At 52.4% G+C, this 57,671-nt stretch carries 50 protein-coding genes and 1 pseudogene (1 of these 51 running past the window's edge); 20 read left to right on the forward strand and 31 right to left on the reverse strand.

Annotated elements, in window-relative coordinates; all coding sequences use genetic code 11:
* Positions 1-552: 552 nt before the first annotated feature.
* Positions 553-1,086 (reverse strand): YwhD family protein, encoded by a 534-nt coding sequence (locus tag HCN83_RS11590; protein WP_168007473.1) that lies wholly within the window; start codon positions 1,084-1,086, stop codon positions 553-555.
* 145 nt (positions 1,087-1,231) lie between these two features.
* Between HCN83_RS11590 and HCN83_RS11595 the strand changes: the two genes are divergently transcribed.
* Complete coding sequence (locus HCN83_RS11595; RefSeq protein ID WP_168007475.1) at positions 1,232-1,420, forward strand: 2-hydroxymuconate tautomerase; 189 nt, start codon at positions 1,232-1,234, stop codon at positions 1,418-1,420.
* 605 nt (positions 1,421-2,025) lie between these two features.
* Here HCN83_RS11595 and HCN83_RS11600 read toward each other — a convergent pair.
* Positions 2,026-2,532, reverse strand: coding sequence for a YwgA family protein (locus tag HCN83_RS11600; RefSeq protein WP_168007477.1), 507 nt, complete (start codon positions 2,530-2,532; stop codon positions 2,026-2,028).
* 2 nt (positions 2,533-2,534) lie between these two features.
* Positions 2,535-3,839 carry an HD domain-containing protein gene (locus HCN83_RS11605; RefSeq protein ID WP_168007478.1) on the reverse strand — a complete coding sequence of 435 codons (1,305 nt, stop codon included), beginning with the start codon at positions 3,837-3,839 and terminating at the stop codon, positions 2,535-2,537.
* 165 nt (positions 3,840-4,004) lie between these two features.
* On the opposite strand from HCN83_RS11605, the gene HCN83_RS11610 reads away from it, so the two are divergent.
* Positions 4,005-4,829, forward strand: a complete 825-nt coding sequence (locus HCN83_RS11610) for a lipoate--protein ligase family protein (RefSeq protein WP_246238210.1) — start codon at positions 4,005-4,007, stop codon at positions 4,827-4,829.
* 23 nt (positions 4,830-4,852) lie between these two features.
* On the opposite strand, the gene HCN83_RS11615 is transcribed toward HCN83_RS11610, so the two are convergent.
* The 6 genes from HCN83_RS11615 to pta all read right to left on the reverse strand — a co-directional run bounded on the left by HCN83_RS11615 (position 4,853) and on the right by pta (position 12,409).
* Complete coding sequence (locus tag HCN83_RS11615) at positions 4,853-6,169, reverse strand: short-chain fatty acid transporter (RefSeq protein ID WP_168007480.1); 1,317 nt, start codon at positions 6,167-6,169, stop codon at positions 4,853-4,855.
* A 293-nt stretch (positions 6,170-6,462) separates the two neighbouring features.
* Positions 6,463-7,725 (reverse strand): isocitrate lyase, encoded by a 1,263-nt coding sequence (aceA, locus tag HCN83_RS11620; protein ID WP_168007561.1) that lies wholly within the window; start codon positions 7,723-7,725, stop codon positions 6,463-6,465.
* A gap of 77 nt (positions 7,726-7,802) precedes the next feature.
* Positions 7,803-8,096: a hypothetical protein gene (locus HCN83_RS11625; RefSeq protein WP_168007482.1), complete on the reverse strand. Its 294-nt coding sequence runs from the start codon at positions 8,094-8,096 to the stop codon at positions 7,803-7,805.
* 70 nt (positions 8,097-8,166) lie between these two features.
* On the reverse strand, positions 8,167-10,329 hold the full coding sequence (locus tag HCN83_RS11630) for a malate synthase G (RefSeq protein ID WP_168007562.1): 2,163 nt from the start codon (positions 10,327-10,329) through the stop codon (positions 8,167-8,169).
* 586 nt (positions 10,330-10,915) lie between these two features.
* A complete protein-coding gene (locus HCN83_RS11635) occupies positions 10,916-11,053 on the reverse strand; it encodes a hypothetical protein (protein ID WP_168007484.1) in 138 nt (45 codons plus the stop codon).
* 381 nt (positions 11,054-11,434) lie between these two features.
* A complete protein-coding gene (pta, locus tag HCN83_RS11640) occupies positions 11,435-12,409 on the reverse strand; it encodes a phosphate acetyltransferase (protein WP_168007486.1) in 975 nt (324 codons plus the stop codon).
* A gap of 189 nt (positions 12,410-12,598) precedes the next feature.
* Here pta and HCN83_RS11645 point away from each other — a divergent pair, with 189 nt between their 5' ends.
* The 3 genes from HCN83_RS11645 (at position 12,599) to hemQ (ending at position 16,103) form a co-directional block, all read left to right on the forward strand.
* Complete coding sequence (locus HCN83_RS11645) at positions 12,599-14,512, forward strand: FAD-dependent oxidoreductase (protein WP_168007488.1); 1,914 nt, start codon at positions 12,599-12,601, stop codon at positions 14,510-14,512.
* A gap of 16 nt (positions 14,513-14,528) precedes the next feature.
* The gene (locus HCN83_RS11650; RefSeq protein ID WP_168007490.1) at positions 14,529-15,269 is read left to right on the forward strand and encodes an enoyl-CoA hydratase/isomerase family protein; all 741 of its coding nucleotides are present in this window, start codon (positions 14,529-14,531) and stop codon (positions 15,267-15,269) included.
* An 84-nt stretch (positions 15,270-15,353) separates the two neighbouring features.
* Entirely contained in the window at positions 15,354-16,103 is a 750-nt protein-coding gene (gene hemQ / locus HCN83_RS11655) for a hydrogen peroxide-dependent heme synthase (RefSeq protein WP_168007492.1), read from the forward strand.
* 1,059 nt (positions 16,104-17,162) lie between these two features.
* Here the strand turns inward: hemQ and HCN83_RS11660 are convergent.
* Positions 17,163-17,534, reverse strand: coding sequence for a DUF423 domain-containing protein (locus HCN83_RS11660; RefSeq protein ID WP_168007494.1), 372 nt, complete (start codon positions 17,532-17,534; stop codon positions 17,163-17,165).
* A gap of 100 nt (positions 17,535-17,634) precedes the next feature.
* On the opposite strand from HCN83_RS11660, the gene HCN83_RS11665 reads away from it, so the two are divergent.
* On the forward strand, positions 17,635-18,261 hold the full coding sequence (locus tag HCN83_RS11665) for a GNAT family N-acetyltransferase (RefSeq protein ID WP_168007496.1): 627 nt from the start codon (positions 17,635-17,637) through the stop codon (positions 18,259-18,261).
* Here HCN83_RS11665 and HCN83_RS11670 read toward each other — a convergent pair.
* From HCN83_RS11670 to HCN83_RS11695, 7 genes and pseudogenes are all read right to left on the reverse strand, one after another.
* The gene (locus tag HCN83_RS11670; RefSeq protein ID WP_168007498.1) at positions 18,258-18,566 is read right to left on the reverse strand and encodes a YwdI family protein; all 309 of its coding nucleotides are present in this window, start codon (positions 18,564-18,566) and stop codon (positions 18,258-18,260) included. The genes HCN83_RS11665 and HCN83_RS11670 overlap by 4 nt on opposite strands.
* 111 nt (positions 18,567-18,677) lie before the next feature.
* Positions 18,678-20,519, reverse strand: a complete 1,842-nt coding sequence (locus HCN83_RS11675) for a M3 family oligoendopeptidase (RefSeq protein ID WP_425483617.1) — start codon at positions 20,517-20,519, stop codon at positions 18,678-18,680.
* 243 nt (positions 20,520-20,762) lie between these two features.
* A pseudogene (locus HCN83_RS18865) lies at positions 20,763-21,194 on the reverse strand (NAD(P)H-binding protein); the annotation flags it as partial.
* Positions 21,195-21,228: 34 nt separating this feature from the next.
* Positions 21,229-23,325 carry a PAS domain-containing sensor histidine kinase gene (locus HCN83_RS11680; protein ID WP_168007500.1) on the reverse strand — a complete coding sequence of 699 codons (2,097 nt, stop codon included), beginning with the start codon at positions 23,323-23,325 and terminating at the stop codon, positions 21,229-21,231.
* An 8-nt stretch (positions 23,326-23,333) separates the two neighbouring features.
* Positions 23,334-24,200: an NAD(P)-dependent oxidoreductase gene (locus tag HCN83_RS11685; protein WP_168007502.1), complete on the reverse strand. Its 867-nt coding sequence runs from the start codon at positions 24,198-24,200 to the stop codon at positions 23,334-23,336.
* A gap of 17 nt (positions 24,201-24,217) precedes the next feature.
* The gene (locus HCN83_RS11690; RefSeq protein WP_343033722.1) at positions 24,218-25,036 is read right to left on the reverse strand and encodes an aldo/keto reductase; all 819 of its coding nucleotides are present in this window, start codon (positions 25,034-25,036) and stop codon (positions 24,218-24,220) included.
* Positions 25,033-25,728 carry a uracil-DNA glycosylase gene (locus HCN83_RS11695; protein WP_168007504.1) on the reverse strand — a complete coding sequence of 232 codons (696 nt, stop codon included), beginning with the start codon at positions 25,726-25,728 and terminating at the stop codon, positions 25,033-25,035. Before HCN83_RS11695 ends, HCN83_RS11690 begins: the two co-directional genes overlap by 4 nt.
* A 282-nt stretch (positions 25,729-26,010) precedes the next feature.
* On the opposite strand from HCN83_RS11695, the gene HCN83_RS11700 reads away from it, so the two are divergent.
* The gene (locus HCN83_RS11700) at positions 26,011-26,370 is read left to right on the forward strand and encodes a response regulator (RefSeq protein WP_168007506.1); all 360 of its coding nucleotides are present in this window, start codon (positions 26,011-26,013) and stop codon (positions 26,368-26,370) included.
* 415 nt (positions 26,371-26,785) lie between these two features.
* On the opposite strand, the gene HCN83_RS11705 is transcribed toward HCN83_RS11700, so the two are convergent.
* From HCN83_RS11705 to HCN83_RS11715, 3 genes are all read right to left on the reverse strand, one after another.
* Positions 26,786-28,207 carry a sucrose-6-phosphate hydrolase gene (locus HCN83_RS11705; RefSeq protein WP_168007508.1) on the reverse strand — a complete coding sequence of 474 codons (1,422 nt, stop codon included), beginning with the start codon at positions 28,205-28,207 and terminating at the stop codon, positions 26,786-26,788.
* Positions 28,204-29,160 (reverse strand): aminoimidazole riboside kinase, encoded by a 957-nt coding sequence (locus HCN83_RS11710; protein WP_168007510.1) that lies wholly within the window; start codon positions 29,158-29,160, stop codon positions 28,204-28,206. The genes HCN83_RS11705 and HCN83_RS11710 overlap by 4 nt, the downstream gene beginning before the upstream one ends.
* Positions 29,161-29,285: 125 nt before the next feature.
* Positions 29,286-31,259 carry a methyl-accepting chemotaxis protein gene (locus HCN83_RS11715; protein WP_168007512.1) on the reverse strand — a complete coding sequence of 658 codons (1,974 nt, stop codon included), beginning with the start codon at positions 31,257-31,259 and terminating at the stop codon, positions 29,286-29,288.
* A 253-nt stretch (positions 31,260-31,512) separates the two neighbouring features.
* Here HCN83_RS11715 and HCN83_RS11720 point away from each other — a divergent pair, with 253 nt between their 5' ends.
* The 3 genes from HCN83_RS11720 to bshB2 are packed head-to-tail and all read left to right on the forward strand — an operon-like array spanning position 31,513 to position 33,490.
* Entirely contained in the window at positions 31,513-32,460 is a 948-nt protein-coding gene (locus HCN83_RS11720; protein WP_168007513.1) for an ATP-grasp domain-containing protein, read from the forward strand.
* Positions 32,447-32,797: a YojF family protein gene (locus HCN83_RS11725; RefSeq protein WP_246238211.1), complete on the forward strand. Its 351-nt coding sequence runs from the start codon at positions 32,447-32,449 to the stop codon at positions 32,795-32,797. The genes HCN83_RS11720 and HCN83_RS11725 overlap by 14 nt, the downstream gene beginning before the upstream one ends.
* Before the next feature lie 39 nt (positions 32,798-32,836).
* Positions 32,837-33,490: a bacillithiol biosynthesis deacetylase BshB2 gene (gene bshB2 / locus HCN83_RS11730; protein WP_168007535.1), complete on the forward strand. Its 654-nt coding sequence runs from the start codon at positions 32,837-32,839 to the stop codon at positions 33,488-33,490.
* A gap of 204 nt (positions 33,491-33,694) precedes the next feature.
* Here bshB2 and HCN83_RS11735 read toward each other — a convergent pair whose 3' ends face one another.
* Positions 33,695-34,192, reverse strand: coding sequence for a hypothetical protein (locus tag HCN83_RS11735; RefSeq protein WP_168007536.1), 498 nt, complete (start codon positions 34,190-34,192; stop codon positions 33,695-33,697).
* Positions 34,193-34,263: 71 nt separating this feature from the next.
* On the reverse strand, positions 34,264-36,033 hold the full coding sequence (locus HCN83_RS11740) for an LTA synthase family protein (protein ID WP_246238212.1): 1,770 nt from the start codon (positions 36,031-36,033) through the stop codon (positions 34,264-34,266).
* Positions 36,034-36,427: 394 nt separating this feature from the next.
* Between HCN83_RS11740 and HCN83_RS11745 the strand changes: the two genes are divergently transcribed.
* The 3 genes from HCN83_RS11745 (at position 36,428) to HCN83_RS11755 (ending at position 41,511) form a co-directional block, all read left to right on the forward strand.
* A complete protein-coding gene (locus tag HCN83_RS11745; RefSeq protein WP_168007538.1) occupies positions 36,428-37,657 on the forward strand; it encodes an aminopeptidase in 1,230 nt (409 codons plus the stop codon).
* A gap of 974 nt (positions 37,658-38,631) precedes the next feature.
* Positions 38,632-39,978, forward strand: coding sequence for an alanine/glycine:cation symporter family protein (locus HCN83_RS11750; RefSeq protein ID WP_168007567.1), 1,347 nt, complete (start codon positions 38,632-38,634; stop codon positions 39,976-39,978).
* Between the two features lie 183 nt (positions 39,979-40,161).
* Positions 40,162-41,511, forward strand: coding sequence for a YjiH family protein (locus HCN83_RS11755; protein WP_168007539.1), 1,350 nt, complete (start codon positions 40,162-40,164; stop codon positions 41,509-41,511).
* A 55-nt stretch (positions 41,512-41,566) separates the two neighbouring features.
* On the opposite strand, the gene HCN83_RS11760 is transcribed toward HCN83_RS11755, so the two are convergent.
* From HCN83_RS11760 to HCN83_RS11775, 5 genes are all read right to left on the reverse strand, one after another.
* Positions 41,567-41,947 carry a RidA family protein gene (locus HCN83_RS11760; RefSeq protein WP_168007540.1) on the reverse strand — a complete coding sequence of 127 codons (381 nt, stop codon included), beginning with the start codon at positions 41,945-41,947 and terminating at the stop codon, positions 41,567-41,569.
* Between the two features lie 16 nt (positions 41,948-41,963).
* Positions 41,964-42,908, reverse strand: coding sequence for a type I pantothenate kinase (coaA, locus tag HCN83_RS11765; RefSeq protein WP_168007568.1), 945 nt, complete (start codon positions 42,906-42,908; stop codon positions 41,964-41,966).
* Between the two features lie 151 nt (positions 42,909-43,059).
* On the reverse strand, positions 43,060-43,914 hold the full coding sequence (locus HCN83_RS18435) for a transglutaminase family protein (protein ID WP_343033723.1): 855 nt from the start codon (positions 43,912-43,914) through the stop codon (positions 43,060-43,062).
* 27 nt (positions 43,915-43,941) lie between these two features.
* A complete protein-coding gene (locus HCN83_RS18440; protein ID WP_246238213.1) occupies positions 43,942-44,889 on the reverse strand; it encodes an alpha-E domain-containing protein in 948 nt (315 codons plus the stop codon).
* Positions 44,882-46,342 carry a circularly permuted type 2 ATP-grasp protein gene (locus HCN83_RS11775; RefSeq protein WP_168007541.1) on the reverse strand — a complete coding sequence of 487 codons (1,461 nt, stop codon included), beginning with the start codon at positions 46,340-46,342 and terminating at the stop codon, positions 44,882-44,884. Before HCN83_RS11775 ends, HCN83_RS18440 begins: the two co-directional genes overlap by 8 nt.
* A gap of 149 nt (positions 46,343-46,491) precedes the next feature.
* On the opposite strand from HCN83_RS11775, the gene HCN83_RS11780 reads away from it, so the two are divergent.
* From HCN83_RS11780 to HCN83_RS11795, 4 genes are all read left to right on the forward strand, one after another.
* Entirely contained in the window at positions 46,492-47,670 is a 1,179-nt protein-coding gene (locus HCN83_RS11780) for a M20 family metallopeptidase (protein ID WP_168007542.1), read from the forward strand.
* A gap of 17 nt (positions 47,671-47,687) precedes the next feature.
* A complete protein-coding gene (locus tag HCN83_RS11785; RefSeq protein ID WP_168007543.1) occupies positions 47,688-48,035 on the forward strand; it encodes a PilZ domain-containing protein in 348 nt (115 codons plus the stop codon).
* Positions 48,022-48,720 carry an aspartate/glutamate racemase family protein gene (locus HCN83_RS11790; RefSeq protein ID WP_168007544.1) on the forward strand — a complete coding sequence of 233 codons (699 nt, stop codon included), beginning with the start codon at positions 48,022-48,024 and terminating at the stop codon, positions 48,718-48,720. Before HCN83_RS11785 ends, HCN83_RS11790 begins: the two co-directional genes overlap by 14 nt.
* Before the next feature lie 65 nt (positions 48,721-48,785).
* Positions 48,786-49,451 (forward strand): type 1 glutamine amidotransferase domain-containing protein, encoded by a 666-nt coding sequence (locus tag HCN83_RS11795; protein WP_168007545.1) that lies wholly within the window; start codon positions 48,786-48,788, stop codon positions 49,449-49,451.
* 182 nt (positions 49,452-49,633) lie between these two features.
* Here HCN83_RS11795 and HCN83_RS11800 read toward each other — a convergent pair whose 3' ends face one another.
* The 3 genes from HCN83_RS11800 to fdhD all read right to left on the reverse strand — a co-directional run bounded on the left by HCN83_RS11800 (position 49,634) and on the right by fdhD (position 53,579).
* On the reverse strand, positions 49,634-51,229 hold the full coding sequence (locus HCN83_RS11800) for a glutamine--tRNA ligase/YqeY domain fusion protein (RefSeq protein ID WP_246238216.1): 1,596 nt from the start codon (positions 51,227-51,229) through the stop codon (positions 49,634-49,636).
* Between the two features lie 132 nt (positions 51,230-51,361).
* Positions 51,362-52,546 carry a class I SAM-dependent rRNA methyltransferase gene (locus tag HCN83_RS11805; RefSeq protein WP_168007547.1) on the reverse strand — a complete coding sequence of 395 codons (1,185 nt, stop codon included), beginning with the start codon at positions 52,544-52,546 and terminating at the stop codon, positions 51,362-51,364.
* Positions 52,547-52,778: 232 nt separating this feature from the next.
* A complete protein-coding gene (gene fdhD, locus HCN83_RS11810) occupies positions 52,779-53,579 on the reverse strand; it encodes a formate dehydrogenase accessory sulfurtransferase FdhD (RefSeq protein ID WP_168007548.1) in 801 nt (266 codons plus the stop codon).
* A gap of 127 nt (positions 53,580-53,706) precedes the next feature.
* Here fdhD and queF point away from each other — a divergent pair, with 127 nt between their 5' ends.
* The 3 genes from queF (at position 53,707) to HCN83_RS11825 (ending at position 57,483) form a co-directional block, all read left to right on the forward strand.
* Complete coding sequence (gene queF / locus HCN83_RS11815) at positions 53,707-54,195, forward strand: preQ(1) synthase (protein ID WP_168007549.1); 489 nt, start codon at positions 53,707-53,709, stop codon at positions 54,193-54,195.
* A gap of 1,072 nt (positions 54,196-55,267) precedes the next feature.
* The gene (locus HCN83_RS11820) at positions 55,268-56,788 is read left to right on the forward strand and encodes a cryptochrome/photolyase family protein (RefSeq protein WP_168007550.1); all 1,521 of its coding nucleotides are present in this window, start codon (positions 55,268-55,270) and stop codon (positions 56,786-56,788) included.
* Entirely contained in the window at positions 56,785-57,483 is a 699-nt protein-coding gene (locus tag HCN83_RS11825) for a DUF429 domain-containing protein (RefSeq protein ID WP_168007551.1), read from the forward strand. The genes HCN83_RS11820 and HCN83_RS11825 overlap by 4 nt, the downstream gene beginning before the upstream one ends.
* 94 nt (positions 57,484-57,577) lie before the next feature.
* Here HCN83_RS11825 and HCN83_RS11830 read toward each other — a convergent pair whose 3' ends face one another.
* Positions 57,578-57,671: the final stretch of an SDR family NAD(P)-dependent oxidoreductase gene (locus tag HCN83_RS11830; protein ID WP_168007552.1), read on the reverse strand. 659 nt of this gene lie beyond the right edge of the window; the window shows 94 of its 753 coding nt (coding positions 660-753); the start codon falls outside the window, past its right edge; it ends in the stop codon at positions 57,578-57,580.

Consider the following 57,671-nt stretch of genomic DNA (forward strand, 5'->3'; position numbering starts at 1 on the left):
TTGGCATCCCTATTCAACATCGAAACGTCGCATAGGGAAGGTTCATATGTGTGGAAGCCGATCGTGCATTCATAACCAGGCACTTGAAACGCACTGCCAGCTGCCGACATCGAAGGAACTCGACTCCAGGAGGATCAGAACGTGGCGAAGATCCAGCGCTTCCGACAGCAGGAGGAAGCGGTTAGCTGAGCCCGTTCCCTCCGGAAAGCGAGTGTCCGCAGATACAGGCAGATGCAAGGTTATTTACCTGAAATGACGTTATCAACATTCTGAAAAGCGGATCCCGATGAGACGGGATCCGCTTTTTTCTGTCTGTAAACAGAAAAACAGACGAAAGGGATGTGTGTGGGTCCACCTTCGTCTACTTTCCTGTCTTAGTATGTTGCGTGTGTTCCCTAGTTTACTAGATACTACCGGCATTTCGCAAGCGATTCCGGCACCGTTCACAGTATGTTCACAAACAAATGTTCCACACGATGTCAAAGGCTTGCTTACCCGCGTCGCACATGAAATAGCTGCCCCGGAAATCAATCCCGGAGCAGCCTGACTTCGTTACGTGTGGAGCCCGTCCTTCAGTTCATCAGATGATGCTTCCCAGAAATCCTTGTTGAATTCAATTAGGAAATCACGCAGTACGATCTTGGATGCGTCGTCCATCTGTTCAACGGCGATTTTTCCTTTTAAGGATTTATCCATGTTATTGACGTGCTCGGGCATGCTCTTATAGCCGCGTCGAATGGAGCGGTCCACGATCATTTCACAGGCGCCGACACCCGTATAGGCCGGCTTGCCGTCAAGATGCTCCACCGTCACCCAGACGAGCCAGTACAGCTTGCCGTTTGGCACTTCCGTTTTATCTTTTAAAAACTTAATCCGCTTCTCTACTTCACTGCGAGCGTGCAGCGCTCCCATATCGATAAAGGCTTTTCCTTCTGCAGGATCGATGAAAACCGGCGTCATGTTATTCAGGTTGATCGTTCCAACTCCGTAACCGCCGTGTCCGTCTGTTGAGTCATTCGATAAAATATTAAAGTTGCCGCTCATTTTTTTGATTTTCTCATTTTTCTTACGGTCTGCTTCATTCATGTAAGGCGCCTCCTTTTATTCCACGTGTGTCTCGTTTCAGTTTATCACATCCGGTCGATTTCCTGAAAACTTTGATGATGTGATTTCCTCTGGGCTTTGCCGTATACTTACAGGGGAACGCACATTTATTAAAGGAGGAATTCTGATGCCGATTGTAACCGTACAGCTGCTCGAAGGACGCACAGATGATCAGAAAAAGGCACTCGTTGAAAAGGTGACAGAAGCTGTCACAAGCACGACCCAGGCTCCGCCTGAGCGGGTCACCGTTGTCATTGAAGAGATGAATCCGGCCAACTACGGCCAGGGCGGTCAGCGAGCGAGCGATAACGTGTAACGAACAGGCAAGCAAAGCCGGCCTCGGAGTGAATCCGGGCCGGCTCCAGATTGTTGATAAAGTCATTTTCGGTGAATAACGTTGCATCTGCCTGTATCTGCGGACACTCGCTTTCCGGAGGGAACGGGCTCAGCTAACCGCTTCCTTCTGCTGTCGGAAGCGCTGGATCTTCGCCTCGTTCTGATCCTCCAGGAGTCGAGGTCCTCCGATGTCGGCAGCTGGCAGTGCGTTTCACGTACCTGGTTAGGTCCGCACGATCGGCTTCCATACAGATAGAACCTTCCCGATGAGACGTTTCAATGTTGAATAGAGGGGTCCGTACTTCCTAGAAATCATGATAAACGTAAAAAAGCAGTCGCGTCTGTTGTGACGTTATTCTCCAACAAGGAGAGCCGTTTTCCCGATGTGTCCGGCGGAGACGCCAGTGGAAGCCGCGCAGTCTGAAGATCCTTTCTCAGGGGTCACCCTGAGAAATAGCTGAAGGCCAGCCCACGGCAGGCTCGGTAAGCAGAGGGGAAATACAACCAAACGAATAAACATGTAAGTTGAAAGACTTTTTCAACAGCCTGAAGCCGGCCTCGGAGTGAATCCGGGCCGGCTCTTTTTTAGGTGGAACGCTGCTTCAGTTTCTCAATAAACGTGTACGCTTCCTCAATGTCCGCTGCCTGGTAATTCTGGCGCGCTTTCAGCCGGTGAATCTTCTCCTCCACCTGCTGACGCGGAAGCTCATCGAAATAAAGCACCGTCGAGACGAGTTCAAGAAATTTTGACGAGCAGTCGTTCAGCTCCTGCATCAGCTGCGAATCGATCGGTTCCTCTTCCTCCAGCACGGCCTGCAGAAACGATTCTCCTTTGTCCGACAGGCTGTATCGGTACTGATAGTAGCCGCTGATCTTCTCCCTGACTTCCTCCACGAACGATGCATTGCACATTTCTTCTACCTGCAGCGTGAGCTCCTCGGAATAAGGTCCATACATATGGAACTGGAATTTTTCACGAAACGGCTGCTTCATCCGCTTGGCGATGTACACCATCTTCTGAAGCTTTTTCCTGCCTGCGATGCCGCCTGTGTTTTTCAGCATGGCAAGCAGCTTGGCATGTTCAAGCAGCACAATTATCCCCCCTGTTGATGCAGCAGCTCTAATATCCGCTGCTTCTCTTCTTTGTATTCACGCTGGTCCGCTAATAGATCGTATGGAAAATAAAGCTTATGGTCGGTTCGCTTTTTGCCGGAGATCGCTTCGACGATGTCCGACTCCTGCGACAGCTCCCTTAGAGAGCCGTCCGGCATGAGCAGATTTATCGGCATACGCTCGTCTTTTTCTCCAGGCCGGTAGAAATCATACGGAAGATCCGATGACGAGTCAATCACCAGATAATAGTCCGGGTCGAGTCCGATTTCATTGTAAAGCCGCTTCAGCTCAGGCCAGATTTTCAGCTGCTCGCTCGGGTCGCACTCGACGTATTTAAACAAATGCCGGTCGATAAAGCGACCGCATAAATCGCGTAAAATAGCGTCTTTTTCCTGAATCCATTCCTGAAAATAATACATGATGATTGATTCATCCAAGCGGATATACTCCTCCAGGGTCATTGTCGACTGAAAGAGCGAACGAAAGTGATACGGATCGAGCCGGAAGGCGTATCCATCGGCGAGCAATGCTTTGGCCCGGTTTAAGATTTTGCTTAAAATCACTTCGGCACTCCGCGTGACCGGGTGAAAGTACACTTGCCAGTACATTTGATAGCGGCTTAAAATGTAATCCTCCACCGCGTGCATGCCGCTGTGCTTAAACACCGCCTGGTCTTCTCCCGGACGCATGACGCGCAGCAGCCGCTCCATGTCGAACTGGCCGTAGCTGACGCCCGTATAAAACGCATCCCGAAGCAGGTAGTCCATCCGATCGGCGTCAATCTGACTGGAAATAAGGCTGACAATCAGCTTATTGTCATACGTTTTCGCGATTACGTCCGCCACCTTCTTCGGAAAGGCATCTCCCATCGTGAGGAGCACGCGGTTGATCTCCGTATCACCGAGGATGATTCGCCTCGTCCATTCTTCGTGATCGGTCTCAAACACTTTCTCAAAGGAATGAGAGAAGGGTCCGTGTCCGACATCGTGCAGCAGTGCCGCAGAGAGGCAGACGAGCCGCTCTTCTTCCTCCCACGTCATTTTCTTTTCCAGATTTTCTACCATGCGGCGCATGATCTCATAGACGCCGAGCGAATGGTTGAACCGAGTGTGCTCGGCACCGTGAAACGTGACATAGGTCGTTCCAAGCTGCCGGATCCGCCGCAGCCGCTGAAACTCCCGCGTTCCGATCAGTTTCCAAATCAGTTCGTCACGGACATGTATGTATCGGTGTACCGGATCTTTAAATACTTTTTCTTCTGTCAGCTGACCGTCATCGTACTCCATGCTGTATCCTCCCTGACTCCAATTTCCCCTTGCTGCTTTATTCCCTGGAACCCCTTTTGTTAGACATGTTATATTGTATCGTTCCCCGCCTGTCCCGACAATGAGTTTTTCACACATCCTATGGTATAATGAGCGGCGGAAACTGATGAGAGAGGACGAATCACGTTGACTGATACAGAATCGATTTTAACGAGGTCATGGCAGCTCGTCGACGAATCCGTCACCGGGCTCAAGCTCGATCCGATCCACTCCTTTGCGATGGATGATACGCTTTGCGAAGCGGCTTCAAGCCGCGAAAACAGCGGCTTTGTACGAACATGGGTGCACGACCGCACGATCGTACTCGGCATTCAGGACAGCCGCCTTCCTTCTATTGAAAAGGGAATTGCCCAGCTGATGGACGAAGGCTACCACGTCATCGTCCGAAATTCAGGCGGACTGGCAGTGGTGCTGGACGCTGGCATTTACAATATTTCACTCATCCTTCCCGAAGAGCGCGGACTTACGATCGACCGCGGCTATGAGACGATGGTCGCGCTGACGAGGCGTCTCTTTCCGGAACTCGGGACACGTATTGCCGATGGGGAAATTCCCGCCTCCTACTGCCCGGGCCGGTTTGATCTGAGCGTAGACGGCCGGAAATTCGCGGGAATCTCCCAGCGCCGCATCCGCGGCGGCATCGCGGTGCAAATTTATCTCGCCGTAAGTGGAAGCGGTGCGGAGAGAGCGAGTGTCATCCGCCGCTTTTACGATACCGCTGCCCGTGGCGGCGATGTCCGCTACAGCTATCCGTCAATCCGGCCGCAAGACATGGCATCGCTAGCCGAACTCATGGAGAAACCGCTGACTAATGAGGACGTAACCAGGCGGCTTCACGACACACTCGGACGCGGCCGGCTCCCGGAGTTCGAATGGAGCGAGCATGAAGAAGAGCGCTACCGCTATCACCTGGAGCGGATGAAAAAACGAAACGAAAGGCTGTCCCGCTAACCGGGAACAGCCTTTTGTTATCGTTAGAGAAAAACGAGTCCGAGTCCGATGACGGCACCGCTCAGGAACAGCACCCAGATGCAGAAGCCCATGATATCCCTTGCGCTGAGACCGGCAATGGCGAGCGCCGGGAGAGCCCAGAACGGCTGAATCATATTCGTCCATGCGTCTCCCCAGGCCACAGCCATGGCGGTCCTTGCGGGATCAACGCCGAGCGATTCCCCGGCGGAAAGCATAATCGGTGCCTGTACCGCCCACTGGCCTCCGCCGGACGGCACGAAGAAATTCACGATCCCCGCACTTAAAAAGGCAAACAGCGGATACGTGACCTCTGTCGACAACGATACGAACCATTCAGAAAACTGGACGGCAAGCCCTGACGCAACCATCATCCCCATAATACCTGCGTAAAACGGAAACTGAATGATGATCCCTCCGGCATTCCGCACTGCCTCTGCCACGCTGGCAAGGTAATGGCTCGGCGTTCCGTGAAAAAGAATACCGAGAAACAGAAACATGAAGTTTACGATGTTCAGATTTAAATCAAATCCGGCGGTGAGCAGGTAGTAGCCGATAAACACAAGTCCCATCCCGCCGACGATCAATGAGAGCATTTTGCTGTTTTCAAGCCGCTGCGCCGGCGTCTGTTCCGACGGATCGGGCTTTTCCTCTGCTTCTTTTTCTTCGATCAGCTTCGGATCAACGTACACGGCTTCTTTTTCGTTCATCATAAACCGGTTCAGAATAGGAACCGTAATAAACAATGCGGCTACGATCATCAGGTTAAACGGAGCGAAAATGGTTTCCCCTGTCGGAATGATGCCGACAATATCCTCTGTAAAATGACCCGGCGTGGCTACCGTCAGCGGAATAGACGCGGCAAGTCCTCCGTGCCAGACGATAAAGCCGCTGTACGCACTGGCAATGAGCAGCCGGTAGTCCACCTTCGCAACCCGGCGAGCGAGCGCCTTGGCAAAGAGTGCGCCGATCACGAGCCCGAAGCCCCAGTTAATCCAGCTTGCAAGAAGCGCGACGAGCGTGACGACAATAATTGCCTGCCCCGGTGTATTCGCTGTCCGCGCCAGCTGATCCAGCCCCTTTTTAAACGGACGGCTGCTCGCGAGCACGTAGCCTGTAACGAGTACGAGCACCATCTGCATCGCAAACTCCAGCAGATCCCAGAAGCCCTCACCCCAGTAAACGACCATCTCTACCGGTGTGCTCGGCGTCAGCACGAGCCCCATGCCGAACACGACGAGCGTCAGGACGAGCACAAATAAGTAAGGATCCGGCAAATAGCGCTGCATCAGCCGGGTGGAAAAAGACGTAAGCATGTTCATGGTGTATTCCTCCTATGTATATGATAGCGCTTACAAATAAGCGCAGCGAAAAGACCGCTGAAAAAAGCGGTCCCTGCCTGACATATTCTCGGTCGGGGCAGCGACTCCTCTATTTTCTTTTATCATGCTGAAAAACCCCTCTAGCGGTTAGCTGACTCCGTTCCCTCCGGAAAGCGAGTGTCCGCATATGCAGAAAGTTGCAACGACATTCACCTAAAACCACTTTATCCACTCTCTGAAAAAAGCGGCGCCGGTCGAGCCCGGCGCCGCTTCACGATTCTTTTTTATAACACTTAGAACTGGGAGCTCTCTGTAGACTGGGCCAGGGCCAGCGTGGAAGAGGTTCCGCCGGAAATAACCTGGGACACCTCATCAAAGTAGCCTGTTCCTACTTCGCGCTGGTGGCGGGTTGCCGTGTAGCCGTCTTTCTCAGACGCAAACTCTGCCTGCTGCAGCTTGGAGTATGCTGCCATGCCGCGATCCTTGTAATCAAGTGCAAGCTCAAACATGCTGTGGTTCAGCGCGTGGAAGCCGGCAAGCGTAACGAACTGGAACTTGTAGCCCATCTTGCCGAGCTCACGCTGAAACTTTTCAATCGTCTCATCGTCGAGCTTCTTCTTCCAGTTAAAGGAAGGGGAGCAGTTGTAAGCGAGCTTCTTACCAGGGAATTTCGCATGAATCGCTTCTGCAAACTGTCGGGCTTCATCGAGATCCGGCTCACTTGTCTCGCACCAGATGAGGTCAGCGTAAGGAGCGTAGGCAAGTCCTCGTGCAATTGCCTGGTCAATACCCGGGTTCGTGCGGTAGAAGCCTTCCGGCGTCCGTTCGCCAGTCAGGAATTCATGGTCAGCCGGGTCGATGTCGCTCGTAATCAGGTTCGCTGCATTCGCATCGGTACGGGCAACGATAATCGTCGGAATGTCCATCACGTCAGCTGCAAGTCGTGCAGAGATCAGGTTGCGCACCGCTACCTGTGTCGGCTGAAGCACTTTCCCGCCGAGGTGTCCGCACTTCTTTTCGGAAGAAAGCTGGTCCTCCAGGTGAACGCCGGCTGCGCCGGCTTCGATCATCTGCTTCGCCAGTTCAAATACGTTCAGCGGCCCTCCGAAGCCAGCTTCCATATCCGCCACAATCGGGGCAAACCAGTGCGTGTCGCCTTCCCCTTCAGCCGTCTGGATCTGATCTGCGCGCTGCAGCGTCTGGTTGATTTTTTTGACGACGTTCGGCACGCTGTTAGCCGGGTAAAGACTCTGATCCGGGTACATCTGTCCGGAAAGATTGGCGTCAGCTGCAACCTGCCAGCCGCTCAAATAAATCGCCTGCAGACCAGCTTTCACCTGCTGCATTGCCTGGTTCCCGGTAAGGGCGCCGAGCGCGTTGATGTAGTCTTCTTCATCCATCAGCTTCCACAGTCGTTCCGCTCCCATTCTTGCCAGCGTATGCTCTATTTTTACCGATCCGCGAAGTTTCATGACTTCTTCCGGCGAATACGGACGCTCCACCCCTTCAAATCGCTCTGTGTTCCACTGGTTAAGTAGCTCCTCACGTGTTGTCATATCCATCCACTCTCCTTCTCTGTACTATACAGAATAATTTTATTTATTTTGTTATATAACAACTGATCCATAAAAAATCAGTCGATATACGCGCAGCAGTGCAGGGCATCTTTTTCATGATCATATTCCATTGAGCAGCATCGGCAAATGTGACCCGGCTCCGGCTCCGCTTTGCGGAAGACGACGACTTGATGCGGCGTCCGGTCCGTTATGTGCAATTTGTTATTCTCATCCACTTCCACCTGCATCACATCATCACCGTAGACGAACATCGTCTGATGCAGCTCCCCTGCTGTCCTTCCTTTTTCCTGCTGCTGATCAATCCACTTCGTGACCAATTCCGTTGCTGTCGTACGCTGTTTAGTCAGCATGTTCCTCTACCCCTCTCTGAAATAAGATCCTGCCCGGTCCCCGGGGGAATCTCCCCCCGACCGGCGGCTGTTACTGGTTTACATACATTCTTTCCTTAAATGCACGGCGGCGCCGGTGAAGGATCGGCTCCGTGTATCCGTTCGGCTGACGGCCTCCTTCAAGCACGAGTTCAAGTGCTGCCTGAAATGCATCTGACTTCTCCAGATTATCTGTCATCGCCCGGTACTCCGGATCATCCGCGTTCTGCTCGTCGACGAGGGCTGCCATCTTCGCCATCACCTGGCGGACCTGGTCTTCCGTGCAGATCCCGTGGGCGAGCCAGTTGGCGATGTGCTGGCTGGATATCCGCAGCGTCGCCCGGTCTTCCATCAGGTTCGTGCCGTGAATGTCCGGCACCTTTGAACAGCCGATGCCGTGCTCCACCCAGCGGACGACGTAGCCGAGAATGCCCTGGGCATTATTTTCAAGCTCTCCCTGAATCTCATCATCCGACCAGCTGCGATCCGATGCAACCGGCACTTCCAGCATTCTGGACTGCGGCGGCTCCTGTTCGAGCTTGCTGCGGTGGACGTCCTGCACATCTACCTGATGATAGTGCAAGGCGTGCAGCACGGCGGCCGTCGGCGACGGGACCCAGGCGGTGCTTCCTCCGGCGAGAAGCTGTCCGTCCTTCTGCTCCATCATCAGCTTCATCTCATCCGGCATGGCCCACATGCCTTTCCCGATCTGTCCCCGCTCATGCAGATGCACGCGCAGTCCGGATGACACATTTTGTTCTTCATAGCTTCCGAGCCAGCTGCTCGTTTTCATCTCTGCTTTGCGAATCATCGGCCCGGCACGGAAGGACGTATGAATTTCATCGCCCGTCCGATCCAGAAAACCGGTGTTAATGAAGAAGATGCGGTCTTTTACTTCACGGATACAGGCGCGCAGATTCAGCGACGTGCGGCGCTCCTCGTCCATCACGCCGATTTTGATCGTGTTAGGCGCGAGCCCGTAAAGTTTTTCGATTTCCGTCATTAAATGATTCGTAAATGCCACTTCTCTCGACCCGTGCATCTTCGGCTTCACAATGTAAATTGAGCCTGCGGCCGAATTTCGAAACGGACTGTTTCCTTTCAAGTCGTGCAGCGCTGCGGCTGCCGTCACCAGTCCGTCAACGATGCCTTCCGGCGCCTCGCTGCCATCTTCGAGGGTAATCATGTCCGTCGTCATCAAATGACCGACGTTGCGGACAAGCATCAGGACTCTTCCGGAAAGCGTCACATCTTCACCAGATGGAGATCGATACGTGCGGTCTTCGTTAAGCCTTCTCGTTACCGTCTTTCCACCTTTGTCAAAGGACGTTTCCAGAGTTCCCTTCATCAGTCCGAGCCAGCTTCTGTACACCGCCGTTTTCTCTTCTGTATCAACAGCAGCGACGCTGTCTTCTGCGTCCATGATCGACGTGATGGCCGCCTCGGTTAAAATATCTTTTACACCAGCGGCATCGGTTTTTCCAATCGGATGGTTCCGGTCCATCTGGATTTCCAGGTGGAGCCGGTGGTGCTCCAGCAAAATCGCTTCCGGCTCTTCCTCTTCCCCGCGCCAGCCTTTCAGCTGATCAGCTGCGAGTGTCGCTGCTCCGGTTGTAAGCTCTGCTTCCAGCTTGCCATTGCGAATCCGGTAGCGCTGAACGTCTGCATGGCTTCCCTCTGTTAACGGCACATGCTGGTCAAGCAGCTTCTTTGCGTAGCGGATGACTTCTTCGCCGCGCTTCGGATTGTAGCTGGTCCCGCGCTCCCTGCCGTCATCTTCTGGCAGAATATCGGAGCCGTAAAGGGAGTCATACAGGCTGCCCCATCTCGCGTTCGCTGCGTTCAGCACGTAGCGGGGATTGCTGAGCGGAACGACGAGCTGCGGTCCCGGCTGCTTGTTAATTTCCGGATCGATACCGGTAGTTCCGACAGTGAACGGTTCCGGTTCATCCTCCAAATATCCGATCTCTCTTAAGTACCCTTCCTGATTCTCTGTCGCATCGTGTGTTTCATACCAGCTGTCGAGCTGCTTTTGAAACGAACGCCTTTCAGCAAGGAGCCGCTCGTTTTCCGGCTTCAGGCCGTTGATGAGCCTGCCTGCTCCTTCCCAGAACGTATCCGGACTGATGTCCGTTCCTGGCAGGAGCTCTTCTTCTACAAACGCTTTCAATTTTGGATGTACGCGAAGACTTCCAATTCTGACCGTTTTCATCACAACCTCCTTCAAAAACTGCATCTGTTTTATAACAGTTTGTTTTCATGTGTCTTATTGTATAACAACAGATAAAGATTGCAATACTTTTTTGAATATTTTTTACAGGAAAGCACGAAAACGCTTGGGGCTCTAAGAAAAAAAGTTGATCCGTCTTGTTGTAGTACAGGAGGTGCGTTTACTGGCTGCGAATCCTGTGGCCAAAGCTGTACAACTTGAGGCAATTGCTACTTAACGCCGGCTGAAACGAACTTATCACCGTCAAAAAGCAGCTTTACGAAGGGACAACGTAGCTCCGGCAGCTTAGATCGTTATAACGAATAAAGTAGCACAGCGACGCGCAAACGTAACAGTCTGAACGGTTCTGCCACCAACAAAAAAACGAGCCGGTGATGCCCGGCTCGTCTCAGGCTGTTCACAAATTCAATTTACTTACATGTTTATTCGTTTGGTGATATTTCCCCTCTGCTTACCGAGCCTGCTGTGGGCTTGTCTTCAGCTATTAATCAGGGTGCCCCTGTTTGAATGGAAGAAAGGCACGGCTTCGCGCGAGAAGTCTTCAAGACACAGTCCGGCTTCGCTCGTACGTTCATGCCGTTCGCAGATCTGAACAGCCCGGCATCTTCAGGCTGCTTGTTGCGCCCCCGCCGGAGACGTCGGGGAAATAGATCTGCTTATTGGAGAAGAACGTCACGATAGGCAGACGCGACTGCTTTTTTACTTTCATGGTAAATTCGATGACGTACTGGTATCCCTATTCCACATAGAAACGTCGCGTAAATAAAGGTTCCATCTGCATCTTACAAGCTCGTGCCAATCAGAACCAGGCATTTGAACCGTACTGTCAGCTTCCGACATCGGAGGATCTCGACTCCGAGAGGATCAGAACGAGGCGAAGATCCAGCGCTTCTGACTCAAGGAAGAAGCGATTAGCTGAGGCCGTTCCCTCCAGAAAGCGAGTGTCCGCAGATACAGGCAGATGCAACGTTATTCCCCTAAAAATACTTTATCTACACTCTGAGCGACGCGTAAAAGTAACAGCCTGAACCCAGACTAAAAAAAACGAGCCGGTGATGCCCGGCTCGTCTCTGATGATGCCTTTATTTAATTACTGAAGTCCCTGCATCGCGGTGATGAGGGCCAGCTTGTAGACGTCTTCCTGGTTGCATCCGCGTGAAAGATCGTTTACCGGCTTGTTCAGACCCTGGAGAATCGGTCCGATTGCTTCATAACCGCCCATGCGCTGAGCAATTTTGTAGCCGATGTTGCCGGCTTCCAGGCTTGGGAAAATAAACGTGTTCGCCTGCCCTTTCAGCGGGGAATCCGGTGCCTTCTTCTCGGCTACGCTCGCGACAAACGCTGCGTCAAACTGAAACTCACCGTCAACGGTAACGTCAGGCGCTTTTTCCTGCGCTTTTTTCGTTGCTTCCACGACGCGCTCTGTTTCCTCGCTCTTGGCAGATCCCTTTGTCGAGAAGCTCAGCATCGCTACTTTCGGGTCGATTCCGAATACTTCTGCTGTTTTCGCAGCTTCTACCGCTGTTTCGGCGAGGTCGTCGGCGTCCGGTGCAATATTGATGGCACAGTCACCGAAAATATAGCGCTCGTCGTTTTTCACCATGACGAAAACGCCGGAGGTTTTCTTCACGCCTTCTTTTGTTTTAATGATCTGCAGAGCCGGACGCACCGTATCACCTGTCGAGTGGGCCGCACCGCTCACGAGACCGGTAGCTTCTCCCGTATATACGAGCATCGTGCCAAAATAGTTTGGCTGCTTCAAAATGTCTGCTGCCTGCTCGCGCGTATTCTTTCCTTTGCGTCGCTCTACGAATGCGTCGATCAGTGCATCCATTCCTTCATACGTTTCCGGGTCGAGAATCGTCAGTCCGGACGCATCCACGTCGAGGCTTTTCGCTTTGGCAAGCACGTCTTCCTCACTGCCGATCAGAAGCGGATTCATGACGCCTTCCGCTTTCAGGCGCACCGCTGCTTCGAGAATTCGTTCGTCTGTTCCTTCAGGAAACACGAGCGTCGGATTCGCGCTGCGGACCTGTTCTTTTATATCTGTAAACATGTCGCTCACAGAAATTCCTCCTTTAATTCATCACATTAGTACTAGCATACCCGTTCCCGCAGGAAAAATAAAACGTTGGAAGGGCTTTCGAAGGAAAGTTCTAATTTTCTGAAACAGACTGTTCCTCCTGAAGTAAAATCCTGTATACTGGTAGTATTATGAATGAACATTCAGTCATTTCTTACTAGGAGGTACATTATGCTGTTTGAACCACTGAAATTGAATACGCTTACATTGAGAAGCCGCGTCATGATGGGCTCGATGCACGTTGGATTGGAAGGGCTTGACCGCGGTGAAGAACGTCTGACCGAATTTTACCGGCGCCGGGCCGCAAATGGCACTGGACTGATCGTCACCGGCGGCGCGGCCGTGTCACCGGAAGGAAGCGGCGGTGGACACGATTTTATGACCATTTATAAACCGGAGGATGCAGAGCGGTGGAAGCCGATGACCGACGCTGTTCATGAAGAAGGCGGAGCGATTGCGCTGCAGCTGTTTCACGCCGGCCGTTACGCGTATAAGCAGATGACCGGCCTGGATCCGGTTGCCCCTTCTGCGATCCGCTCGCCGATCAATCCCGATACGCCTAGAGAGTTATCTGCAGAAGAAATCGAGCAGCTGATTGGTGCCTTTGCAGCTGGAGCTGTGCGAGCGAAGGAAGCTGGCTTTGATGCGGTGGAAATTATGGGATCAGAAGGGTATTTAATCAATGAATTCATGTCTCCCGTTACGAATCAGAGAACAGACGAGTGGGGAGGCTCGTTTGAAAAAAGACTGCGTTTGCCGGTAGCCGTGATGGAAGCAGTGCGTTCTGCAGTCGGTGCTGATTATCCTATCGTATACCGCATGTCGGGACTTGATTTAATCGAAGGCAGCACGACAGAGGAGGAAACGCTCCGCTGGGCGCAGGCGCTTGAAAAAGCAGGAGCCGATGCACTGAATATCGGCATCGGCTGGCATGAGTCGCGCGTGCCGACGATTTCGATGAAGGTGCCGCGCATGAAGTTCGTGCCTGTTGCCGAACGTATTTCCGAGTACGTCACGATTCCGGTCATCGCAAGCAACCGCATCAACAATCCTCGCGATGCAGAGGAAGTGCTGAATCGAGGAACGGTACAGCTCGTATCAATGGCTCGTCCATTTTTAGCCGATCCCGCTATTCTGTCGAAGGCACAGGACGGACGCTTTGACGAAATTAATACGTGTATTGCCTGTAATCAAGCGTGTCTCGATCACGTGTTTGAAGGAAAAGCCGCTACCTGCCTCGTGAATCCGGAAGCAGGGCGGGAGCTTGACCTCCCGCTTCATCGTGCCGATGAGCTGAAGCATATCGTCGTTGTCGGCGCAGGGCCCGCGGGTCTGGAAACAGCTCGCGTTGCCGCTGAACGCGGGCACCGGGTCACGATCGTCGACAGCCGCACCGAGCTTGGCGGACAGCTCAACTATTCCAAGCGTATTCCCGGCAAAGAGGAATTTTACGAAACGCTGCGCTATTTCCGCGTCCAGCTCGATAAGCTCGGCGTGGACGTCCAGCTTGGGAAAACGCTGGAACGAACCGATCCGCTGTTTGAAGAAGCTGATGACATCGTGATTGCGACCGGAATTCTTCCGAGACAGCCTGACGTCATCGGGCTGGAGCGGACTGTTTCCTACCGGGATGTTTTCGATGAAAAGGTACAGCCTTCCGGTAAAATCGTCATCATTGGCGGCGGCGGGATTGCCTGTGATCTCGCACTGTTTCTTGCAGACAAAGGCGTGAGCGATTTAACCCTGGTGCAGCGGGGAACGTCATTTGCACGTGGGATCGGAAAAACGACGCGCTGGGCGACGCTCATGGAAATGAAACAGAAAGGCATTCGAATGACAGGCGGCGTGGAAGCGTATGAAGCAGTTGAGAAAGAAGGCATCCGAATTACAATCGAAGGCGAGAGTTCGCTCGTTCCGGCGGACATGGTCATCACCGCGGCCGGTCAGCTGATCAACCATGAACTGGCGGAACAGCTGTCAGAAGACGGACGGCGTGTACACGTGATCGGCGGAGCTAAGGATGCGCTCGGACTGGATGCGAAGAAAGCAATTTACGATGGGGCCGTGACGGCACGGGCACTCTAGAGAGGAGCATTATATGATGAAAACGGTTGACTATAAGGTGCAGGATCAGACGGCGGTCATTTCCATGAACCGGCCCGAGGTAAAAAATGCGATTAACAAAGAGATGCATGAAGATTTGTATCAGGCGTTTACGAAAGCGAACGAAGACAGTGAAGTTCGCGTCATCGTCTTAACCGGCAGCGGGGATTCGTTTTCAAGCGGTGCCGATCTAAAAAGCATTCCGGTGACAGAACTTGCCTCGTTTGACCACGGCAGCTACCTGGAGGAAACGTATAACCGGCTCGTTCTGCTGATGGAACGTATTGAAAAGCCGATTGTCGCCCACATAAACGGCGTGGCCGTCGGAGCGGGGCTGAGCCTTGCGCTTGCGTGTGACTTTCGCTACGCGGAAAAGGACAGCGTGATGGCGCTGAGCTTTTTGAAAATCGGCCTCGCCCCGGATGCAGGCGCATCCTACTTCCTGCCCCGCCTCGTCGGACTCGGTAAAGCGATTGAATTTGGAACGGGTAAAACCATTCCAGTCGAGGAAGCTCTCTCATCAGGACTCCTGAACGGCATCGGCTGGCCTGACTCGCTTATCAAGGCGCTCGCATCTGCTCCGCTGCCGGCTTACGGACTGATGAAGCAAAATATGAAAACGGGTGCTGCCGCTTCGCTTGAGGAGACGCTGCAGGCTGAAGTGCGCGCGCAGCGCACGGCCGGTAAGTCCCGCGCCCATCAGAAGGCACTTGAAGCGTTCATCCAGAAAAGCCGATGACTTCACTCTGTTTGCGAACTCCCCCGCCCCACAGGTATAATAAGCGGTGGACTACTTACAGAAGAAGAAATGGAGTGAAGCAGCATGGCAGAACCGGCAAAAACACTGGACGGGTGGTATTGCTACCACGATTTTCGCACAATCAACTGGGCGGAATGGAAGCAGCTTAGTGAAACAGAGCGCGACAGCATCCTGAATGAGTTCCTGGAGCTCGCAAAACAATGGGATGATACCCAGGCAAAGTTTGAAGGAAGCCACGGGCTTTATTCAATCCTCGGCCAGAAAGCGGATCTGATGATTCTCTGGCTCCGCCCGACGATGGACGAGCTGATTGACTTGGAAAATGAATTCAACAAGACGCGGCTTGCTGCGTTTACGACGCCGACGTATTCGTACGTCTCGGTTGTAGAGCTGAGTAACTACCTTCCGTCGGACAAGGATCCGGAGCAGGACCCTGAAATTCAGGCGCGCCTGAAGCCGATCCTTCCTAAGTGGAAGTACGTGTGCTTCTATCCGATGGACAAGCGTCGCGACGGCGATGATAACTGGTACATGCTGTCGATGGAAGAGCGTTCTTCCATGATGCGCAGCCACGGCATGATCGGCCGCACATACGCAGGCAAAGTACGCCAGATCATCTCCGGCTCTGTCGGATTTGACGACTGGGAGTGGGGCGTCACGCTCTTTGCCCACGACGTGCTTCAGTTTAAGAAGCTCGTATATGAAATGCGCTTCGACGAAGTCAGCGCACGCTACGGCGACTTCGGCACCTTCTATGTCGGTCAGACGATGGACGAAAGCGATATTAAACCATACTTCAGCATAGCGGAGTAAAAAAGAAAGGGGCTCATCCATCGCGGATGAGCCCCTTTTCAGATCGTTGATAAAGTCATTTTCGGTGAATAACGTTGCATCTGCCTGTATCTGCGGACACTCGCTTTCCGGAGGGAACGGGCTCAGCTAATCGCTTCCTCCTGCTGTCGCAAGCGCTGGATCTTCGCCTCGTTCTGATCCTCCCGGAGTCGAGATCCTTCGATTTGGCAGCTGGCAGTGCGTTTCAAGTGCCGGGTTATGTATGCACGATCGGCTTCCATACAGGATAGAAGACATTTCGATGTTGAATAGGGGGTGTCCGTACTTCCTGGAAATCATGATAAACGTAAAAAAGCAGTCGCGTCTGTCGTGACGTTGTTCTCCAACAAGCAGAGCCGTTTTCCCGATGTGTCCGGCGGAGACGCCAGTGGAGCCGCGCAGTCTGAAGATCCTTTCTCAGGGGTCACCCTGAGAAATAGCTGAAGGCCAGCCCACGGCAAGCTTCCGCCGGTAAACAGAGGGGAAATACAACCAAACGAATAAATATGTGAGTTGAAAGACTTTTCAGGATGCTTATAAAATGTTTTTTCTGAATATCTGTACTGTCCACTGCTTCCGCCTTCGACAGGACGCTTTCCGGAGGGAACGGGCTCGGCTAATCGCTTCTTCCTCGCGTCAGAAGCGATGGATCTTCGCCCCGTTCTAATCCTCTCGGAGTCGCCCATCTACAGCTCCAGCACCCGTATAAACGAACATGTGTTTCAAGTAGAAGAAGTTCTGACGCTGTGGTTAGGCAACAGTCTGCCTGTACTAACAAAGCCTGAGAGACAGGCTTTTCACTGGAAATCTCTGTTCGAATAAAGCCTTATGCGGCTAGAAGTAGATCCGTTTCACCAATGTGTCCACGGGGACGCCTGTGGAATCAGCGCAGCCTGAAGATGCCATACTGTCCGGATCCATGAGCGCACGAGCGGAGCCTCACAGCCGTTCAGTGTTGAACTGTGTGAACGTACGAGTGAAGCCCCCTTCTATCGTGCTCTTTCTGCCTACATATGACACCTGATATGTCCGAGGCCTTCTTTATTCGACGATGGCGGCGATAATGATGAGCACCCAGCCGATGAGAAAGGCGAGGCCGCCGATCGGGGTGATGGCGCCAAAGATGCGGATGCCGGTAAGGCTCAGCGTATACAGGCTGCCGGAAAAGATGACGATGCCTGCTGTAAACGCCCACCCTGCCCCGTGCAGCAGACCGTGTGACGATAAATGCTGGGTAAGGACTGCGACGGCGATGATGGCGAGTGCATGAATCATGTGATACTGCACGCCCGTTTCAAACGTGGCGGTATAGCCGGTCTGTTCCAGTCTCCCCGCCAGTGCATGTGCTCCAAAAGCACCGATGGCGACAAATAAAAATGACATGGCCGCTCCGATAATCAAAAATAATTTCATTGCTTCCAAACTTCCTTTCCTGGCTGAGGTTTTCCTTTGCGAAGGTTCCTTCTCCCTACTATAATAGGCACACAGACTGATTATGAAAGGAGGGGACGGTTTGTCCTCTATTGAGATCCGGCCTTATACGATTGATGACTTTGATGATCTGCTCCTGATTCAGCAGGAAGCCTTCCCGCCTCCGTTTCCGGAGGAGCTTTGGTGGTCTCGTGCTCATATTGAAGCACATACCGCCACTTTTCCGGAGGGCGGCATGATCGCTTTTTATAAAGGCGAGCCTGCCGGATCCGCTACGTCGCTCATCACTACGCTGCACGAAGGGTCTCACACGTGGGATGAGGTGGCCGACGATGGTTATATTCGCGCAACGCATGATCCGCACGGTGATACGCTGTACGGCATCGATGTGTGCGTGCGTCCGGACTACCGCGGGCGCGGCGTTGCATCGGCTCTCTATGAAAAGCGCAAGCAACTCGTTCAGAAGCTCGGTCTCGCCCGCTATGCGGCCGGCTGCCGCATTCCCGGCTACCACGAATGGGCAGACCGCCTCCGTCCGGAGCAGTACATGCAGGAGGTAGCTGCCGGACGCATCCATGACCTCGTGCTAAGCTTCATGCTTCGTCAAGGACTGACAGCTGTTCAGCCGCTTGCAGACTACGTCGAAGACGATGAGTCCCGGAACTATGCCGTCCTAGTAGAGTGGCGCAATCCGGATTACAGCAGCTAAAAATCGAACAGGCTGTCGCTTTCCGGTTCGTCGCTTTCATCGTAAATGCTGCTGCGCTTTTCAGGCTGCTGCGGCTTTTGCGCCGGAGCAGCCTGACGCTTAACCTGCTCTGGCGTCGCGTGACGCACCGGCTCTGCTTTGTAGTAAGTCCCGGTGTGCTGGGACTCCAGCAGCAGTTCACAGTATGTTTTTAACGACTGGGCGTGATCGCGGTAGGACGTGCCTGTATCTCCATCCATGCTCTGCTTCAGCTTCGCAAGCTCCGATTCCATCTTTTCAATCACCAGTTTTGCCGGTATATCCATCTTCGTTTCCGCTCCTTTCGTTCCCGGCTCTTATTTTACTCTTTTCCCGCTCAAAACGAAAGACAGAACAGCCGTCCCGGAACGATCCCGGAACGGCTGCTTCATGCTTCGTTATTTTTTGCTGCTGAGCTCTTCTTCGGACAGCTTCATAAATGTGTCGACATCTTCTTTCAGGAAGTCGATCGCCTTCTGCCAGAAGTCCGGCTTCGTGATGTCTTCGCCGAGATGCTTGTCGGCAAGTGTTTCCACGTCCAGCCTGCCGGTATCACGGAGCAGCTCCGTGTACTTCGCTTCAAACGACGAGCCTTCTTCTGCTGCACGCGCATAAATACCCATGCTGAACAGGTAGCCGAAGGTGTACGGGAAGTTGTAAAACGGAACGCCGGTGATATGGAAGTGCAGCTTTGATGCCCAGAACATCGGTGAATACTCGCTCAGCGAATCCTGGTACGCTTCCTTCTGTGCTTCGGTCATCAGCTCGTTGAGACGCTCCTGACTGACGAGTCCGTTTTTGCGCTCTTCATAGAAGCGGGTTTCAAAGAGGAAGCGCGAATGAATGTTCATAAAGAACGCAACGCTCCGATTTAACTTATCATCGAGCAGCTGCAGCTTTTCACGGCGTGAGGACGCCTGCTTCACCGATGCGTCGGCTACAATCATTTCCGCAAACGTGGAAGCTGTTTCTGCCACGTTCATCGCATACCCCTGTGCCATGTACGGCAGGTCGTTCATCACGTGCTGATGATAGGCGTGGCCAAGCTCGTGTGCGAGTGTCGCAACGTTGGAGGCCGAGCCGTCATAGGTCATGAAAATACGGGACTGCTCGCGAATCGGAAAGCTCGTGCAGAACCCGCCCGGGCGTTTGCCGTCGCGGTTCTCCGCTTCGATCCACTCTTCTTTAAACGCCTTTTCAGCGAACGCTGCCATTTCCGGACTGAAGCGGCCAAACTGCTCGATGATCATATCAGCAGCCTCATCGAACGATACTTGCGGCACTTCTTTTGTGAGCGGAGCGCTGACGTCATATATAGCAAGCTTGTCGACGCCGAGCAGCTCTGCTTTGCGATGGAGATACTCTGTGAACAGCGATTTATTATGTTCAATCGTTTCCCACATCGTGTCGAGCGTTTCCTGCTTCATGCGGTTGATCATGAGCGGTTCCTTCAGCACGTTCTCCCAGCCGCGTGCTTCATACGATGCGAGACGGAAGCCGGCCAGGTGATTGAGGGTGCCGGTAAACAGCTCCGCCTCATTTTCCCATGCCTGCTCAAACTGACGGAACACGTGACGTCTGACGGCCCGGTTCTTATCCGATAACTTATTAGCCGCCTGACCGACCGAATAGCTGCGCTTAATGCCTTTCTCGCGGATATCGACCTTCATGCGGCCGACGATCGTGTTATAAAGCTCGCCCCAGGCGTGATAGCCGTCGGTGGAAAGCTTTTGAATCAGCTGCTCCTGCTCGGAAGGCAGCTTTTCTTTCGCAAGGTCGCGGCGCTCCTGCAGGTTGTCAGCGATTTTTTTCATGTTTTCCTGCTCCATGAAGGCGTGCCACTGAGCGTCTGTAAACTGAAGCAGCTGCTCGTCTACGATGGAAAAGAGCTGGCGGTAGAGCGAAGCAAGCTCCTTTGTTTTGCCGCCGAGTCGGCGCGCTTCTTTATCGTGCACATCCTGAGCAGTCAGGCAGCTGACGAAAGCATTCACTTCACGCACCTTCATCCCCACCGTCTGCAGACGTTCAATCGCATAGGCCCACTCTTCCGGATCCGGCGCATCTTTGGCTGCGGCCTTTTCCAGCTTCATCTTCATTGTGGAGAGATCTGTTTCTGTATTCGTTAAAAACTGGGCAAACTGCTTGGATCCGCTGCCGCCTTTGAAAATGGAATCCAGATTCCACGTTTGACGGTAGCGTCCTTCTTTCGACGCCCCGCCTCCGCGGACCGCCGTCCCGATACGATGCAAGTCTTCGTTTTCAAATACGTGCAGACCGCGGCTTTCTGATTGTGCAATCAGCGCCATCGCTTCTGCCACAACGGCTGCTTCGATCGGAGCCAGCTTTTGCAACGGTCCTTTCAACCAGCCTTTTACAGGCTTCGTCAGCACTTCCGCCGACTTCTCCCCAAGTCTGAACTCGTAGCGTTCACCGGTGAGAAGCGAAGGCCGGATGATGTGCAGCGTCGGCAGTTCGAGTGCCATGAGCGCTTCTTCCATGCTTCCTTTCACCTGATTGTAGAAAAAGCGCGATTCACGGTCTGCTCCCATGGCAGATACAGCCAGCAGGCGGCTGCAGTTATGTTTATTGGCAAGCTCCGCTATTCTCAGCGGATATAAGTAGTCAACCTGCATAAAGTTTTCGCGCGATCCGGCCTTTTTAATCGTTGAGCCGAGGGCGATAAAAACATCGTCTACCCCTTCAAACGCCTCTTCGTACTGCTCGAGTGCATCGAAATCGACGACATATTCCGTTACGTTTTCATGATCATGAAACGGCGTACGCCTTCTCGTTAACAGACTTACATTGTCATACGTGTTCTGTTCGAGGAGCTTTTCTGTCAGCTGTCGTCCGACAAGCCCCGTTGCTCCTGCAACTAATGCTTTTTTCATCTCGGTCACCTCAATCGTTGTCATTTTTAAACGCTGTGTTCAATGTACCATGATCCTTCTACTCACTGAAAGCGGCATGCCTTTCTGACACGGCTGCAGGGAGGCGCAGCGTAAATAGCGATCCTTCTCCCGGGCGAGACATAATCGACATATGCCCATTCATTTCTTCGACGTAGCGGAAGCTCATCGTTAGGCCGAGTCCCGTTCCGGTCGCTTTGCGTGTAAAAAACGGCGTTCCGAGCCGGTCGATCACCGGCTGCTCCATGCCGATGCCTGTATCCTCTATCCCGATGACCAGGGCTCCATCCCCCCAGTCCGTCATCGTCCGCAGCTCACCGCCATCCGGCATAGCCTCAACCGCATTTTGCACCAGGTTAACGAGCACCTGCTTCAGCTTGTTCCGGTTCACGCGGGCCTCGGGAAGCTTTGGGTCGAGCATGAGCTGCCAGCTGATGCCTCTTGAACGGAGCTGCGATTCCTGCAATGTGATAACGTCCCGGAGCACCTGATTGACATCGGTAACTTTATGGCCATTATCTGCATCCGGATCAGCTGTGTCGAGCAGCTCATGAATAATCGTGTTCACCCGGTCAATCTCGTCGATGACGAGCTGATAGGAATCGTCGCTCATGAGCGTGCCATTCTGATGATTCAGCTGGATAAACCCGCGAATCGTTGTCAGCGGATTTCGTACTTCATGTGCAAACCCCGCTGCCATCTGGGCAACGACCTTCAGCTTCTCCGAGCGGATCATCTCCTGCTCTGCGGTCTGGCGGTCGGTCACATCGTAGCACATGACGAGCAGCTCTTCCTGCTCCTTTGTCGGCAGCGGCGCCGTCAGCACGCTATGTACCCTTGTTTCCCCTTCTGCCTGCAACGTAACCTGCTGTTCCTTTACACTGTTAAACGATACCTGATCTGTCAGCTGCCGAAATGCGCCTGACTGGATCATCAGATCGTCAATGCTGACAGCTTCTTCTGCCGGAACGCCGAACATGAAGGCGCTCGTCCGGTTCCAGAGTGTAATGCTCCCTGATTTCCGATCGAAAGCGAATACGCCGTTGTCACTCGATTCCAGTGCGAGCGTCGAGCGCCGGTGAAAGGCCTCCCGCTCCTGCAGCTCCTGTGCCATCGCGTCAAACGAATGGTTCAGTTCCATCATTTCGCGGTAGTTTCCGTGAAAGGCTTCCTCTTCCCGCTTTCCGGACGCCAGCGCACGTGATTTGCGAACAAGCTGACGAATCGGATCGGTCAGCCGTCCAGCGAGCCAGTAAACCGAAATGATAAGCAGCCCCAGCACAAAGCCAAACCCGGCTACGTAGCTGATCATCAGATTCATAAGCGGTGTCTGCAGCACTTGTTCATCTGCCGCAACACCGAGATACCAACTCTCCTCAAAACCAGGAAAGTTTCCCATTTCAGCTACAGATACAAGCTCTCCGCTGTCGGTCGTCACGATCGTGCCGGAATCCGCTTCTGCAAGCATCGCTTCGTCCATATATGCTTCTTCCAGAACGAGAGACTCGTCCGGGTGCGACAGAAGCTCCCCTCCGCTGTCCATCAGCATCGCATATCCGGCATCGTTGTTCTGAATAAAGCCGCTGATATCATCCTGAAAATTTTGAATCGTAAAGATCGGCAGCAAAATCCGGATCAGCTCACTGTTTTCATCATATACCGGCGCTGCAAAGGCAAGCACGACCTCATCCAGCAGCGGTGAACGGTAAATCGATGACACCTGCGCACTCCCGGCAAGCACCTGCTGAAACCAGGGCCGGCTGCTAACATCCTGTCCGTAAAGACCGCTTTGCGCGTCGGTCAGCACGATACCACGCGGGTGAATCACAAAGACATCGTCGTAGCGGGTATGAACATCCAGAAACTGATTCAGCTGCTCCCGCATCTCGGTAGCTGTGGAAAAAGGATCGCGCAGCATATCGTTTTCAGCCAGGTAGCGAGTATCTGCCAGCCTGTCTTCTAAGTAGCGTGATGTTTCAGCTGTGATCTGGCTGCTCTGCTGCCGGAGCTCCCGTTCCACCTGACGCGTCAGCTCCTCTTTTTGAGAGGTATAGCCGATGACGGCAATGAGCAGCATCGGCAGCACCGAGACGAGCAGCATAAACAGGAAAAGCTGATGGCTTAGTCTTCTTTTCATTCGTTTGCTCAGCCGCCCTCGTACCAGCGGATCAGCGCCTGCGTACCTTCATCGGCCCGGCCGTCTTCCGCCAGCTGACTGTACAGCTTCCGCGCGAGTGAAAGTCCCGGAAGCTCCAGCTTCATTTCTTCCGCTGCGTCCAGCGCAATCGACATGTCTTTAATAAAGTGCTTAATGTAAAAACCAGGTTCCATATCGTCAGCGATCATCCGCCGGCCGAGTTTCGTCAGCGAAAAGCTTCCTGCAGCTCCCGTTTCGATCGTCTGCAGCACTTGCTCTGTATTAAGTCCCGCCTTTTCAGCAAATGCCAGCGACTCCGCCACTCCTAGCATCGTTCCTGCGACGGCTATCTGATTCGCCATTTTCGTGAACTGACCGGACCCGGCACCTCCAAAGTGCTCAATTTTTTTACCCATGATTCGAAACAGCGCTTCCCCGAGCGTGAATGCCCGCGCACCTCCGCCGCACATAATGGCAAGCTCTGCGTTTCGCGCGCCGATATCTCCTCCTGATACGGGGGCGTCGAGTGCATGCAGGCCGGCAGCATCTGCTTCAGCGGCGATCCGTTCGGCAAGCACCGGACTGGACGTCGTCATATCGATTAACAACGCCCCCTGTTTTGCTTGTCTGATCAGTCCGTCCTCTCCGAAATACAGGGACTCAACGTCTTCCGGATAGCCGACCATCGTAATCACGGCATCTGCGTGCCGAGCAAGATCTGCAGGCGATTCGTGCCAGACGGCTCCGTTTTTCACCAGCGTGTCTGCTTTTGCTTTTGTACGGGTGTAGAGGTGCAGCGTGTACCCGGCCTCCATCAGATGACCGGCCATGCTGGCTCCCATTACCCCCGTTCCAATAAATCCGACATCATTCATGGTCTCTCTCCTCTTAGTTACGCAAATTTTTCCGGACTGGAGCCGAAGCGCATGTCTTCATTCCAGCTAGTGATGAGGTCTACATCTTCTTGTTTCAGCTCAAAGTCGGTAATAGCCGCATTTTCACGAATCCGCTCCGGCGTTACCGATTTCGGCACCGCAGCTACGTGGCGCTGCATGTTCCAGCGGAGAATGATCTGAGCCGGCGTTTTCCCGTACGTTTCCGACATGCGGACCAGAGCCGGATCATCGAGCTTCCTTCCTCGTGTAAGCGGGCTCCACGCCTGCAGCTGTATGTTTTCCTTTTGACAGTAGTTGTACAGCTCCGGCTGGGTGAGCCATGGATGATACTCTACCTGATTAACCAGCGGCTGAATTTCTGCGGTTTCTTTCAGCCGCTCCAGATGCCGGACGAGAAAATTACTAACGCCTGCGGCACGGATCCATCCTTCTCGATACAGTTTTTCCATCGCCCGCCACGTCTCCGGGTAAGGGATATCCGGCCAGTGAATCAAATACATGTCCACGTAATCCACGCCAAGCTTTTTACGGCTGTTTTCGAACGCCTGAAGCGTTTCTTCATAGCCTTGTTCGGTGTTCCAGACCTTCGTCGTCAAAAACAGCGTTTCACGTGAAACACCGACGTCACGTATCGCCTGCCCTGTTTCTGCTTCATTGTCATAATACGACGCTGTGTCAATCAGCCGGTAGCCTGCTTCAATCGCTGTCCGGACGGCCGGTGCCGTTTCCTCCTGCTCTACTTTATAGACGCCAAAGCCGAGACAGGGCATCTCCGTCCCATTGGCGAGCGTCCACGTATCCGCTAATGATTTCACTGTTTTGCCTCCTCCGGGTCAAGCGGCAGACACCAGTCGATCGGCTCGCTTCCCCATTCTGTCAGCTTTTCATTGATCGTTGAAAACGGGCGGCTTCCGAAAAAGCCGCGATTGGCTGAAAACGGACTAGGGTGCGGCGACGTCAGCACCAAGTGCCTCTCCTCATCGACCCGCTCCCGTTTTTCCTGGGCAGGCTTCCCCCACAGCAGAAAAATAAGCGGAGTTTCCCGCTCGTTCAGCCGGTCGATGACTTCGTTAGTGAACGTTTCCCAGCCCTGCCCACGGTGAGACTGCGGCACGCCTGCCCTTACTGTAAGGACAGTGTTCAGCATCAGTACCCCCTGCTCCGCCCATCGTTGCAGGTGACCGTGCTTTGGCGCAGCGCAGCCGATGTCTGCCTCCAGCTCTTTATAAATATTGACGAGAGACGGCGGCACCTTCAGCCCCGGCTTTACTGAAAAGCTCAGCCCGTGCGCCTGTCCCTTCCCGTGATAAGGATCCTGTCCAAGCAGGACGACTTTCGTTTTCTCAAACGACGTCGCATGAAACGCATTCATAATGTCGTTCTTTGGAGGAAAAACGGCACGCTGGCTGTATTCCTCTTTTAAAAAAGCACGCAGGTCGTCAAAGTAGTCCTTTTTCAGTTCATCCCCGATCACCTGCTGCCAATCATTGTGAAACGCATCTGCCATCCTTTACGCTCCTCTCACACCTGTTTACTTCGCCAGGCGAAACATTAATTCCTTCCCTGCTTCATTTTCCCTTGAATGCCTGTATGAAAACAGTTCCTGCCGGACATCGTCTGTCTGCCTCTTTTTTAAAGTTACACAGGTCTTTTTAATCATTACTACTTCCTTACAGCTGCTGAATATGGCATACTGATAGAGACTATCGAATGATAGAAGCAGGACTCACCCAAACCTTTATACCTATATAAAGGGAAATTCTATCTTCATTATACAGGAGGGAACGACATGACTCGATTGTTGATTACAGATGATGCTGCGTTTATGCGCATGACGCTGAAAAAGATGGTGACCGATGCCGGTTACGAAGTCGTTGCTGAAGCGGAAAACGGCCAGGAAGCGGTCGCCTTGTATGAAGAGCATAAACCCGACCTCGTTACGATGGATATTACGATGCCGGAGATGAACGGGATCGAAGCACTGGAAAAAATCAAAGCGTTCGACCCCGATGCCAAGGTGATTATGTGCTCTGCTATGGGCCAACAGAGCATGGTCATCGATGCGATCCAGAAGGGGGCATCCGACTTTATCGTAAAGCCGTTCGATGAGGCCCGCATTAAAGAGTCTTTCGAAAAAGTCATGAGCTGAGGCATTGTCGTTACCAGCCGCTTCTTTTACAGGAGCGGTTTTTTATGTTATTCGCATGGTGAACGGCGCTTTTGGTTATGAAAAACAGCTTTAGTGATCCGCCTTCGTTTTCAGTGGATACCTACTGTTCGTGAAAGCTGCACAAGCGACGGCAATTGGTACTTAAAGGCGGGGAAACGTAACGCAACTTCCTGGAAAAGAAGCATAACAGCAGGAAATTGCAACTCAGACAATTCAACAGACCGTTATAATGAATCAAACGACATAAGCATGAGAAAGCTTTACTTACAGACCTTATAAATGGAACAGTGCTCCAAATTAAATCGGGCAGTAGGTTCTCCTTATACGAACCGGAGATCTTCTGCAGCAGCGCTTACTAAAAAAAGCGCCGGAGCTCCGGCGCTTTTCTGTGTGATCAGGCGAGTTCCCAGGAGCGCCATATAACGCTTCCCTCACCGCTGATGCGGACGATATTGGCTTCCGGCTCCGGGAAAAAGCGGGCCGTCATCACCGTTCTGCCTCCGTCGACAAACACTTCTGCCGACGAACTGTCGAGGAACAGCCTGAGCTCATCGATCGACGCAATGTTCGTGCTGCGTGTTTCGATGCTGCCGTCTTTAAAGGACGGACGGCTCATCGTCAGCAGGCCGTTTTCGTATGTTAACGTCAGGCCGTCGCGAATCGTGATGGAAAATTCGGAGGCGCTATTCGTTTCCAGCACAATCTCAGAAGCGGGTGTCACTGCTGCTTCAGCGCCTTGGGCAAGCTGTACTTTCATTTCAAGCGGCTCACCGGCACGCAGTGCTTCGAGCTCTTCTGCCGGCTCCTGCACGACGGCGCCGTTTTCCACGCGCAGGACGCGCGGGACGGTCATGCAGTGAATCCAGCCGGCTGAAGTCGTCGGCTGATGTTCTTCATCTGAATCCGGAACGCCCATCCAGCCGAAAAGCAGGCGTCGTCCCTTTTCATCCAGCGTTGTCTGAGGGGCGTAGAACTCAAAGCCTTCATCCAGCTCCCGAAATTCCCCGTGAGTGAACGACGGCGCCTCGAGATCTGCTCTGCCTGTAAAGTATCCAGCCTGATAAACGTTTTCAAACCGGTTTCCCTGCTGCTCCAAACCCTGAGGAGAAACGATCAGCACGTCTTCCCCGTCCAGTTTAAACAGATCCGGACACTCCCACATATAGCCGAACGCACCGAGCCCGTTCAGATGTGAGCCTGCAAATGGACCGATATAGTCCCACTCTTGAAAATCCGTTGACCGGTAAAGGAGAACCTGCCCTTCTTCCGATTCCGTCTGGGCCCCAATCACGAAATAATAAGCACCGTTTTCTTCCCACACCTTTGGATCTCGAAAGTGAGCCGTATAGCCCTCTGGCTGGCTGTTAACGAGCGGTCCTTTTTTCTCAAACGTTTTTCCATCTTCGGAAAGAGCAAGGCACTGGTATGCTTCTCGCTGGTTGTTCTCATCCTTCACATTTCCTGTATAAAGAAGCGCGAGTTTTCCGTCCAGCTCCATCGCGCTTCCGGAATAGCAGCCGTTTTTCTCAAACCACTCGCTCGGTGCGAGCGCAATCGGCTCTTCGTTCCAGTTGATCAGATCCTCTGATGTCCAGTGGCCCCAGAATTTATGTGTATGGTCCGGAGCGAACGGATTCCATTGGAAAAAGAGGTGATACGTGCCGTTCCACTGAATCCAGCCGTTTGGATCATTCAGCAGGCCGACCGGCGGCATCCGGTGGTATACCTGCCTGTATGGATCCGCTTCAACGCGGGCTCCTTCTTTCACTACTGCCTGATAGGCTGCGTCATGCAGCTGCTTTTCATTCTCAGTCATGCTTTTTCCTCCCTGTACGTTTTCACCTGCTCCAGCGTCGGCAGCGCCGTCATCGCTCCTTTAGTAGAGGCGGCAAGCGCGCCTGACACTGCTGCAAAGCCTGCCATTTCCGCTGCCTTTTCAGGTGAAAGGCTGCGGATGTCCTGCTTTAGCAGATGAAGCTGATACAGCATGCCGGATACGAACGCATCGCCGGCTCCGGTTGTATCAACAGCATCGACCTTCTGCGCCGGCACGTGTACCGGTGCTTCACCCTGTATAAACACCCAGCTTCCGTCTGCACCGAGTGTCACGAGAATGAGCGGAATATTGTGAGCGTCAAGCCTGCTCACTCCGGCTTCGATGTCCGTTTCACCCGTCAGAAATTCAAGCTCCTCTTCGGAAAGCTTCAGCACATCCGCTTCGCCGAGCAGCGTGCGGATTCCTTCTTTGGCATCGGCTTCGGAGCCCCAAAGTCCGAGGCGCAGGTTCGGATCGTAGGAAATCAGCATTCCGTTCGCTTTTGCTTCCTGAACAGCGTGAAGCGTTGCCGACCGGGACGGCTCACTAATCATGCTGATGGACCCGACGTGCAGCACGTTGTTTTCGTCGAACAGCTGCTGCGGAATATCTTCCGGCTCTAAAAAGCGGTCCGCACTCGGATCAATGTAAAATTCGAAGCTCCGCTCGCCACCGTCTCCAAGCGTCACAAACACGACGCCTGTACGTACGTCGCGGGTAAACGTCATCGCAGACGTATCCACGCCATAGTTATCGAGCGTTTCTTTCAGAAAGCGGCCGAGTACATCATCGCCCACCTTCCCCAAAAAAACAGCCTTGGCGCCGAGTCTCGCAAGTCCGACAGCCACATTGGCAGGAGCCCCTCCCGGACTTTTCTGGAACGTTTCATTATTGTCATCAAGCGGGATGAAATCGATCAACGCTTCACCCAGGCAAATTACACCGTTTTTCATTGCTGTTCCCCTCTTTCCGTTCGAACTGTTATAGAGTAAAAAAGGTTACCGCTGCGCAGAAAACCTGCCGGGTAACCTTCTGTTATGGTCTATATTATACGGCCCGACCGGCACAGGAACAAGTATCAGAAGCGAAAACGATCTGTCTTTTCCTGGAGGTCGATGCTTAAATCGCTCAGCTGCTCTGATGTGCTGCCGACTGAAGCCACAGCTGAAGACTGCTCCTGGGCAGAGGCGGATACTTCCTCTGATGTCGCGGCGGCGTCTTCTGCAACCGCAGCCACGCTCGCTACGGCATCCGCGATACTGCTTCTGTAACTGCTTACCTCTTTTAAATCAGCATCCAGTTCTTCAAGCGTCGCGGTCAATGTTTCTACTGAAGCAATAATCGACTCAACTGATTCACCCGTCTCAGTTACTGCACCGCGCTGCTCCTTCTGCATCTCATTCACAGAGCTCATCGTACCGGCAACGCGCTTTGTCTCGCTTTCGACTTCTGAAATCGTATCGTTTATTTTTGTTGTCGCAGCCAGCGACTGTTCGGCAAGCCGGCGCACTTCTTCGGCCACGACAGCAAAGCCCCGTCCGTGCTCCCCTGCCCGGGCTGCTTCAATGCTCGCATTGAGCGCCAGCAGGTTCGTCTGATCGGCGAATTCTGATATCGTTCGGACGACGGTGCCGATTTCCGCCACTTTTCCTGTAAGGGCAGAAACGGCTTCGTCGGCTTTCGCGTAAAGCGACTCAGCTGCTTCAGTGCGGTCCGCAAGCTTCCTCGTACTAAGACTGCCAGCTTCGTTTGCACCGCGAATTTCTTCCGAAAGCTCCGTCATCCGCTTCGTACGTCGTTCCGCCTCTTCCAGTCTGCCTGAAAGCAGCTGCATCTGCTGATTCGTCTGCTCCACATCTTCCGCTTGCCGGGACGCTCCATCGGCTACACCGGTAACAGCTGATGCCATTTCCTCGCTCGCAGCTGCCGTTTCTTCTGCAACAGCGCTAAGCTCCTCTGACATTGCCCGGGACCTGCCGGCAGAGTCCTGAATCGACCCGATCAGCTCCTTCAGGCTCGCTGTCATCACGCTGACAGAGGCGCCAAGCTGACCGATTTCATCTTTCCCGCGAATCGAAACCGATTCCGAAAAATCACCGTCTGCCATGCGCCCGACATGCTCGTTCAGGCGGCGCACCGGCTTAACGAGGCGGGAAGCTGCTGCATATGATGCTGCTACAGCGAGAAGCACAGCTGCAAGCCCGACGACGATAAACGTGTTTCGTGCGGTAGCGAGTTCCTGATAGAGCACTCGGTCTTCGTAACCGGCCATAACCGTCCAGCCGAATCCTTCCACCGGTTCAAAATAAGCTGTCCTGCCGCCTGACGAGCTGGAGCCGCCGCTGTCTGCGCCAACTGCAGCTGCCGCTGGTGCCTCAGCTGCTGATTCGCCGACGAGTGTCTCGTTTGTATGAGCAATATAGGTACCCTCAGCATCCAGCAGCGCAAGCTCTCCCTCGTAGCCAGTGTCAGATGCCTGCAGCACCTGCACCATCCGGTCGAGTGATAAATCGACTGCCTGCACCCCGAGCAGGTTCCCGTTCTGCTCTACCGCTCGCGCAGCTGTAATAATCAGTTCCTCCGTATCCACGTCAATATAAGGATCGGTCCAGATGACGCCTTCCGGATTTTCCACCGCTCCTGTATACCACGGACGTTCACGCGGATCAAAGTCATCCGGCAGATCGATTGCCGGAGTTGAAACCAGTTCCCCGTTCTCTGTTGCCACGTACATGAGCTGCGTTCCTTCTTCTCTGGCCATGAACTGCTCAAAGTAGCTGTTCATCTCCTGCCAGGCATCTTCATTTTCGTCTGCCAAAAAGGAGATAGTCCGCTCATCCTGTGCGAGCATATCGACTGAGAGCGAATATTTATCAAGGTGTTCCTGGATGTACCGCTCCGCGTCCTCCACGGTGGCCGACGCATTTTCCTGCACAGACTGTTCAATTCCTCCGCTCAGCTGGCTGTAAATGACAAACGACGCCGCAAGCATCGTCAGTACAATCAGTCCTGCTGAGAATAAAACCATCTTGCCTTTTAATGAATGCAACATGCTGATTCCCCCTGTCCCGTCTTTGTTATAGGTCCCTGTTCTTAAATCGGATCATTCACCATTCTCTTATGTAATGCTTTATACTTAAATAAACATCTTTAATTAAGCACTTATAACTATGAATATTGTCTTATATTTCTGATAGTTTGGCAAGGGCTATTTTCAGTTCACGTGTACGAGGGGCCTGCAGAATTGAAAATGCCCTTGTTCCTGATACAATGAAGAAAGATGACGCTGGAAAGGATGAGACCGATTGGCTGATATTTATATACTTCATGAAAATGATGAATGGACCGCACCGCTTCTGAAGGAACTTGATGAGCTTGGGGCTGACTATGAAGCCTGGCACATGCACGAAGGACATGTTCCGCTGCACGAAGAGCCGCCGCACGGTATTTTTTATAACCGGATGAGCGCCTCCTCCCATACCCGCGGTAATCGCTACTCACCGGAACTGACCGCCGCCGTCCTTAACTGGCTGGAACAGCATGGACGGACGGTGATGAACGGCAGCCGGGCGCTTTATCTCGAAGTAAGCAAAGCTGCTCAATATGCTTCTCTTGAAACTTACGGGATCCGTGTTCCGAAGACGACAGCAGCTGTTGGCGATGATGCTCTTTTAAAGGCTGCGGCCTCGATGCCGGTACCGTTTATCACGAAGCACAACAGGGCCGGAAAAGGGCTTGGCGTCCAGCGGGTTGATTCAACGGATGCGCTGGCTGCAGCGCTGGAAACCGGAACAGTTGATCCATCTGTCGACGGGGTCATGCTCCTGCAGCAGTATATTGACTCTCCCGACAGCAGCATCGTCCGCTGTGAATTTATCAACGGACGCTTCATGTACGCCGTCAAGGTTGATACAGGCGGCAGCTTTGAGCTCTGCCCGGCAGACGCCTGCAGCCTTGAGGAAAGCTACTGTCCGACCGATGCTGCACCTGCTTCCCCGTCGTTTGAGATCGTCGAGAACTTCAACAGTCCGCTCATCCCGAAATACGAAGCGTTTCTGAAAGCGAACGACATCGCTTTCGCGGGCATCGAGCAAATGACTGACCGGGATGGAACGACTTATACGTATGATGTTAATACGAATACTAATTACAACCGCGAGGCGGAAGCCCGCTATGGCACGTCAGGCATGCAGGAAATCGCCAGAACGCTTGTCAGCGCGGCGAAAGGAGCAGCAGGCATTGAAAGCTATTAATCCAGCACACGTGCAGGCCGAACTCGATCAGCTGAGGGGCGAGCCTGTCTACGTCCACCTTGAAACGACGAACGGCGCTTACGCCAGCCACCGCGAAAAAGGCACGCTGTCAGCTGGTGCTTTTATCCGCAACGTTCAGCTGACGTTCGAAATCGGAAAAATTGCAGGAAACGGCCCGTATCGGATCGGTCTCGAAACGGATATCGGCTGGCTCTATGCCGAAGGGCTGACGGACTGGGAGAAAGATGAAGAAAACCGGCTTTTGTTTGCCGGTCATGACCATGAGGGAAGACTGGCCGCAGCGCTTGAATTAAGCCGCAGCCCCTTCCCGAAATAATACTGCCCGGTTCACACGCGGGATGAAGGAGCGCTGATCATGAGCAAGAAGCCACTGCTTGTTATATTTCCACATCCGGACGATGAAGCGTTCGGAGTCGCAGGAACCATTTTAAAGCACATCGAATCAGGCGGATCAGTCACGTACGTCTGCCTTACCCTCGGGGAAATGGGCCGGAACATGGGCCGCCCTGTGATGGCAAACCGGGAGACGCTTCCGGACATCCGCCGCCGCGAGCTTGACCGGGCTGCTGAGCTGCTCGGTATTCAGGATCTTCGCCGATTCGGTATGCGGGATAAAACGATCGAATTCACAGACCTCGATGCGCTCGCCTCCCGATTCGGCGATGTGATTCAGGAGATCGCTCCGGAACGAATTATCACGTTTTATCCCGGTTATGCGGTTCATCCGGATCACGACGCCACCGGTGACGCGGTGATTCGCGCCGTCCGCGCCCTCCCTGAGGAAAAGCGGCCGGACGTTCATACGATTGCATTCGCTGACGGCACAGAAGAGGATCTTGGCGCACCGGACGTACTGACCGACGTGAGCGCCTACCGGGACGCAAAGCTTCAGATCATTGAGGCACATGCCAGTCAGACTGCCGGATTGATCGAAGCTGTCAAAAGCAGACACGATACCGAAATGGAAGAAATGCTTGTAACCGAGCGCTTCTGGCGCTATCCGGTTTAGACCGCACGTTAAACGGAGGCAGGGATCATCAAACGATCCCTGCTCTTACTGTATTGATTGCGTCTTATTCGGCGTACACCTGTAAGGTTCTCCTTCGCCTCTGAACTTGCTACCGGCTTTTTCTCTATGACTACATTCAACCAGAACAAAAAGAAGCAGCCTCCTGTTTGATCGGGAGACTGCTTCTTTACGTAACGTTTATTGTTACTGCACGTCGACTGCGACGCGTTCTTCCTTTGTCCGTCCGGCAAGCTCCTCCCGTACTTTATAGGGAGAAGACACGATGAAGTGAACGACCCGGCGCTGCTTGCTTTTTGTGTAAAGCAGTTCAAGATAGCCGCCTTCCAAATCAAACGCGTATACTTTCTGCCAGCGTCTTGCAAACGTAATTTTATGGAAATACGGAACGAAAACGATATAGTTCTCTGTAAAAATCAGCCTTCCCCTCCAGTCGGAGCGGGTTAAGATCGCCGGTACAGAGGCCTTAATATCCTCTTTCAGCACGGTGTTTGCTTTGTAGCGTACGAATTGATACATCATGACGTCAACTCCAAACGTAAAGAGCAGCGCAATCGTGATGCTTAACACAGCAAACAGTGGATCTGCCGAGAAAAACGTAATGGGAAGAAAGAGTCCAAAAACGAGCAGTAAAACAGCGTAGCGTAAATAACGGCCGATAAACGGATTACCGTGTTGGACCATGCATGTTCACCTCCAGGCAACGCAATAGAATAATTACGTATTCCCTGTTTTATCCATCCTCAAACCTATTGTTATTGTATTTCTTCTGCGTCAAAGAAACGGAGCAGGTCGCCGTAAATGATTTCATCGGAGTAGTGAAGCTCCCGATCTCCGCGCGAGGCTGCGTCCACGCAGTTTTCCGTATCGATCAGTTCCCCGCTGTCTGCATCAAAGCATTGTTCGTTGGAAAATATAACCTCATCCGTTATAACCGTTCCATTTCGCAGTACGGCAAAATCATCGCGTTCTTCAGCCAGCAGATCGGTACCGAACATAACGTGATTATCCTGGGACATGCCAAGCAGATTGAGAACCGTCGGCATCATGTCAATATGCCCTCCCACTGTATTAAACCGCTGCGCCTCCTCTTCCATACCAGGAATATGGATTAGAAACGGAACGCGGTCCAGTCTGACTGCCTCATAGTCATCAATTTCTTTATCAAGTACGGGACCGAGTTCCTCATAGTGGCTTTCTGCAATGCCGTAATGGTCCCCGTACATGACGTACATCGTATTTTCGTGCAGTCCCTCTTCTTCCATGCGGTGCATGAGATAGCGGACTGCTTCATCCGTATAGCGCACCGTCGGATAATACCGGTTCACGATGTCACTGTCAGTGTCGAGCGGGTCGATAAACGTATCTTCCGGGTCCAGCTCATACGGAAAGTGATTTGTAAGCGTCAGAAACGTGGCGTAAAAAGGTTCAGGCTCGTCTTTTAAATAGTTCATCGACTGCTCAAAAAACGGGATATCTTTAAGTCCCCAGCCGACGGAATTATCGTCGGTTACGTCGAAATAATCCAAATGGTAATATTCATCATAGCCAAAATGCGGATACACGACATCCCGGTTATAAAACGTATCGGTATTGGCGTGGAATACCATATTGGTGTATTCCTCTCCTCCAAGCGCACGTGGCAGCGGCGTGCTCTCGATCTCCGGATGCGTATGGAAAACGGCACCTCGCCCGAGAGGATAAAGGGAATTGTTCATCATCCATTCCGCATCAGAGGTTTTGCCTTGCCCTGCCTGATCATAAAAGTTTTCGAAGTAAAAGCTTTCCTCAATCAGTTCATTAAGGAAAGGCGTCACTTCTTCTCCATCCAGTGTCAGCTCCATCGCCTGTGTCTCCACGGATTCCAGCGAAATCACAACGACGTTCATCCCTTCCGCCGCAGCGAAAAATTCTGCACTCGGGTCGGTGTGGTAGCGCTGCAGGTGCTCCTCAATAGCCTCAAAATCGTCTTGCTCTGCCAAATCCGGCTGGGCACCTGTCGTAAAGTGGAGATAAGCGTCATAAAAATAAAAATTATAAATGCCGAGACTTTTAATCAAATTCTGTCTGTCAAACGGATGCGCAGGTGTTTCGGCTTCGGCAAAGTCTACCCGGCCAAGTCCGACGATCAGCACTGCAACGACAGCAATCAGTGCATATTTTGCCTTCTCATGCTTCATCGGAGCCCGTTCCACCGGAATTGGATCCGGTTTTTTTACCATAATCCAGCCGATAAGAATCAGGTCAAGAAAGAAGACGATATCCCACCATTGAATAAGCTCGAACACGCTCGTAGATAAATCGCCCGCATTTCCACTCATTACAAGCATCGGCAGCGTAATCAAATCGGCAAATTCACGATAGTAGACCGTATTGCTGTAGAGCACGACCGTCAGAAGCAGACTGAGCGTAAAAAAGTAGCCACGCTGCCATTTCGGCTTTAACAGCAGGCCGAGACTGAAAACCACGAGCAGAAATGCCAGCGGATTTATGACAAAGATAACCGCTTCCAGCCAGTGCGCCATGACCAGATTAAAGGTCAGAAAGGACACGGCAACGGTTTTTATCCAGAGGATGCCAAGGCACAAAAACATAAAGCGGTGTCGGTTAAAAAAATCGAGCATCCCGTCTCTTCCTTTCTATACAAATCACGAACAGTGCTTCTGCTCTTATTTTACTGAACATGATTCAAACAAGCTAATATACCCGGTCTATTTACACGTTTTTTGACAACGTTGGTACCAGTATATATTTCCCTTTATCGTTTATTCATAATCCTGCCATTTCTGTTCCCGAAGTATTCCGCTTAACCCCGTACAATTTTTCTGCACAGACTGGTATACTTCAGAGGGAGTGTTTTTACATGGCCGGCATCGATTGTGCCGGCAGAAACGAATGAAGAGGGAAGGGTGTACATCTATGACAGCATTTGCACAAAAGCTCGATAAGTACGCAGAACTGGCCGTAAAAGCCGGTGTTAATATTCAACAGGACCAGACGCTGGTCGTCAATGCACCAGTGAGTGCGACTGAATTTGTTCACATGGTTGCCGATAAGGCCTATGAAGCCGGTGCCAGACACGTGCACGTTGAATGGAACGACGATCGTTTAACGCGGCTGAAGTACGACAAGGCTCCGCTTGAAGCCTTTCACGAATTTCCTGCATGGAAGGCGCGCGGCTTTGAAGAGCTCGCAGAAAACGGTGCCGCCTTTATGACCATCAAGTCCACGGATCCTGACTTGCTTCAAGGAGTAGACAGCCGTAAAGTTGCGGCCGCAAACAAGGCGTCCGGACAGGCAATGAATACGTTCCGAACGTATATTCAGTCCGATAAAGTAAGCTGGCTCGTGATTTCCGCACCGTCTCCGGCCTGGGCTGCAAAAGTCTTTCCGGATGCCCCGGCAGAGGAACAGGAAGAAAAGCTGTGGGAAGCGATGTTTGAAGCTGTCCGCATTAACGAAGCTGACCCTGTACAAGCATGGCAGGAACACGACGCCAAGCTGCAGACGAAGGCAAAGGAGCTGACGGCAGAAAACTTTGACCGGCTTCACTACACAGCCCCGGGAACAGACCTTACGATCGAGCTGCCGGACAAGCACGTCTGGATCGGCGGCGGCGGACCGAATAAAGACGGCGTTCATTTCATTGCCAACATGCCGACAGAAGAGGTGTTCACTGCTCCGAAGGCCGATGGCGTCAACGGGACAGTGTGCAATACAAAGCCGCTTAACTACGGCGGAAACATTATTGACGGTTTCTCCCTGACGTTTAAAGACGGGAAAGTTGTTGATTTTTCAGCAGAAGAAGGCGAGGCAACGCTGAAGGATCTGCTTGATACGGATGACGGCGCTGCTCGTCTTGGCGAAGTGGCTCTTGTTCCGCACAGTTCGCCCATCTCTCAAAGCGGCATTCTCTTTTACAACACGCTTTACGATGAGAACGCATCGAACCACATTGCTCTCGGGAGCGCCTACTCGACGTGTGTGGAAGGCGGAGCCGATATGAGCAGCGAAGAGCTGAAGCAGGCCGGCCTGAATACGAGCATCACGCACGTTGATTTCATGATCGGCTCCGGCGACATGAACATCGACGGCATTAAAGCCGACGGCACGGTCAAACCGGTGTTCCGAAACGGCGAATGGGCATAACTAGTGTGAAGAACCGTCCTTAAACAGGGCGGTTCTTTCCGTTTACACGAAAGATTATTTGGTATATACGTTAGTAAGCTCGAGCTTCCAGTAAGTTGTTGGCTTGTCTTTCATGTTCTTCTTTCTAACTAGAGAAGGCTCCGGCTTTTGACGGGTTAACCCTATCGAAAAAACTCCCTGCTTCCTTCGTAAGTCTCTGCCGATCATACGGTGATATTAAAAGCTGCGAAGACCTTTTTTGCGAAAGACTGAAACCATGCAGGCGACGGTTCCTTCTGATTGTTGGATTCCCATTGCGTTAAGTTTCTTTTGCAGAGACTTACGTTGCTTTATTCGTTATAACGACCTGTTGTGTTGTTCGAGTCGCTTTTGACCGCCGTTAAGTCAGTTTCATGGAGCGCTCTGTTACAAATGCCGGGCGTTTGTGCAGCTTTTGCTGCCAGTTAAGTTGCTTTTGTCTCGAAAACTTGCGGCAGACGATCGCCCCGACCGATGTTCGCCGAAAGCATTAGCTGCGATCCGGGCTGCATGCATAGAAAACAGCCTGTTGGAACTTCCAAGCAAAACTAATTCTTAAACAGATAGGCAGAACGATTTTTCCTGAAAAAAGCGATTCCTGTTTTTTCAGAAGCCTCAGATGCGACTTTCCTACTCGCGATTTAGGACGAGCTGAAAATACATGTCTTTCTGCAGGATGTAGCTATTACGTTGATGCAGGAGCCGTTTATTCAGCAGCCATAACTATTCTGTCAGTATAAAGACATTTTCTATTTTTTACCTAATTAGAGGGTGCTCACCCTGCTCAGATTTTACGTACCATGCATGTTTCGTCCTTCCCCTTCTTTAGTCTGCATGAAAAAAGATGTCGGATTTTTTCACATTTTTGAAAATATTGCTTTTTCATTCTAAGTTTTCGGAATATAATGAAACTACTTACATATTAAAGGGGGTAGTTTTCATTGCAGGACTGGCTTATGAATGTAATCGGCGCCATCAGTGATGTCGTCTGGGGGATTCCGACGTTGATTCTCATCGTCGGAACAGGGCTCTACTTAACAATACGGCTTGGATTTCTTCAGTTCCGCACGTTGTTTTACGGTCTGAAGCTCGCTTTCAGTCCGAGTAAGCAGGATAAAAAATCAGAAGGGGATATCAGTCACTTCGAAGCACTGACGACTGCCCTGGCAGCGACCATCGGTACCGGTAACATTGCCGGTGTCGCTACAGCGGTCGTGCTCGGGGGACCTGGTGCCGTTTTCTGGATGTGGCTCAGTGCCCTGTTCGGTATGGCTACGAAGTACGCAGAGGCAATTCTCGCCGTCAAGTACCGGGAGAAAAACTCCAAAGGACAGTTTTCCGGCGGACCGATGTACTATATCGAGAAAGGACTCGGTCTGAAATGGCTTGCGGTGTTATTCGCCTTGTTTGGTGCAATTGCAGCGTTCGGTATCGGAAACATGGTGCAATCCAATTCCGTTGCCGGTGCACTGACGGAAACATTTAACGTCAATGCGACTGTGACCGGTCTTGTACTGACGGTGCTCGCCGGCCTTGTTATTCTCGGCGGTATCCGCGCGATCGGACGTGCAACAGCTTTTATCGTTCCGTTTATGGCTCTTTTCTATGTGCTTGCTGGTATTATTATTATGATTTTAAACTGGGAGCTCGTTCCTGGAGCGGTAGCGTACATCTTTACGGATGCCTTCACCGGACAGGCTGTTGCCGGCGGTGCCATTGGTGCTGTTATCCGCTGGGGTGTGGCACGAGGCGTATTCTCAAACGAAGCCGGTCTCGGTTCTGCACCGATCGCCGCAGCTGCTGCGCGGACAGATTATCCTGGACGGCAGGCGCTCGTCTCCATGACGCAGGTGTTTATTGATACGATCGTCGTCTGTTCGATCACCGGTATCGTTATTGTCATGGGTGATATGTACATCGGCGGTCCGGAGGGTGCTGCACTGACCTCTGCATCGTTTGATCTCTTCCTCGGAGGAGCGGGCGGAGTCATCGTTGCCATCGGTATCGTATTCTTCGCTTTCTCTACCATTCTCGGCTGGTCCTACTATGGGGAGAAATGCTTCAGCTACCTGTTCAGCGATAAGGCAGTTCCGTACTACCGAGCGGCCTTTGTAGCGGCCATCTTCGTCGGTGCTGTTGCGGAGCTTGACCTCGTCTGGGGTATTGCAGACGTAATGAACGGTCTGATGGCTATTCCGAACTTGATCGGACTTCTCGGTCTGACCGGCGTAGTCGTAGCCGAAACAAACAAATTCCTGAAAGTTGCCCGCGAAGAAAAAGAACGCGATCTGGCACGCAAATAACGCTCATGACGGCCGTCTCCTTATTTTAACTGGGAGGCGGCTTTTTTCATCCTGTTAGCCTGAAGATAAAAAAACGCAAATTCATTCAATTAAATTGTATATTTATAATTGATTTCCCGGTTTCCATCTATTAAAATAAGTTCTTGTGAATAAAGATGCTAATTGGAAAGGACGGGGTTCATCATGAAAGGTTACTCCCCACTTAAATTTATATTATTTTCTCTGATCGGTGTTTTGTTGTTTATGACGCCGATCCCAACAGACGAAGGCTTTACGATTCCAATCGCAATTTTGTCCTCCGGCCTGCGCGACCTGCTTGGAGAAGTGCTGCCGGTGTTAATCGTTCTCGTCATACTGATCAGCTTTGCCGGCTCGCTTATCATCAAAACCGTCCGACCGCAGTCAATGGATAAACATGCATTTTTGCAGCGGCTGTTTGACGTGTCCTGGTTCTGGTTCACGGTACGCCTGCTCGCTTCCGTCTTTGTGATCATGACGTATTTTCAAATCGGTCCGGAGATGGTGTGGAGTGAGTTTACGGGCGGGCTTCTGTTCGGCGATCTTCTCCCGACGCTGTTTACGATCTTTTTATTTGCGGGCCTGTTTCTGCCGCTGCTGTTGAATTTCGGACTGCTGGAGTTTTTCGGTGGCTTGATGACGAAAATCATGCGCCCGCTGTTTACCCTGCCGGGGCGCTCTTCGATTGACTCGCTGACGTCCTGGCTCGGGGACGGCACCATCGGGGTCATCCTGACTGACAAACAGTATCAGGAAGGCTATTATTCCCAGCGTGAAGCTGCAGTCATCGGCACGACTTTTTCTGTCGTTTCCATTACCTTTGCGCTTGTCGTGATTGAGGAAGTCGGCCTGCAGCATATGTTTTTTGAATTTTACGGAACGGTGATTGCAGCTGGTCTCATCACCGCCCTGATCATGCCGCGTATCCCGCCGCTTTCATGGAAATCGAACAGCTATATCGATGAGAACACGGAAACGCTTGATGAAACCCTGCCTCAGGAGTACCGCGGACAGTCATTCGGACTCGTGCGCTTTGGCTTTGATATGGCTTCTACGCGAGCTGCGAAAAACAGCAGTCCTGCCGCTTTTTTCGCGCAGGGCGGGCGTACTGTTCTCGACATGTGGATCGCGGTCGCGCCAATTATTATGGCGTTCGGCACCATCGCGACGATTCTCGCAGAAAACACGCCGCTGTTCACGTGGCTCGGCGCCCCGTTTGTGCCTCTGCTGCAGCTGATGCAGGTGCCGGAAGCAGCAGAAGCCGGAGCGACGCTCGTCGTCGGCTTTGCCGATATGTTCCTGCCGGCGATCTTTGCATCAGGAATTGAGAGCGAGATGACGCGCTTTATTATCGCCTGCGTGTCCGTTACGCAGCTGATCTTCCTGTCAGAAGTCGGCGGCGTGCTGCTCGGATCCAAAATACCAGTAAGCTTCCGCGATCTCGTCATCATTTTTCTTGAGCGGACGCTGATCTCGCTGCCAGTCGTCGTGCTGATCGCACATCTGATTTTCTGATGACAAGACAAAGAAGCTCCCAGGTTTCAGAGACCTGGGAGCTTCTTTTATTCTACTATTCTTTTTTAGCAACAACTTCCACTTCAACGAGTGCGCCCTTTGGCATTCTGGAAATTTCCACAGCGCTTCGGGCCGGATACGGTTCATGCAGATAAGAGGCATAAATCTCGTTCACGACGGCAAAGTCGTCCATGTTCTGCAGGAAAATCAGTGCTTTTATAATATGGGACGTGTCAGCGCCGGCCGCTTCGAGAACGGCGGAGACGTTTTTCATCACCTGGTTTGCCTGCGCTTCAACGCCTTCCACGAGATCCCCTGTTTCCGGATTCAGGCCGATCTGGCCGGACGTGTAAATAAATCCGTCTATTTCGACCGCCTGTGAATAGGGGCCGATGGCTTCCGGTGCAAGATTCGTGTGAATAATGTTTTTTTGCATGCTTACTGCCTCCCTGCTATATCTTTCTCATTTTGATCTGGTTGACGAGGTGGTGCTCCCCCTTACGTAAAATGAGGTCCGCCCGGTGCCTCGTCGGCTGAATGTTTTCCGTCAGATTGGGATGGTTGATTCTGTCCCAGATGTCCTTAGCAAACGAATATGCTTCCTCGTCATTCAAGTCGGCGTAGCGCCTGAAATAGGAAGCCGGGTTACGGAACGCCGTTTCGCGAAGCTTCTTGAACCGCTCGACGTACCAGCGGAAGATGTCCGATTCATCTGCGTCAACGTAAATAGAAAAGTCGAAGTAGTCAGAGACCGCCACCTCATCCTCCTGACTTACCGGACGCGGCGGCTGCAGCACGTTGATGCCTTCAATAATGACGATATCCGGCTGCTTGACGATCTGCTTTTCATCCTGCTTGACGTCATAGGTGATATGAGAATAAACCGGTGCTTCCACCTGTGACTTCCCGGACTTCAAATCCGATAAAAACGCGAGCAGCTTTTGCACGTCGTAGCTCTCCGGAAAGCCTTTTTTATTCATGATCCCGCGCTTTTCCAGCACATCGTTCGGATACAGAAATCCGTCCGTTGTCACGAGATCAACGCGCGGATGGTCCTCCCATCTGGACAGGAGGGTGTGAAGGACACGGGCAAGCGTACTTTTACCGACGGCGACGCTTCCGGCGATGCCAATAATATACGGCACCTTTTTTTCCTGCTTCTGCAGAAAAACCGACCTGCTGCGGTACAGCTCCTGTGATGCGATGGCGTGCAGGTGCAGCAGCCTCGTCAGCGGCAGGTAAATATCAGCAATTTCGTCCATGTTCAGTACATCGTTGACGCCCTTAAGCTTCTCCAGCTCGTCCGGCGTCACCTCCATCGGATACGATTCCCGCAGTGCCGCCCACTCCCTTCTGGAAAAGGTCGTAAACGGTGTAATATTGTCCTTCACATCCATCATCATGTTCCATCCCTCATTCACAAATGGTGTACGGCATATTTTCTCACATATCCAGCTGGATGACTACCCGATCCGACAGCTGGAACCGCTTTCCTGATTATATCTTTCCAACAGCGGAATATCCAGTACCGTACACCGAAAAGGGACCTTAGTTCTGCTCCAGCAGCTGAACCGACACTTTGACATCAAGTGTATGAGAACCTCCGCGGTACACCCCTTCAACCGGACTCGTGTCGTGGTAGTCGCGTCCGACGCCGACGCGGATGTGCTGTTCAAGCGCCTCCACATTGTTCGTCGGATCGAGACCGATCCAGCCAATCCCCGGCACCATCATCTCTACCCAGGCGTGCGTGGCAGCATCACCGACGAGCGCTGAGCCTTCCCCGACGTAAAGATACCCACTTACATAGCGGGCCGGAATTTTTCGCGACCGGAGAGCACCGAGCATAATATTCGTAAAGTCCTGACACACCCCGCGCTTCAGCTGAAACGCTTCGTGGGCCTTTGTATGCACTTCAGTTGCTTCCGGGTCGTACGTCATCGTTTCATGCAGATACTTCATGACGTCCAGCGCATACTGCACCGGATTTCCGTTGCTTCCGGTCACCTTCCATATTTCCTCCAGCTGCTCATTCGCGACATACGTATAATCCGTTTCAGCCAGATAGGCTAAATAGTGCGTATGAAACAAATTGGAATGATAGATGGCTTTCATTTCATCAGTAAATGGAATCATGCGAATGAACGGACTTTTTTGAATGCTTACATAAGACGTTGTTTTAATGTGCAGCTCATGATGAGGCTCTGCAATAAAAAACGTTTCCACGTTGTTGCCCCATATATCGGTGTGCTCCTTCGTCAGCGACACCGGCGTAATATCCGGAAAGTAGGAAAGCAGCCGCTGACACTCATCGGTGCGCGGCTTCAGCCGGATCCGGTTTAAGCTTTGATCAACGGAAGATTCATAACGGAATTCGTTGCTGTGTTCTATTTTATATTTCACGAGTACCCACCTCTGATGCGGCAGACTTTAGACGAAGTAGTATGTGCTTGAGAAAACAGAGCTGATCCGGTTCAGGTCATTCTGGAAACGGTCCAGGAAGAGTCCTGTCTCTTCCTTCGACAGCTTTTGGAATTTAATTCTCATAAACTCGCTGCTCACGTAATCGAGTGATTTAAACAAGTCTTCGGAGTAATGAGAGACCTGGCCGTTTTCCAGCTTCATCACCGTTTCACGCACGTGCTCCATACAATATTCAATCGAGCGCGGAAACTGCTCATAGGAAATGAGAAACGGGATCACATGAGATGGATCCATCGTCGGCGGAAACCGTTTCAGATACGCGCTGTAGCCGTTTAGAAACTGCAGGGCGCTCAGCCAGTAATAGTAGTTGGCGTTTGCTTCCTGCTCCGCTTCTTTCGTTTTCTCGCACATGACGTTCAGCACGCGTGCTGTTTTTTCACCACGTTCGAGCCATTTGCCAATTTTGATAAACTGGTAGGCTTCCTCACGCAGCATGGAGGATTCGATGATCCCCTGCAGCGTGTAAGACAGCCGCTGTGTATCCTGCAGAAACGTCTGAATCCGTCTCGTGTTCCAGTCTGTAAACGGTTCACTCCGAAAGGACAGGTAATGTTCGTTCAGCACGTACCAGAAGTCCTCCGGTATGTGATCCCGGACGGCTCTCGCATTGAAACGGGCGTTCTCCAGGCAGTTACGGATGGAGTTGAGGTTTTCCGGATCCAGCGCAATATAGGACGCAGCAGCTTCTGCTGTAAAGGAGCCGCCCTTCTCTTCATAGTCCAGCTTGGATGCGCAAATTTCGACAACCGCCTCCCAGTCGCTCAGCGCTACTTTACCATATTCCTGCGTTTCCAGTGCATTAATCAGCCTCGCTTCCAGCACGCGGGCATTGCTCTCGGCACGTTCTACGTTTCGAGCCATCCAGAACAGACTTGATGCTACTCTGCTAAGCATGGACATCCTCCCCCTTCTTCAGCACCCACGTATCTTTGCCTCCTCCTCCCTGTGAGGAATTGACGACTAGCGAGCCTTCCTTTAATGCCACGCGTGACAGTCCGCCAGGCAGTACGTGAATATGATCGCTGCCGACGGCAAACACCCGCAGATCCACGTGGCACGGATAAAATCGTCCTTTCTGAAACGCCGGCGCCCGCGAAAGCTGAATCGTCGGCTGGGCGATATACTGCTGTGGATTTTCCCGGATTTTTTCTTTGAAAATCTCCCGGTCCCGTTCCGTCGACTGCGGGCCGATCAGCATGTCATATCCTCCTGAAGCCCCGACGTTTTTAATAACGAGCTCTTCCAGACGGCCGAGCACATTCTCACGCACTTCCGGATCGCTGAGAAAATACGTATCCACGTTTGGAATCAGCGGTTCCTCCCCTAAATAGTAGCGGATCATTTCCGGCACGTAGGCGTACATCGCTTTGTCATCAGCGACTCCATTTCCGACCGAATTGACGACAGCAACGTTCCCCCATCGCAGCGCCCGCATCAACCCCTTTACGCCAAGCGACGAATCGCTGCGAAATTCCTCCGGATCGATAAAGTCATCGTCAATTCTTCGGTAGATAATGTCGATCCGCTTCAGTCCCCGTACGGTTTTCATGTAAACCACATCGTCTTTTACGAGCAGATCCTGCCCTTCTACAAGCTCAATACCCATCTGCTGGGCAAGAAATACGTGATCGTAGTAGGCCGAATTGTACATGCCCGGGGTTAACAGCACCGCCTGCGGGTTGTCTTTGTTTGGTGAATTCTCCGGCACGTGGGCGAGCAGCGCCTGGTGCGAATGGGACATTTGGTGTTCGAGCGTACGAATCGCATGCTCAAAGAAAAACTCCGGAAACACTTTCCGCATGACGAACCGGTTCTGGAAGACGTAGGAGAGGCCTGACGGATTTCGGAGATTATCCTCCAGCACCCGGTAAACGCCATCCGCGTCGCGGATCAGATCGATACCAGCAAGGAAAATGTGGTTTTTATGCGGCAGCGAGAGTCCGGCTGCCTGCTCCTCATAGTAATACTGGTTTTGCTGGATTAACTCTTTCGGAACGATCCCGTCTTCCACAATCCGGTTTTCATTATAAATATCCTCAAGAAAATAATTGAGAGCGGTCACCCGCTGTTTAATTCCTGCTTCAACCGTTTCCCATTCTTTATCGTTGATAATAATCGGAACGAGGTCAAACGGCATCGTTCGCTCTGTTCCGCCTTCTTCGTGATAGACAGTAAAGGTAATGCCCTGACGCAGAAAGCTGAGCTGGGCGGTCTCATGCTTTTCGTTCAGGTCATCTACTGCATGGCGCTCCAAAATCCGTCTGAACTTCTCATAATGTGGTCTGACTTTCCCCGCGGCTTCCACCATTTCATCGTAAAAACCTTCTGCCGGATAGTTTTTTAGCATGAGTCCGCCTCCATCTATTTTATTTTTAGAATTTTCGTATAGTTTATATTCGACACGAACGCTCTTTATCCTGCTGAAAAGCCGTCAGTTGTTCCCGGGTTAGACATGCGGTAAAGTAAGTACAAGAAATGATGAGAGAGGGATGCCGCATGAAGGAAGAAATCCTGCGCTACCTGGATAGCAGCAAAGGCCTTTTTTACGATACAAGCCAGTTTATCGGGACGAACCCGGAGCTTGGCAATGAGGAACATAAAGCGAAGCAGGCTCTGACCGGTCTGCTGGAGGAAGCCGGGTTTCACGTGAAACATACGCTTCCCGGCCAGCCGGAGACAGCATTTGAGGCGGTGTTTCATTCCCACCGGTCCGGACCATCTTTAGGATTTATGTGCGAATATGATGCACTGCCGGGAATCGGCCATGCCTGCGGGCACAACTTGATCGGCACGCAGAGCGCTGCTGCTGCGATGGCGCTTGCTCAAGTTATTGAAAACACAGGCGGGACCATTTACGTGTACGGAACCCCTGCCGAAGAAACGAACGGTGCCAAGGTGACGATGGCCGAAGCCGGCATGTTCGATCATCTCGATGCCGCGATGATGGCCCATCCGTCTTCCGACTACGTCAAAAGCGGCACGTCGCTTGCGATGGATGCGCTCGAGTTTTCCTATTACGGCCGGCCGGCTCATGCGGCAGCTGCACCGGAAGAAGGCATCAATGCCCTCGATGCAGTGCTCCAGCTGTTTCACAGCTTAAACGCGATGCGCCAGCATGTAACCGATGACGTGCGCATCCACGGCATTATTCCAAACGGAGGCGAAGCGGCGAATATCGTACCTGAATTTGCTTCTGCCCAGTTTTATGTCCGTGCCGCTACACGCAGCACGCTGAATCCGGTGTCGGAGCGTGTGAAAAAAGCGGCTCGTGCAGCCTCGCTTGCAACCGGAGCGAAGCTGGAAATCAATAACTACGAATTTCCGTACGACGATATGCAGACAAACGAAACGCTCTCCGGACTTTTTACAAAACAGCTTCAGGAACTCGGCATAAAACCCGATGTCATCTTTGAAGAGGATAACGGCAGCGGTTCCCTCGACATGGGTAATGTCAGCCAGCGCTGTCCTGCCATCCATCCATACGTGCAGATTACGTCCAGACCGCTGACGCCTCATACCGAGGAGTTCCGCGATGCTGCTCTGAGCCGGGAAGGGTTTAACGGCATGATGATTGGTGCCAAAGCACTTGCCCTGACAGGTCTGGAGCTGTTAACACGTGAGCAGCTCGTACAGGATGTGAGACAGGAGTTCCGGCAGACCTTTTCGATACGTTAATCCGGGGAGGAATGAGCATGAGTCCGTTTAAACGCCAGGAACCATTCCGGTACGTGTTTCGCGTGCCGCACGATACCAGTTTTTTCATAAGCGGAAGAAAAGGTAAGACGTTTCAGTCAAAGCCGGGCAAAGGTGTGATGCTGGATTTAAGCGCCGGCGGGCTGCGGCTGCGCACGTCACTTGACCTGCCGGACGAAACAGATTTGACGTTTTCTTTTACAATTGCAGACACTGCTCTTGAACCGAGCGGATGTATCGTCTGGAAACGAAAAGAGTTCGGGGAATATGTATACGGCATTGATTTTCATGAAACGACCGATGGCGAGGCTGTTGTGAAGGCACTGAAAATGTATGCAAAAGCCTGAAGCACTGAAGAAAGCGGGTCTGATCGGGGGCATGAGCTGGGAAACGACCGCGTTGTACTACCGTATGCTGCAGGAGCGGACGCAGGAAACATTTGGAAGCGGCGTGTCGTTTCCCTGCCTGATTGATTCGCTCCCCTTTCATGAAATAGCAGCGTGCCAGCATGCCGGCGACTGGGATGCTGTCGGCAGCATACTCGCCGATTCTGCAGTTCGGCTCGAGCGAGGAGGCGCGCAGTTTATCGGAATCCTGTCCAATACGGTCCACCTGCGGCTTGAGGATGTGCAGCAGGCCGTCGGCGTTCCGGTTGTCTCCATAACCGAAGCTGCGGCTGCCGCGGTACCCGGCTCAGCGGTTCTCGTGCTCGGCACTTCCTTTACTGTTGAAGAGCGTCTTTATGATGCGTCGCTTCGTAAGCGGAACATTGAATCCGTTTACCTCCCCGCCTCGCTGCAGCAGGAGCTGCACGTACGAATCTTCAGCGAGCTGACTTCCGGAATCGTCACGTCCGAAATGCAGGAGCTGATGACGCAGTGCGCCGGCTTCGGGCGTAATGCCGGCTGTACAAGCATGCTCCTCGGATGCACCGAACTGGAGCTCGTGCCGGAGAACCACATCCTTCCTTCTGTTTCAACGGTTCGGGCTCACGTCGAGCACTTGTTTCACGAAGCCGTGTCAGGCGTTTAACATCTTCTCTTTGCGGGAAACAGCCAGTAGAGTCCATGAGGCTAATCTGCAAGGAGGTTTTTGATTTGGGTAAAAAAGTATTGATCGTTGTTACAAGCTCCGATAAAATTGCCGGAAATGATACCGGATTATGGTTGGAAGAATATGCAGCCCCTTACGCTGCGTTTGTTAAGCAGGGATATGACGTTACGGTAAGAAGCATCGACGGCGGACAGGTCCCCCTCGATCCGAACAGCCTGCCGGAAGAAGAAAATCTGGAGTGGCAGGAAGCACAGGCCATTCTTACGAATACGGACAAGCTGTCAGAAGATGACGTTTCCGCCGGCTACGATGCCGTCTATCTGCCTGGCGGCCACGGTACCGTATTTGATTTCCCTGATAACCTGCTTCTGCAGCGCGTGCTGCGCGAGCACGCTGAACAGGACCGCGTGATCGGCTCTGTCTGCCACGGACCGACGGCGCTCGTTCACGTCACGCTCTCCGACGGCACACCGCTCGTCAAAGGCCGGCGCGTGAATGCCTTTACGGATGAAGAGGAGCGCGACATGGGGCTTGAAGGCGCTGTGCCATTTCTGCTCGAATCTACGCTTCGTGAAAAAGGAGCGCAGTTTGAAGGCGGCGACAAGTGGACGGACTTTTCCATCCGCGACGGCAACCTTGTCACCGGACAAAACCCAATGTCGAGTGAAAGCGTCGCCCGTAAAATTATCGACGCAGTTGAAAATCGTTAAGCGTTCAGAAAGGCTGCTGCGGCAGCCTTTTTTTCATGCTTCCTGACGTAAAAACTGTTTTCAAGTCAGACTGCGTGAAGACTGCACCAGCGCCCCTTTTTTCTAAATACCATCCATCGTTTCTGTAAGGTTACACCTTTTCCCATGAGAAAAAGCAGCCTCCAGCTGGAGACTGCTTTTCTTTATCCGTTCAGTTTAAACGAGCTTTTCAGGCTTACGATCCGGTTGAAAACAAGGCGGTCTTCGCTGCTTTTCTTAGGATCCACGTTAAAGTAGCCGTGACGGAAAAACTGGAATTTGTCGTTTCCGGTGACGTTAGCCATGTTTGGCTCGACGAAGCCATGGTGAACCTGGACCGAATCTTCGTTGACGTGATCCATAAAATCGCCGCCGGCCTCATCATCAATGAGCGGCTCGTAAAGACGAAACTCTGCCGGTACAGCTCTCGTTGCCTCGACGTAGTGGAGCGTCCCTTTCACTTTACGTGCATTGAATCCGGACCCGCTTTTCGTCTCCGGATCATACGTGCAGTGCAGCTCGGTGATGCGGCCGTTTTCATCCTTGATGACGTCCTCACATTTAATAAAGTAAGCATGCTTGATGCGAACTTCATTGCCCGGATAGAGACGGAAGTATTTCTTCGGCGGGTCTTCCATAAAGTCTTCACGCTCGATGTAGATTTCACGTGAGAATGGGATCTCCCGCATGCCCATTTCTTCGTTTTCCGGGTTGATATCGGCCGGAAGCCATTCGACCTGACCTTCCGGATAGTTGGTGATCACTACTTTAATCGGGTCAAGCACCGCCATCGTGCGCGGAGCCTTCAGCTTCAGATCCTCGCGCAGGAAATGCTCCAGCATGCGGACATCCACGAGGTTATCCGCCTTGGAGACCCCGATCTCCCGGCAGAACTGTTTGATAGATTCCGGCGTAAAACCGCGGCGGCGAAGTCCGGAAATTGTCGGCATCCGCGGATCGTCCCAGCCGTCTACGATGTTCTCATCGACGAGCTGCTTGAGCTTTCGCTTGCTCATGACAGTGTTGGTCAGATTCAGACGCGCAAACTCAATCTGCTTCGGTTCCGCAGTCATGTCGGCGTTTGCAATCACCCAGTCATAGAGCGGGCGCTGATCCTCAAACTCCAGCGTGCAGATCGAGTGCGTCACGCCTTCAATCGCATCTTCCAGCGGATGGGCGAACGAGTACATCGGGTAAATGCACCACGCATCACCTGTGTTATGGTGCGTCGTATGCGAAATTCGGTAAATGACCGGATCACGCAGGTTGATATTCGGCGAGCTCATATCAATTTTTGCCCGCAGCACCTTCTCCCCGTCAGCGAATTCACCGGCACGCATTTTCTCAAACAGCTCCAGGTTCTCCTCGACGCTGCGGGAGCGGGACGGGCTTTCCTTACCCGGCTCTGTAAGCGTTCCCCGCATGTTGCGGATTTCATCCTGGGAGAGGTCCTCTACGTACGCAAGCCCCTGCTTGATTAAATGCACCGCCTGCTTATACATCTCCTCAAAGTAGTCGGATGCAAAACGGACTTCCTCCGGTTCATAACCGAGCCAGTCAATATCTTCTTTAATGGCTTTTACGTACTCCACGTCTTCTTTCAGCGGATTCGTATCATCGAATCGCAGGCTCGTGCGTCCGCCGAATTCATCAGCGAGTTCAAAGTTTAATACGATCGACTTGGCATGACCGATATGCAGGTAGCCGTTCGGCTCCGGCGGAAAACGCGTTACGATCTCGTCGTACGCGCCTTCTTCCATATCTTTGGACACAATGTGCTTAATAAAATGAGTGTGTGTTTCGCTCACGGTACCATCACCTTTCTTCTCTGTCATTTCGGCAGGCTCTGCCGCCGAACGAACTTTTTTTAGAATATCACGCTGACATTGATACTACAGCACTCGCATTGCCAGTACTTTCAAGTAATCTCCTTCCGGATAGTCCGGATTGACGAGAAAATCGTCCGGCAGTGCAAACTGCTTTTCCATACGGAAGCGCCGCTCCTTCGCTTTAAACGCCTGTTCGACCTGGCGGCGGAAGCGCCACCTCGGCAGTCCGGCATGATTAGTGGCAGCAATAAGCAGCGACCCCGGCTCCATCAAATCAAGCGCATCCTCTACCAGACGCCCGTAATCTTTGGCCGCACGAAACGTCGTCTGCTTGGTGCGGGCAAAGCTTGGCGGATCCAGTACGACCACGTCGTACGTCTGCTCACGTGAAGCAGCCTTGCGGAACCAGCTGAACACATCATCTACGAGAATCTTCTGGCTGTCCATGTCAATTTCATTCAGGCGGAACTGCTCGGCTGTTCTTTCGCGGCTGCGGTTTGCTGCATCCACGCTTACGGTTGAAACAGCTCCTCCGAGTGCCGCCGCTGTTGAGAACGCACCTGTGTAGCTAAACGTATTGAGGACCGTGCTGCCTGCAGCCCATTCATCCCTCAGCGTTTTCCGCACGTCACGCTGATCGAGAAAAATACCTGTCATCGCCCCGTCATCCAAGTATACGGCAAAATTCATCCCGTTTTCCTTTATATACAGCGGTGCAGGGGCTTCCGTGCCGCTGACGAAGTCGCTCTGCTTTTCGGTTTTTTCATCTGAAAAACGTTTTTTTTCGTATATGCCAACAGGGTCCATCGTCTGCGTTAAAATATCGATGAACTGCTGACGGAACGAGTAGGCGCCTTTGCTGTAAAACTGCAGGACGTAATAGCCGGCGTAATAGTCGATAAGAATACCGCCAAATCCGTCTCCCTCACCGTTAAACACACGGAATGCGGTCGTCTCTTCTGAAGCAAGCAGATTCCCCCGCCGGCTGATTGCCATCATCAGCTTTTTGGAAACAAACTGCTCATCGATCATTTCGTTTTCCTTTTTCGTCAGGATCCAGCCCGTTCCTTTATTCTGCTTTCCAACATAACCTCGACCGAGAAAATCGCCGTCCGGTGCTTCCAGCGTGAACAGCTCTCCCTCTTCCAGGTCAGTCCGGTTTCCGACCGCTTCTTCTGTAAGCAGCGGAAACCCGTCCCGATACTGCTCTACCGTATCCGGCAGGGCGGTCAGTCGTATTTCTTCCATGTCTATCATCCTCTCATTATGAACACAAAAAAACCGCACGGCTCCCATGCACATGGTACAGCGTCTGCGGTTACATACGTGTAAGCCCTCCCTGATCCAGCTTTTAACAGCGGTTCAGGCAGAGCTACTTCTGCTGTTGGACATGTACGGAGCGGGCGGTTAACATACAGCATCTCTCCATCGGATCGAATGCTATAACGCTACCATATTTCGGGCGGCTTCGCAACCGCGCTCAGCCTTCGATCCGCTCCGCATGCGTGTAGACGTTGAAGCGGTCACGGCGGATAAAACCGACTGCCGTGATGCCGAGATCGTCAGCGAGATCGAGGGCCAGGGAGGTCGGTGCTGACTTGGACAGCACGACGCCCGCACCGATTTTGGACACCTTCAGCAGCACCTCAGAAGAGAGACGGCCGCTGAACACAATCACTTTATCCTTTAAACTGATGCGGTGGCGCACGCTGTAGCCGAACAGCTTGTCGAGCCCGTTGTGACGGCCGATATCGGAGCGAGTCACGAGCAGTTCATCTGCAGTTGCCAGACCGACGTTGTGAAGCCCGCCGGTGGCATGAAAATCGGCCGAGCCGTCCTGCATCTCTTTCATAAGACGGATAATCTGTTCGGGGCGGATGCGCACCGGGCTAGAAACCGTTTTTGCGGTACGGCGGTCGTTTTCAAAATAAAACTGACGACTTTTACCGCAGCAGGAGCCGATTACCCGCTTGGAAACGCCGAGCCGGTCAAGCGGCAGCATTTCTTTTACGTCCGCATGAACGATTCCCTTTTCCTCCGAAATATCAAGCCGCGTCACATCGTCTGCCGAACGGATCACGCCTTCTGAGAGAAGAAATCCGTATGCCATGTCCTCCATATAGGACGGCGTGCAGAGAAGCGTCGCAAACTCGTCGCCGTTTACGTGAATCGTCACCGGGGCTTCGAGTGCAATCTCGTCTTCCTTTTCAGTCCGCACGCCGCCTTCGTATGTCTGAATCACCCGCTTGCCGCTTACTTTTTCTGATGCGGTCTCCTTCATGTCAGCTGCCCCTCTCTGAAAATATGTATGTGCTTTCATTGTAGCACCGGACGGCTTTGGGTGGCAAAATTAGCGCAGACGATGTAAGATAAACAACGAAACGACAGACAGGAAAGGAACGATACGCATGGCACACAGCCGCGATGAAGAAGTCGAGCTGCTTGGCAATACAAACGTTGATTACAAAATGGACTATGATCCGGACATTCTGGAGGCATTTGAAAACCGCCACACGTACCGCGATTATTTCGTTAAATTTAACTGCCCGGAGTTTACGAGCCTCTGCCCGAAAACCGGTCAGCCGGACTTTGCGACCGTCTATATCAGCTACATTCCAGATGAACGCATGGTGGAAAGCAAATCTCTGAAGCTTTATTTGTTCAGCTTCCGCAACCACGGTGACTTTCACGAAGACTGCATGAATACGATTTTAAATGACCTTGTGGAGCTGATGGACCCCCGCTACATTGAAGTTTGGGGAAAATTCACACCGCGCGGTGGCATTTCCATCGACCCTTACACGAACTACGGCAAGCCCGGCACGAAATATGAAAAAATGGCCGAGCACCGCATGATGAATCACGACATGTACCCGGAAACAATCGACCACCGCTAGTCATGTCAGATGAATAACCTTGTATCTGCCTGCATCTGCGGACACTCGCTTTCCGGAGGGAACAGCCTTAGCTAACCGCTTCCTCCTGGTGTCGGAAGCGCTGGATCTTCGCCTCGTTCTGATCCTCCAGGAGTCGTGGTCCTCCGATTTGGCAGCTGGCAGTCCGGTTGAGAATACTTTTCATGATTGGCACGGCTTATTCAATACTGATTTTACCGTCTCTATGCGACCTTTTTAATATGAAGAGTGATCCAGCCCTTCGCAACATTCGCCAGGGACGTCTCTGGAAATAGCACAGTCTGAAGATGCCATGCCGTTCAGATCGTTGAACGGCATGAACGCGCGTGCGGAGCCGAACTGGCTCTTGAAGGCTTCTCGTGAGAAGCCTGTGTCCGAGTGAAGCCTCATAGACGTTCGATCCTGAACGGCATGAAAAGCGCGTGCGGAGCCGGACCGAGTCTTAAAGGCTTCTCGTGAGAAGCCTGTGTCCGAGTGAAGCCTCATAGCCGTTCGATCCTGAACGGCATGAAAAGCGCGTGCGGAGCCGGACCGGGTCTTAAAGGCTTCTCGTGAGAAGCCTGTGTCCGAGTGAAGCCTCATAGACGTTCGATCCTGAACGGCATGAAAAGCGCGTGCGGAGCCGGACCGGGTCTTAAAGGCTTCTCGTGAGAAGCCTATGTCCGAGTGAAGCCTCATAGACGTTCGATCCTGAACGGCATGAAAAGCGCGTGCGGAGCCGGACCGGGTCTTAAAGGCTTCTCGTGAGAAGCCTGTGTCCGAGTGAAGCCGTGCTCTTCTTACAGAGGGATTTACCCTTAGAAATAACTGAAGGCAAGCCCACGGCAGACTAGATAAGCGAAGAAGGATTGTACCAACATGAATAAACATGTAAATAAATTGACTTTTTCAACACTCTGAAGCCGCCTATTTGGGCGGCTTTTTTGTTTCCTCCTTCCCTGCTGGTTCAGGACCTTGTGCTGTCATTTGTGATGAGTCTTTCGATTACATATACCAATGAACGGATTGCAGAGGGATGGATGGGGTATGGAGAAAGGAGAAGGAGGCGGTTATGTTGGCAACGCTTTGGCTGATGGGTCATCAGTGCTCGCTCCGGCAGCCCTGGTTCGAATCGTTTGATAAAGAAAAGGATACGGTACTGCTCGTTGAGGAGCATTCAAAGGAACTGTGGAAAGGGTATCATAAGCAAAAGCTCGTCCTTATTTTCTCGATTATGCGCCATTTCAAAGAGGAGCTGGAGGAAAAAGGCTACAAGGTGGATTACCGGACCGCCGATACGTTTTCAGAAGGACTCGACAAGCATATCAATCAGTACCGGCCGAAGGAGCTCTATCTGCACGAGCCGACGGACTACCACCGCGGCGAAGACGTGCGGAAATGGGTTAATGCGCAGAAAGATACGGACGTGCATACAACGGAGGAAGGCGGATTTTTAATCGGACGCGATGAATGGGAATCGCTTCTTCCAGACGATGAGAACTGGCAAATGGACAAGCTTTACCGCAAGTTTCGCAAAGACATGGATGTACTGCTGACGAAGCAGAAAAAACCGATTGGCGGTAAATGGAGCTACGATGCGGACAACCGCAAAAAGCCGAAAAAAGACATGGAATTTCCAGACCCTTCCTGGCCGAAGCCCGATCAAATCACGAAAGATGTGATGAAGGACGTCGAGAAGACATTCCCAGACACCTACGGCAAGCTGGAGCCGTTTCATTATCCGGTCACAGCCGATGACGCAGAGGATTTTCTGGAAGATTTCATGAAAAATCGACTCGAGCTGTTCGGTGATTATCAGGATGCGATGATTCCCGGAGATCCGTTTATGGCTCATTCCCTGCTGTCGACGTCAATTAACAACTCTCTGCTCGACCCGCTCGATGTTGTACGCAGAGCGGAGCAGGCCTATCATGATGAAAAGGCCCCGCTCAACGCCGTAGAAGGATTTATTCGGCAGATTATCGGCTGGCGGGAGTATATCCGCGGCATTTACCTTCGTAAAATGCCGGATTATGAGAAAACGAATGAACTGAATCATACGCGTGATCTGCCCGACTTCTACTGGACGGCTGATACGGACATGAACTGCTTGAAGGAGTGCACCGGTGCGGTCGTGGATCACGGCTACAGCCACCACATTCAGCGGCTGATGGTGTTAGGCAACTTTGCAAACCTCGCCGGCATTGAACCGAAGCAGGTGTCCGACTGGTTTAATGAAATGTATGTAGATGCGCACGACTGGGTCGTACTCTCGAACGTACTTGGCATGGCGCTGTATGCGGACGGCGGCCTGATGTCGACGAAACCGTACGTATCGAGCGGTAACTACATTCAAAAAATGAGCCGCTACTGCGGCGACTGCCGCTACAATGTGAAAGAAAAGTACGGCGAGGACGCCTGTCCGTTTCATTCGCTGTACTGGGATTTTCTTGAGCGGCACGAAGACCGTTTCCGCAGCAACCAGCGTATGGGCATGATTTATAAACACGTGGATAATCGCAGCGAAGAGGATACGAAGCAGCAGAAGGACACCGTCAAGCTGAACATGAAGCGCATGAAGGAGGGCAAGCTGTGAAGGCGGCAGGTCTTGACGGCTGCCGCACGGGCTGGATCCTTGTCAGCTCGGAGGACGGCAAGCTAACCGGAGCATCCCTTATCGAAAGGCTGACGCAGCTTCCCTGTAACACGTATGAGGCTGTTTGGATCGATATTCCGATCGGGCTTCCCTCTGCTGGCAGCTATCCGCGCCCGACAGAAAAGCTTGCCCGGAAACGGCTTCCCGGACGCGGCTCCACGGTATTTCCTGTTCCGGTGGAAGACATACTCGCTGCAGATTCGTACCCGGAAGCAAATGCCCTTCATAAGCAGCTGACCGGCTCCGGCCTGCAGAAGCAAAGCTGGTTTCTGCTGCCTAAAATAGCCGAAGCTCGCGAGACGGCTGACGCGCTTTCCTTAACCGAGGCCCACCCGGAGCTTCTATTTGCCTCTTTAAACGGGGGGCCTGTTTTGTCAAAAAAGAAGCAGCCTGACGGTCGCGAAGACCGGATCAGACTGCTCGAAACGCTTGATCCTGACGTCCGCAGCTTTGTTGCGGACGTCCTGCAGCAGTATCCGCGCTCTGCCTTTGCAGCAGATGATCTGCTGGACGCCTGCGTATTGTCTTTATGCGCATCGCATCCTGGTCTGAACCGGGAACCGCTTGACCCGGATCCGCGCTTCGATTCCGGGGGCCGGCAAATGAACATGATGATTGTCCATTTTCGTTCATAAGAAAGGCTGCTCCACAGTGAATACCGGAGCAGCCTTTCTGAATTAAGTGCCATATGAGGACCCGGAAAGTCCGCGGTTTCTCTCCCGGGTCGATCTATTTCAACGAGTACCCGCCGTCAACGACGAGCTCGGTGCCGATTACATAAGAAGCAGCATCTGAAGCTAAAAACCGGACCGCCGCGACGATT

This window comes from Alkalicoccus luteus (assembly GCF_012034335.1).
GTDB lineage: Bacteria > Bacillota > Bacilli > Bacillales > Salisediminibacteriaceae > Alkalicoccus > Alkalicoccus luteus_A.

Excerpts from the sequence above, each read along its gene's own strand:
- HCN83_RS11590 (WP_168007473.1), bottom strand. The coding sequence starts at position 1,086 with ATGAATGAAGCAGACCGTAAGAAAAATGAGAAAATCAAAAAAATGAGC.
- HCN83_RS11595 (WP_168007475.1), top strand. The coding sequence starts at position 1,232 with ATGCCGATTGTAACCGTACAGCTGCTCGAAGGACGCACAGATGATCAG.
- HCN83_RS11605 (WP_168007478.1), bottom strand. The coding sequence starts at position 3,839 with ATGGAGTACGATGACGGTCAGCTGACAGAAGAAAAAGTATTTAAAGAT.
- HCN83_RS11615 (WP_168007480.1), bottom strand. The coding sequence starts at position 6,169 with ATGAACATGCTTACGTCTTTTTCCACCCGGCTGATGCAGCGCTATTTG.
- aceA (WP_168007561.1), bottom strand. The coding sequence starts at position 7,725 with ATGACAACACGTGAGGAGCTACTTAACCAGTGGAACACAGAGCGATTT.
- HCN83_RS11625 (WP_168007482.1), bottom strand. The coding sequence starts at position 8,096 with ATGCTGACTAAACAGCGTACGACAGCAACGGAATTGGTCACGAAGTGG.
- HCN83_RS11635 (WP_168007484.1), bottom strand. The coding sequence starts at position 11,053 with ATGAAAGTAAAAAAGCAGTCGCGTCTGCCTATCGTGACGTTCTTCTCC.
- HCN83_RS11645 (WP_168007488.1), top strand. The coding sequence starts at position 12,599 with ATGCTGTTTGAACCACTGAAATTGAATACGCTTACATTGAGAAGCCGC.
- HCN83_RS11650 (WP_168007490.1), top strand. The coding sequence starts at position 14,529 with ATGAAAACGGTTGACTATAAGGTGCAGGATCAGACGGCGGTCATTTCC.
- hemQ (WP_168007492.1), top strand. The coding sequence starts at position 15,354 with ATGGCAGAACCGGCAAAAACACTGGACGGGTGGTATTGCTACCACGAT.
- HCN83_RS11660 (WP_168007494.1), bottom strand. The coding sequence starts at position 17,534 with ATGAAATTATTTTTGATTATCGGAGCGGCCATGTCATTTTTATTTGTC.
- HCN83_RS11670 (WP_168007498.1), bottom strand. The coding sequence starts at position 18,566 with ATGGATATACCGGCAAAACTGGTGATTGAAAAGATGGAATCGGAGCTT.
- HCN83_RS11680 (WP_168007500.1), bottom strand. The coding sequence starts at position 23,325 with ATGAAAAGAAGACTAAGCCATCAGCTTTTCCTGTTTATGCTGCTCGTC.
- HCN83_RS11685 (WP_168007502.1), bottom strand. The coding sequence starts at position 24,200 with ATGAATGATGTCGGATTTATTGGAACGGGGGTAATGGGAGCCAGCATG.
- HCN83_RS11695 (WP_168007504.1), bottom strand. The coding sequence starts at position 25,728 with ATGGCAGATGCGTTTCACAATGATTGGCAGCAGGTGATCGGGGATGAA.
- HCN83_RS11700 (WP_168007506.1), top strand. The coding sequence starts at position 26,011 with ATGACTCGATTGTTGATTACAGATGATGCTGCGTTTATGCGCATGACG.
- HCN83_RS11705 (WP_168007508.1), bottom strand. The coding sequence starts at position 28,207 with ATGACTGAGAATGAAAAGCAGCTGCATGACGCAGCCTATCAGGCAGTA.
- HCN83_RS11710 (WP_168007510.1), bottom strand. The coding sequence starts at position 29,160 with ATGAAAAACGGTGTAATTTGCCTGGGTGAAGCGTTGATCGATTTCATC.
- HCN83_RS11715 (WP_168007512.1), bottom strand. The coding sequence starts at position 31,259 with ATGTTGCATTCATTAAAAGGCAAGATGGTTTTATTCTCAGCAGGACTG.
- bshB2 (WP_168007535.1), top strand. The coding sequence starts at position 32,837 with ATGAGCAAGAAGCCACTGCTTGTTATATTTCCACATCCGGACGATGAA.
- HCN83_RS11735 (WP_168007536.1), bottom strand. The coding sequence starts at position 34,192 with ATGGTCCAACACGGTAATCCGTTTATCGGCCGTTATTTACGCTACGCT.
- HCN83_RS11740 (WP_246238212.1), bottom strand. The coding sequence starts at position 36,033 with ATGGCGCACTGGCTGGAAGCGGTTATCTTTGTCATAAATCCGCTGGCA.
- HCN83_RS11745 (WP_168007538.1), top strand. The coding sequence starts at position 36,428 with ATGACAGCATTTGCACAAAAGCTCGATAAGTACGCAGAACTGGCCGTA.
- HCN83_RS11750 (WP_168007567.1), top strand. The coding sequence starts at position 38,632 with ATGAATGTAATCGGCGCCATCAGTGATGTCGTCTGGGGGATTCCGACG.
- HCN83_RS11755 (WP_168007539.1), top strand. The coding sequence starts at position 40,162 with ATGAAAGGTTACTCCCCACTTAAATTTATATTATTTTCTCTGATCGGT.
- HCN83_RS11760 (WP_168007540.1), bottom strand. The coding sequence starts at position 41,947 with ATGCAAAAAAACATTATTCACACGAATCTTGCACCGGAAGCCATCGGC.
- coaA (WP_168007568.1), bottom strand. The coding sequence starts at position 42,908 with ATGGATGTGAAGGACAATATTACACCGTTTACGACCTTTTCCAGAAGG.
- HCN83_RS18440 (WP_246238213.1), bottom strand. The coding sequence starts at position 44,889 with ATGCTTAGCAGAGTAGCATCAAGTCTGTTCTGGATGGCTCGAAACGTA.
- HCN83_RS11775 (WP_168007541.1), bottom strand. The coding sequence starts at position 46,342 with ATGCTAAAAAACTATCCGGCAGAAGGTTTTTACGATGAAATGGTGGAA.
- HCN83_RS11780 (WP_168007542.1), top strand. The coding sequence starts at position 46,492 with ATGAAGGAAGAAATCCTGCGCTACCTGGATAGCAGCAAAGGCCTTTTT.
- HCN83_RS11785 (WP_168007543.1), top strand. The coding sequence starts at position 47,688 with ATGAGTCCGTTTAAACGCCAGGAACCATTCCGGTACGTGTTTCGCGTG.
- HCN83_RS11790 (WP_168007544.1), top strand. The coding sequence starts at position 48,022 with ATGCAAAAGCCTGAAGCACTGAAGAAAGCGGGTCTGATCGGGGGCATG.
- HCN83_RS11800 (WP_246238216.1), bottom strand. The coding sequence starts at position 51,229 with ATGGAAGAAGGCGCGTACGACGAGATCGTAACGCGTTTTCCGCCGGAG.
- HCN83_RS11805 (WP_168007547.1), bottom strand. The coding sequence starts at position 52,546 with ATGGAAGAAATACGACTGACCGCCCTGCCGGATACGGTAGAGCAGTAT.
- fdhD (WP_168007548.1), bottom strand. The coding sequence starts at position 53,579 with ATGAAGGAGACCGCATCAGAAAAAGTAAGCGGCAAGCGGGTGATTCAG.
- queF (WP_168007549.1), top strand. The coding sequence starts at position 53,707 with ATGGCACACAGCCGCGATGAAGAAGTCGAGCTGCTTGGCAATACAAAC.